The 57,671-nt window shown below is 31.8% G+C and carries 50 protein-coding genes (1 of these 50 only partly in view); 32 read left to right on the top strand and 18 right to left on the bottom strand.

The window, feature by feature from the left end; translation table 11 throughout:
* Together EAG11_RS19710 and EAG11_RS19705 are read left to right on the top strand one after the other, a co-directional pair.
* Positions 1-538, top strand: partial view of a peptidase domain-containing ABC transporter gene (locus tag EAG11_RS19710; protein WP_129540683.1) — the 3' portion only. The gene continues 1,616 nt to the left of window position 1, outside the view; the window shows 538 of its 2,154 coding nt (coding positions 1,617-2,154); its start codon lies off the left edge, out of view; the stop codon is at positions 536-538.
* A gap of 467 nt (positions 539-1,005) precedes the next feature.
* Positions 1,006-1,191: a hypothetical protein gene (locus EAG11_RS19705; RefSeq protein WP_129540682.1), complete on the top strand. Its 186-nt coding sequence runs from the start codon at positions 1,006-1,008 to the stop codon at positions 1,189-1,191.
* Positions 1,192-1,905: 714 nt separating this feature from the next.
* On the opposite strand, the gene EAG11_RS19700 is transcribed toward EAG11_RS19705, so the two are convergent.
* Positions 1,906-2,244: a helix-turn-helix transcriptional regulator gene (locus EAG11_RS19700; protein ID WP_129540681.1), complete on the bottom strand. Its 339-nt coding sequence runs from the start codon at positions 2,242-2,244 to the stop codon at positions 1,906-1,908.
* Positions 2,245-2,568: 324 nt separating this feature from the next.
* On the opposite strand from EAG11_RS19700, the gene EAG11_RS19695 reads away from it, so the two are divergent.
* The 3 genes from EAG11_RS19695 (at position 2,569) to EAG11_RS19685 (ending at position 7,858) form a co-directional block, all read left to right on the top strand.
* Positions 2,569-6,000, top strand: coding sequence for a hypothetical protein (locus tag EAG11_RS19695; protein ID WP_129540680.1), 3,432 nt, complete (start codon positions 2,569-2,571; stop codon positions 5,998-6,000).
* A 63-nt stretch (positions 6,001-6,063) separates the two neighbouring features.
* Positions 6,064-6,621: a hypothetical protein gene (locus tag EAG11_RS19690; protein WP_129540679.1), complete on the top strand. Its 558-nt coding sequence runs from the start codon at positions 6,064-6,066 to the stop codon at positions 6,619-6,621.
* 166 nt (positions 6,622-6,787) lie between these two features.
* Complete coding sequence (locus EAG11_RS19685; protein WP_129540678.1) at positions 6,788-7,858, top strand: glycosyltransferase; 1,071 nt, start codon at positions 6,788-6,790, stop codon at positions 7,856-7,858.
* A 19-nt stretch (positions 7,859-7,877) separates the two neighbouring features.
* On the opposite strand, the gene EAG11_RS19680 is transcribed toward EAG11_RS19685, so the two are convergent.
* The 3 genes from EAG11_RS19680 to EAG11_RS19670 all read right to left on the bottom strand — a co-directional run bounded on the left by EAG11_RS19680 (position 7,878) and on the right by EAG11_RS19670 (position 11,204).
* Positions 7,878-9,197, bottom strand: a complete 1,320-nt coding sequence (locus EAG11_RS19680) for a porin (RefSeq protein ID WP_129540677.1) — start codon at positions 9,195-9,197, stop codon at positions 7,878-7,880.
* A 169-nt stretch (positions 9,198-9,366) separates the two neighbouring features.
* Positions 9,367-10,446: a cell wall metabolism sensor histidine kinase WalK gene (locus EAG11_RS19675; RefSeq protein WP_129540676.1), complete on the bottom strand. Its 1,080-nt coding sequence runs from the start codon at positions 10,444-10,446 to the stop codon at positions 9,367-9,369.
* A 74-nt stretch (positions 10,447-10,520) separates the two neighbouring features.
* Positions 10,521-11,204 (bottom strand): response regulator transcription factor, encoded by a 684-nt coding sequence (locus EAG11_RS19670; protein ID WP_035617332.1) that lies wholly within the window; start codon positions 11,202-11,204, stop codon positions 10,521-10,523.
* Positions 11,205-11,436: 232 nt separating this feature from the next.
* Between EAG11_RS19670 and EAG11_RS19665 the strand changes: the two genes are divergently transcribed.
* The 6 genes from EAG11_RS19665 to EAG11_RS19640 all read left to right on the top strand — a co-directional run bounded on the left by EAG11_RS19665 (position 11,437) and on the right by EAG11_RS19640 (position 17,961).
* Positions 11,437-14,196: a TonB-dependent receptor gene (locus tag EAG11_RS19665; protein ID WP_129540675.1), complete on the top strand. Its 2,760-nt coding sequence runs from the start codon at positions 11,437-11,439 to the stop codon at positions 14,194-14,196.
* A 251-nt stretch (positions 14,197-14,447) separates the two neighbouring features.
* Positions 14,448-15,638 (top strand): hypothetical protein, encoded by a 1,191-nt coding sequence (locus EAG11_RS19660; protein ID WP_129540674.1) that lies wholly within the window; start codon positions 14,448-14,450, stop codon positions 15,636-15,638.
* 110 nt (positions 15,639-15,748) lie between these two features.
* A complete protein-coding gene (locus tag EAG11_RS19655; RefSeq protein ID WP_129540673.1) occupies positions 15,749-16,087 on the top strand; it encodes a T9SS type A sorting domain-containing protein in 339 nt (112 codons plus the stop codon).
* A gap of 86 nt (positions 16,088-16,173) precedes the next feature.
* On the top strand, positions 16,174-17,154 hold the full coding sequence (locus tag EAG11_RS19650) for an acyl transferase (protein ID WP_129540672.1): 981 nt from the start codon (positions 16,174-16,176) through the stop codon (positions 17,152-17,154).
* A gap of 102 nt (positions 17,155-17,256) precedes the next feature.
* A complete protein-coding gene (locus EAG11_RS22945) occupies positions 17,257-17,409 on the top strand; it encodes a C10 family peptidase (protein ID WP_164998742.1) in 153 nt (50 codons plus the stop codon).
* A gap of 72 nt (positions 17,410-17,481) precedes the next feature.
* On the top strand, positions 17,482-17,961 hold the full coding sequence (locus EAG11_RS19640; RefSeq protein WP_129540671.1) for a hypothetical protein: 480 nt from the start codon (positions 17,482-17,484) through the stop codon (positions 17,959-17,961).
* Between the two features lie 203 nt (positions 17,962-18,164).
* Here the strand turns inward: EAG11_RS19640 and tyrS are convergent, their stop codons facing one another.
* Positions 18,165-19,457, bottom strand: coding sequence for a tyrosine--tRNA ligase (gene tyrS, locus EAG11_RS19635; RefSeq protein ID WP_129540670.1), 1,293 nt, complete (start codon positions 19,455-19,457; stop codon positions 18,165-18,167).
* A 133-nt stretch (positions 19,458-19,590) separates the two neighbouring features.
* Here tyrS and EAG11_RS19630 point away from each other — a divergent pair, with 133 nt between their 5' ends.
* The gene (locus EAG11_RS19630) at positions 19,591-20,592 is read left to right on the top strand and encodes an NAD-dependent epimerase/dehydratase family protein (RefSeq protein ID WP_129540669.1); all 1,002 of its coding nucleotides are present in this window, start codon (positions 19,591-19,593) and stop codon (positions 20,590-20,592) included.
* Between the two features lie 13 nt (positions 20,593-20,605).
* On the opposite strand, the gene EAG11_RS19625 is transcribed toward EAG11_RS19630, so the two are convergent.
* From EAG11_RS19625 to EAG11_RS19615, 3 genes are read right to left on the bottom strand one after another with little or no spacing between them, the layout of a single operon-like run.
* Positions 20,606-21,079: a DUF4296 domain-containing protein gene (locus EAG11_RS19625; protein ID WP_129540668.1), complete on the bottom strand. Its 474-nt coding sequence runs from the start codon at positions 21,077-21,079 to the stop codon at positions 20,606-20,608.
* Between the two features lie 3 nt (positions 21,080-21,082).
* Positions 21,083-22,423, bottom strand: coding sequence for a dihydroorotase (locus EAG11_RS19620; RefSeq protein ID WP_129540667.1), 1,341 nt, complete (start codon positions 22,421-22,423; stop codon positions 21,083-21,085).
* Positions 22,424-22,433: 10 nt separating this feature from the next.
* Positions 22,434-23,159 carry a polyprenol monophosphomannose synthase gene (locus tag EAG11_RS19615; protein WP_129541143.1) on the bottom strand — a complete coding sequence of 242 codons (726 nt, stop codon included), beginning with the start codon at positions 23,157-23,159 and terminating at the stop codon, positions 22,434-22,436.
* A gap of 105 nt (positions 23,160-23,264) precedes the next feature.
* On the opposite strand from EAG11_RS19615, the gene EAG11_RS19610 reads away from it, so the two are divergent.
* The 3 genes from EAG11_RS19610 (at position 23,265) to EAG11_RS19600 (ending at position 25,428) form a co-directional block, all read left to right on the top strand.
* Positions 23,265-23,933: a DUF4271 domain-containing protein gene (locus EAG11_RS19610; protein WP_129540666.1), complete on the top strand. Its 669-nt coding sequence runs from the start codon at positions 23,265-23,267 to the stop codon at positions 23,931-23,933.
* A 15-nt stretch (positions 23,934-23,948) separates the two neighbouring features.
* Positions 23,949-24,698: a uroporphyrinogen-III synthase gene (locus tag EAG11_RS19605; RefSeq protein WP_129540665.1), complete on the top strand. Its 750-nt coding sequence runs from the start codon at positions 23,949-23,951 to the stop codon at positions 24,696-24,698.
* A gap of 259 nt (positions 24,699-24,957) precedes the next feature.
* Positions 24,958-25,428: an Lrp/AsnC family transcriptional regulator gene (locus EAG11_RS19600; protein ID WP_129540664.1), complete on the top strand. Its 471-nt coding sequence runs from the start codon at positions 24,958-24,960 to the stop codon at positions 25,426-25,428.
* A gap of 170 nt (positions 25,429-25,598) precedes the next feature.
* Here the strand turns inward: EAG11_RS19600 and EAG11_RS19595 are convergent, their stop codons facing one another.
* Positions 25,599-27,965, bottom strand: coding sequence for an RND family transporter (locus EAG11_RS19595; RefSeq protein ID WP_129540663.1), 2,367 nt, complete (start codon positions 27,963-27,965; stop codon positions 25,599-25,601).
* Between the two features lie 198 nt (positions 27,966-28,163).
* On the opposite strand from EAG11_RS19595, the gene EAG11_RS19590 reads away from it, so the two are divergent.
* The 5 genes from EAG11_RS19590 to EAG11_RS19570 all read left to right on the top strand — a co-directional run bounded on the left by EAG11_RS19590 (position 28,164) and on the right by EAG11_RS19570 (position 34,598).
* Positions 28,164-30,434 carry a cation:proton antiporter gene (locus tag EAG11_RS19590; protein WP_129540662.1) on the top strand — a complete coding sequence of 757 codons (2,271 nt, stop codon included), beginning with the start codon at positions 28,164-28,166 and terminating at the stop codon, positions 30,432-30,434.
* 3 nt (positions 30,435-30,437) lie between these two features.
* Positions 30,438-30,767, top strand: coding sequence for a multidrug efflux SMR transporter (locus tag EAG11_RS19585; protein WP_129540661.1), 330 nt, complete (start codon positions 30,438-30,440; stop codon positions 30,765-30,767).
* 4 nt (positions 30,768-30,771) lie between these two features.
* Positions 30,772-31,530, top strand: coding sequence for a sensor histidine kinase (locus tag EAG11_RS19580; RefSeq protein ID WP_207209609.1), 759 nt, complete (start codon positions 30,772-30,774; stop codon positions 31,528-31,530).
* On the top strand, positions 31,496-32,215 hold the full coding sequence (locus EAG11_RS19575) for a LytTR family DNA-binding domain-containing protein (RefSeq protein ID WP_129540660.1): 720 nt from the start codon (positions 31,496-31,498) through the stop codon (positions 32,213-32,215). The genes EAG11_RS19580 and EAG11_RS19575 overlap by 35 nt, the downstream gene beginning before the upstream one ends.
* A 112-nt stretch (positions 32,216-32,327) precedes the next feature.
* Positions 32,328-34,598: a cation:proton antiporter gene (locus tag EAG11_RS19570; protein WP_129540659.1), complete on the top strand. Its 2,271-nt coding sequence runs from the start codon at positions 32,328-32,330 to the stop codon at positions 34,596-34,598.
* Between the two features lie 39 nt (positions 34,599-34,637).
* Here EAG11_RS19570 and EAG11_RS19565 read toward each other — a convergent pair whose 3' ends face one another.
* From EAG11_RS19565 to pyrH, 3 genes are all read right to left on the bottom strand, one after another.
* The gene (locus EAG11_RS19565) at positions 34,638-37,139 is read right to left on the bottom strand and encodes a DUF5686 family protein (RefSeq protein WP_129540658.1); all 2,502 of its coding nucleotides are present in this window, start codon (positions 37,137-37,139) and stop codon (positions 34,638-34,640) included.
* Between the two features lie 107 nt (positions 37,140-37,246).
* The gene (frr, locus tag EAG11_RS19560) at positions 37,247-37,810 is read right to left on the bottom strand and encodes a ribosome recycling factor (RefSeq protein WP_129540657.1); all 564 of its coding nucleotides are present in this window, start codon (positions 37,808-37,810) and stop codon (positions 37,247-37,249) included.
* A 140-nt stretch (positions 37,811-37,950) separates the two neighbouring features.
* Positions 37,951-38,658, bottom strand: a complete 708-nt coding sequence (pyrH, locus tag EAG11_RS19555) for a UMP kinase (protein WP_129540656.1) — start codon at positions 38,656-38,658, stop codon at positions 37,951-37,953.
* 197 nt (positions 38,659-38,855) lie between these two features.
* On the opposite strand from pyrH, the gene EAG11_RS19550 reads away from it, so the two are divergent.
* Positions 38,856-39,458 carry a thioredoxin family protein gene (locus EAG11_RS19550; protein WP_129540655.1) on the top strand — a complete coding sequence of 201 codons (603 nt, stop codon included), beginning with the start codon at positions 38,856-38,858 and terminating at the stop codon, positions 39,456-39,458.
* Between the two features lie 368 nt (positions 39,459-39,826).
* Here EAG11_RS19550 and EAG11_RS19545 read toward each other — a convergent pair whose 3' ends face one another.
* The 5 genes from EAG11_RS19545 to EAG11_RS19525 all read right to left on the bottom strand — a co-directional run bounded on the left by EAG11_RS19545 (position 39,827) and on the right by EAG11_RS19525 (position 43,899).
* Positions 39,827-41,125 carry a DUF2268 domain-containing putative Zn-dependent protease gene (locus EAG11_RS19545; protein WP_129540654.1) on the bottom strand — a complete coding sequence of 433 codons (1,299 nt, stop codon included), beginning with the start codon at positions 41,123-41,125 and terminating at the stop codon, positions 39,827-39,829.
* 116 nt (positions 41,126-41,241) lie between these two features.
* The gene (gene truB, locus EAG11_RS19540) at positions 41,242-41,928 is read right to left on the bottom strand and encodes a tRNA pseudouridine(55) synthase TruB (protein ID WP_129541141.1); all 687 of its coding nucleotides are present in this window, start codon (positions 41,926-41,928) and stop codon (positions 41,242-41,244) included.
* 2 nt (positions 41,929-41,930) lie between these two features.
* Positions 41,931-42,728, bottom strand: coding sequence for an undecaprenyl-diphosphate phosphatase (locus EAG11_RS19535; protein ID WP_129540653.1), 798 nt, complete (start codon positions 42,726-42,728; stop codon positions 41,931-41,933).
* Positions 42,729-42,977 carry a DUF3098 domain-containing protein gene (locus EAG11_RS19530; RefSeq protein WP_129540652.1) on the bottom strand — a complete coding sequence of 83 codons (249 nt, stop codon included), beginning with the start codon at positions 42,975-42,977 and terminating at the stop codon, positions 42,729-42,731. It lies immediately after the preceding gene.
* A gap of 46 nt (positions 42,978-43,023) precedes the next feature.
* On the bottom strand, positions 43,024-43,899 hold the full coding sequence (locus EAG11_RS19525; protein WP_129540651.1) for an ABC transporter permease: 876 nt from the start codon (positions 43,897-43,899) through the stop codon (positions 43,024-43,026).
* A gap of 217 nt (positions 43,900-44,116) precedes the next feature.
* Between EAG11_RS19525 and leuS the strand changes: the two genes are divergently transcribed.
* From leuS to EAG11_RS19505, 4 genes are all read left to right on the top strand, one after another.
* Positions 44,117-46,996 (top strand): leucine--tRNA ligase, encoded by a 2,880-nt coding sequence (leuS, locus tag EAG11_RS19520; protein ID WP_129540650.1) that lies wholly within the window; start codon positions 44,117-44,119, stop codon positions 46,994-46,996.
* 384 nt (positions 46,997-47,380) lie between these two features.
* Positions 47,381-48,232, top strand: a complete 852-nt coding sequence (locus EAG11_RS19515; RefSeq protein ID WP_129540649.1) for an alpha/beta fold hydrolase — start codon at positions 47,381-47,383, stop codon at positions 48,230-48,232.
* Positions 48,232-48,702, top strand: a complete 471-nt coding sequence (locus EAG11_RS19510) for an RNA polymerase sigma factor (protein ID WP_129540648.1) — start codon at positions 48,232-48,234, stop codon at positions 48,700-48,702. Before EAG11_RS19515 ends, EAG11_RS19510 begins: the two co-directional genes overlap by 1 nt.
* Complete coding sequence (locus tag EAG11_RS19505) at positions 48,692-49,288, top strand: hypothetical protein (protein ID WP_129540647.1); 597 nt, start codon at positions 48,692-48,694, stop codon at positions 49,286-49,288. Before EAG11_RS19510 ends, EAG11_RS19505 begins: the two co-directional genes overlap by 11 nt.
* A gap of 88 nt (positions 49,289-49,376) precedes the next feature.
* Here EAG11_RS19505 and EAG11_RS19500 read toward each other — a convergent pair whose 3' ends face one another.
* Positions 49,377-49,781, bottom strand: a complete 405-nt coding sequence (locus tag EAG11_RS19500) for an MmpS family transport accessory protein (protein WP_129540646.1) — start codon at positions 49,779-49,781, stop codon at positions 49,377-49,379.
* A 168-nt stretch (positions 49,782-49,949) separates the two neighbouring features.
* Here EAG11_RS19500 and EAG11_RS19495 point away from each other — a divergent pair, with 168 nt between their 5' ends.
* From EAG11_RS19495 to asnS, 7 genes are all read left to right on the top strand, one after another.
* Positions 49,950-51,962, top strand: coding sequence for a sensor histidine kinase (locus EAG11_RS19495; protein WP_129540645.1), 2,013 nt, complete (start codon positions 49,950-49,952; stop codon positions 51,960-51,962).
* Positions 51,955-52,590, top strand: coding sequence for a response regulator transcription factor (locus EAG11_RS19490; RefSeq protein WP_129540644.1), 636 nt, complete (start codon positions 51,955-51,957; stop codon positions 52,588-52,590). The genes EAG11_RS19495 and EAG11_RS19490 overlap by 8 nt, the downstream gene beginning before the upstream one ends.
* A gap of 96 nt (positions 52,591-52,686) precedes the next feature.
* Positions 52,687-53,373 (top strand): zinc metallopeptidase, encoded by a 687-nt coding sequence (locus EAG11_RS19485; RefSeq protein ID WP_207209608.1) that lies wholly within the window; start codon positions 52,687-52,689, stop codon positions 53,371-53,373.
* A gap of 267 nt (positions 53,374-53,640) precedes the next feature.
* Entirely contained in the window at positions 53,641-54,774 is a 1,134-nt protein-coding gene (locus tag EAG11_RS19480) for an SPFH domain-containing protein (RefSeq protein ID WP_129540642.1), read from the top strand.
* A 9-nt stretch (positions 54,775-54,783) separates the two neighbouring features.
* Positions 54,784-55,410 carry a hypothetical protein gene (locus EAG11_RS19475; RefSeq protein WP_129540641.1) on the top strand — a complete coding sequence of 209 codons (627 nt, stop codon included), beginning with the start codon at positions 54,784-54,786 and terminating at the stop codon, positions 55,408-55,410.
* Positions 55,411-55,517: 107 nt separating this feature from the next.
* Positions 55,518-55,844: a hypothetical protein gene (locus EAG11_RS19470; protein ID WP_129540640.1), complete on the top strand. Its 327-nt coding sequence runs from the start codon at positions 55,518-55,520 to the stop codon at positions 55,842-55,844.
* A gap of 328 nt (positions 55,845-56,172) precedes the next feature.
* Complete coding sequence (gene asnS, locus EAG11_RS19465; protein WP_129540639.1) at positions 56,173-57,621, top strand: asparagine--tRNA ligase; 1,449 nt, start codon at positions 56,173-56,175, stop codon at positions 57,619-57,621.
* The last annotated feature ends 50 nt before the right edge of the window (positions 57,622-57,671 follow it).

Here is a 57,671-nt window from a genome sequence, read left to right as displayed (position 1 = left end):
ACTAAACAATAAATACCCACTTAAAGAAATTAGTATTAAATACTATAGGGATTTATTGGCAGTAATCCCTCAAGAAATTACCATTTTTAACGGAAACGTTATTGATAACATTTTACTCGGTAAAGAAGAAACGCCAGAAGGCTTCATGAAGTTTATAGAACAATATGGTTTTGATTTCTATTTTAGCCAATTACCTCAAGGTATAACAACTATTCTTGGTGAAGAAGGTATCAATTTGTCTGGAGGTCAAAAACAGATTATAGCTTTGGCTAGAGCATTATACAAAAAGCCTCAATTGTTAATTCTTGATGAGGCTACTGCTGCAATGGACCGAAACACAGAACAATTTACTATAGATCTCTTGCAAAAAATTAAAAAAGAATGTGCTGTTTTTTTTATCTCACATCGTTTAAACATACTAAAAAATATAGCTGATACTATTTATATTTTAGAAGATAAAACAGTATCTATATCAGGAAATCATTTAGAGCTAATGGGAACTAAAAATTTTTATAGTACTTATTGGGAAAACTTGTAAACAACTTTCATTATATAAACTATGAAATTTAATAATATAAAAAAATCTGTTTTTATCTACAACTACGTCTTTAGTCCTATCACAGTCGTTATAATGTTCTGCGTTCTTTTCTTTGATGGAGACTCTATCTCTTTTCAAAAAATAATCGATCATAAATCTGACCCTAAACTTTATTTAGCAATTGTATTAGCAATAGTTTTTCTCTTATTTTTAAGACATGGAATGAAATTTCGAAAAGATGACAAAAAATGAAAATTTTTAAAGACAAACCCAAGTTTCCTTATTGATGAATTTTATATTCTAAATAACACAAAAAAAAATAAACATTTTAAAATCATTCAAAAACAGACTAGAAGTAACCGATTTTAGCATAACACTTCTTTAAAGTTACATATAAATTTGTCTTATAAATAAACTATTACTAACCATTAAATTATCATATTATGAAAAAATTAGAATTAAATCAAATGGAAGATTTGAATGGAGGAAAAATCACTCATAGTTGTATGATGTCCATTGGTAATATGGCGTTGGGCCTAATTGGAATTGGGTTATTAACAATAGGCACTGCAGGAGTTGGAGCTATTACTGTAGCTGCGCTAGGGGGCTTATCTGGAGCAATTGGGATGAGTGAATGTCGTGGTCAAATTTAATTTATTATTTGATTTCTAAAAAAAGCTTAATAATCGTTAATATAGATATGATAATAAAAAATTAGCTTTTTTATTATCATATCTATTTCAATTAAGTTTTTCACAAAACCATATTAATATAAAAAATGTCATGAATAAAAATTTTATTTTTATACTAATTGCTATCCTAAGTACTTTCTTTTTATTGTACAGTATACTTGTAGTTAAAACCTTGTCTAGTTTAATTACACCGGTTCTAGTTCTAATAACAACAGGTATTGTTTATTATAGTAATCGGAGCAAAAAAAACAAATAACACAATCAATTCAATACAAACTACACATAAATATATATTAGAAGCATCCAAAAATGTTTCATTAACTTTTATACTAGAATAAATGAATATTTTTCAAAAAATACGCAAAATAGGGATATCTCAGTTTGTTTGTTTTATTTTTATAACAACTGCAATGTTTTTTTGGTCACGCTTTTTTAGTGATAAAGAATTTAGTTGGAACACTATATATGAACATCGCGCAGACATAAAAATGTACATTACCTTATTGTACGGATTTATATCGGCCCTTTTTATACATGTTGGGATATTATCTTGTTTTAAATTCCCACCTTCAAATAAAATTAAATATGAGATAAACAGACATTCTAATTCTAGATAACTTAATTTCTTTTTATGCCCTTTTCAAGGTTTCATATTTAGTGAAACCTTGTTTATCATTATAAATCTCGCTTTCTTTTTAAATCTTTTATTACTTTTTTCAACTCTTTTATTCGCGCTTCGTATTGTTCTATCACTTTATCTGACAATTGGTTAATGATCAAAGTTCCATTTAAATTGTTGCTTTCTTCTTTATCCTCTTCCTTAATTAAATCTTCTGGACTTATCTTGAAAACCTCACATATTGTATTAATATGGCTAGCCCATGAACTACTCTCTCCCCTTTCTATACGTGCATAAGTAGATTGCGACACACGTAAAGAATTCGCTACTTGTTCTTGCGACAAATCCTCACTTTTACGCAATTTCTTAAGCTTATTACCTACAAATATATTCATGATCTCACTTTTAGTTTGTAAAAATATAAGAAATATTTTACTATTACACGTGTTTAGAATAGAAAAAAACAATTCCGCCATAAAATTATTTTAAAACTATTTCTAGATTTGTATCACACAGATCTAATAATAACCACTAAACTACCCCAAAAAACAAACTTGCAGATCCTCAATTATTCGAAAAAAAAATAATTTATATTCTTTAGTTGTGATCAAAAATCTAAAAAACACATCTTTATAACATTCTTTAATTCATTGATAAAAACCTTACTTAAATTTCACAATTATAAATACTACTTTTGAGGTTTTGGAGTTAAAGTATTTATGATTAAAAAATTACTATTTTGGATTGTAATTATCTTTTGTTCTGGACTTCATGCCCAGGAGATAAACTCGCACTATAAAATCAAAAAAATTGGTTTTTCTCGAGATACAATTCATTTAGAAAATTACAGTATTAACTCTAGTTTTTTTAAACTTTTCGACAGCAACAAAACACTTATCGATAGCACTTTATACAAAATAAACTTTCAAAAAGGAACATTACTTTTAACTGAAAAATTAACTTCAACCACTGATTCTCTAATAGTTGAGTATTTAAATTTTCCTGACATATTAACCAAAGAGTATAAAATTTATGACTCTAATAGAATTGTAAGTAATGGAGCAACCTCCGAATCATTATACCAAATCCAACCTAAAAACACAAAAACGGTTACGCCTTTTGATGGATTAACTACTTCGGGAAGTATCACTCGTGGAATAACTATTGGCAATAATCAAAACACAGTATTAAACTCTAATTTAGACCTTCAGATTACAGGAAAAATATCAGACAATGTAAGTATTCGTGCTTCATTACAAGACAATAATATTCCGCTACAAGATGGGGGCTATTCTCAAAAACTAGATCAATTTGATAATATTTTTATAGAACTCTTTAGTAACAATTGGGCATTACGAGCTGGAGATATTTTTCTTGAGAATAAAAAAACACAATTCCTTAATTTTGATAAAAAAGTTCAAGGACTTGCTGTAAATTTTAATTTTGGTGATGCTGACAGTAAAACAAATGTTTTTGCTTCAGCGGCATTAGTTAGAGGTCAATACGCTAAAAGCACTCTCACTGGGCAAGAAGGTAACCAAGGCCCTTATAAATTAACAGGCCAAAATGGGGAATTATATATATTAGTGATTTCGGGTTCTGAAAGAGTATATGTAAATGGTATTTTATTAAAACGCGGAGAAAATAAAGATTATACTATCGATTATAATGCTGGTGAAATTACTTTTACTTCACTTTTTACCATTACTTCTGAAATGCGAATAAGTATTGAATACCAATATTCAAATCAAAACTATACCCGATTTGTAACGTACGCTGGTGTTACTCATGAAAATAAAAAGTGGAGCTTTGGAGGATATCTATATTCAGAAAATGATTTAAAAAATCAACCGTTACAACAAAATTTGACCAAGGAACAGGTTGCAATATTAAGTAACGCAGGAGATGATACAAATGCTATGATTGCTCCCTCAGCATATGCAGATACCTATTCTGACAATAAAATACTTTATAAAAAAATAATAGCAAATGGAGAGGAAGTTTACGAATTCTCTAACGATCCGAAAGATGAATTATACAGTGTAAAGTTTAACTTAATTGGTTCACAATCTGCTAATTATATCCTTAAGAATGTAAATACTATAGATCGTATTTATGAATATGTGCCACCAGTAAATGGGATCCCGCAAGGTAATTATGCTCCAGTTATTAAACTTGTTGCTCCTATAAAAATACAAGTAGCTACCTTTTTAGGCAAATACAATCCAACTGAAAAAACAAATTTTGATTTTGAAATTGGGGTTAGTAACAATGATGCAAACTTATTTTCGAATGCACAAGATAGCGACAATAAAGGAATCGCTACCAAAATAAACGCAAAGCAACGTTTGTTTACCAAAAGCTGGAATCTGGATGCATTTATAAACTATCAATTTATTCAGGAAAATTTTAAATCGGTTGAACGCCTTTATAATATAGAGTTTGATCGGGATTGGAATCTTCCCGCAACACGATTTGGCAACCAGAGCTTACTGATTTCTGGATTAAACTTCGATCTTTTTCCTCAAAAAAAATCATCAGATATAGGATTAGTTACCTATCAATTTGAAAATTTAGAATTTACCGAAAACTATTCCGGAAGCCGTCAATCTATTAGTGGACTCTTTAGATTGAAAAATTGGTCCATTCAGAATCAAGGTAGCTTACTCAATAGCAACAGTAATATATCGACCTCTAAATTTTTAAGAAACCAAACCCAAGCTCGTTACCATTTTAATAAAAACTGGATTGGTGGTACATTACAACTCGAAGATAATCAGGAAAAAAACAAAGATACCAATCAATTTTCGGCTTTAAGCCAACGATTTAATGAATATGGTTTATTTATAGGCCGAGGCGATAGTACTAAGGTTTTTGTAGAATTAGGTTTTTTACGACGAAGCAATGATAGTTTACAAAACGGATTATTACAACATGTAAACAATTCTCAAACATACTACTTGAAATCAAAATTGATACAAACTACCAAAAGTGATTTGTCTCTATATGCAAGTTATAGGGTATTAAATTTTGAAGACGCTACTAAAAAGAGAGAGCCTTCTTTAAATTCAAGAATTCTATATAACGATCGCTTTTTTAATCAGTTTATCCAAACTACTACAGCATACGAAACCAGCTCAGGAACGATGCCTCAACAAGATTATACATACATCGAAGTGCCCGCGGGGCAAGGAGTATATACTTGGAACGATTACAATAACAATGGAATTCAGGAACTACAAGAGTTTGAAATTGCTGCATTTATTGATCAGGCAAAGTACATTCGAATCTTTTTACCTAATCGGGTTTATATAAAAACAAATCAGAATAAATTCTCTCAATCAGTAACCTTAAATCCAAACCAATGGATAAATGAAACTGGTATAAAAAAAGTAATCTCTTATTTTTATAATCAAACTTCATTTATATTAGATCGCAAAGTAAAAAGTAACGGTGATCGTTTTGAACTTAACCCTTTTAATTCCTCTGATGAAAATGTATTGGGCTTAAATTCTAGTTTTAGAAACAGTTTGTTTTATAATCGAGGCAAACAAAACCATTCAACAACTTATACCTATTTACAAAACAAAAGCAGAAACTTACTTACAATAGGTTCGCAACAAGCCACAAACAGTTCACATCAATTGCAATATTCTCATTTATATGATAAGAGTTGGTTGTTAAGCTTTTTCACCAAAACCATCCAAACCGACCTTATTTCTGAAAGTTTTCCCGAAAAAAACTATAAGCTTACTGGCTATCAATTAGCTCCGAAAATCAGCTACTTATTTTCTAAGAGTACAAGCTTAGATTTCTTTTATGAAATTCAGAACAAAGACAATCAAATTGGCGATGAAGAAACCTTAAAACAAACCCGTTTGGGAACCTCATTCTCTTATGCTGGAGAGAAAAAAATAACATTAAATGGAGAGTTTTCTTTTTACCAGAATAAATTCACAGGCAATGAATTTTCATCTGTAGGCTTTCAAATGCTGGAAGGCTTACAGACAGGCCAGAATTTAGTATGGAGATTGTTATTACAAAAAAATATTACACAATTTTTAGATGTCAATCTAAACTATCAAGGGCGAAAAGCCGAAATTGGAGCTACTATTCATACAGGAAACATTCAACTAAGAGCTTATTTTTGATGCATTTTAAAAAACATTACAATTAATTGATTAATTTTATTATGAATTTTAACACCTTAAAACATGAAAAAACTATTATTCCTTTGTTTTATGTTAGTTTTCTCTAGTAATTTTTACGCTCAAGAAACTGCTGTAAAAACAACTAAAGCCAAAGCTAAAACAGAAGCTGCTAAAGAGAAAAAAAAGGCTGCTGACTCTAAAACTGCAGCAGAGAAAAAAGCTACTAAAGAAAAAGCAACAGCTACCAAAAGTGTAGACGACAAAGTTGCAAAAACAAAAACAGATGCCAAAGCTAAGACCACTAAAGCAGAGGAAGCTGCTACAAAAAAAGCTGCCAAAGCAAAAACAGATGCTAAAAGTGCAACTGATGATGCTACTAAAAAAGTAACTAAAGCTAAAGCTGACACAAAAACAGCGACTGAAAAGGTAGAAAAAGCTAAAGCTGATACTAAGGCAACATCAAAAACTACTACAAAAAAGGTTAAAGAAACTAACGAAAAGGCTCCTAAAGTAGCAGATAAAATTACTGGTGAATATAATGGTAAAAAAGTATATACTGGCCCAAGAGGCGGTAAATACTACATTAATTCTAACGGAAATAAAACTTACATTCAAGACTAAATAACTTGTTCTTGATAAACTAAAAAAAGGTTAGACTTCTTATCATGTCTAGCCTTTTTTAATTTACTAAAATAATAACTTAATATTTTAGTAATCATTTATAAATAAGGAAAACACTTACTATTTGTAACTTTCGCAGGGTTAACTTAACATAACCCAATTCTATATGAATTTAGATTCAACCAATAAAACCATTCTTATTGCTCCATTAAATTGGGGTTTAGGTCACGCCACAAGATGTATTCCTATAATTAAAGCACTACAGGAAAACAATTATATTCCGATAATCGCTTCTGATGGCATTGCTTTAGAATTATTACGAAAAGAATTTCCTTATATCCAAACATTAGAACTGCCTTCCTACCAAATAGAATATGCAAAAAATGGCAAAAACTTTAAATGGAAATTAATCAAAAATAGTCCTAAAATGATTGAAGCTGTTCTGGATGAGAAAAAGATGGTGAAGTCCTGGATAAAAAAATATGGCATTGATGGTATTATTTCTGACAATCGCTTAGGAGTTTACTCTAACAAAATACCTTCGGTTTTTATCACGCATCAATTAAATGTGATGACAGGAAATACTACTTGGCTTACCAGTAAATGTCATCAATACTTTATAAAGAAATATACTGAATGCTGGGTTCCTGATATAAAAAAGAAGCCCAATCTTACTGGTGAATTAGGTCATTTAAAATCCAAAAAAATTAAATTAAAATACATTGGTCCTTTAAGTAGAATGCGTAAGAAAGAAACGCCAAAAGTATATGATTTAATGGTTATCTTATCGGGACCAGAACCTCAACGAGGCTATCTTGAGGAAAAATTAAAAAAAGAAGTACTTCGCTACAAAGGGAAAGTGGTTTTTGTAAAAGGCATCGTCGAAAAAGATCAAAAAAAGGAAGTCATTGAGAATGTTACCTATTACAACTTCATGAATACACGACAACTAGAGCAAACTTTTAACGAAAGTGAACAAATCTTATGTCGTTCTGGTTACACAACCGTAATGGATTTGGTTAAATTAGAAAAGAAAGCTTTTTTTATACCTACTCCTGGTCAATATGAACAATTATATCTGGCAGAGAAATTACAAGAAGAAGGTCTTGTTCCTTACGCATTACAAGATGATTTTAAAATTGAAGATATCGCAAAAATCAACGAATATAAAGGATTACCTCAATACAAAAAGAAAGCAAAATGGAGTTCATTATTTTCCGTTTTCGAAAAACAATAAACCCCATCTTTATATTTTTTTAGAAATTAAATTGAGCTTGTATTCTCAATAGATTTCCCTGTTGTCGGTTATTTGGTAACACGCTATCTTCAAAAGTTCTATCTGCAATAACGTATTCTGCGGTAAGCTCTAGTGCTTTTAATGGTTGCCATTCTATTCCAATTTCATAATCCCTAACTACATAACTTCGGGCATCTTTCTCATATTTTTTCCCTCCATCATAATATTGAAATTTTGCAAAAGGATATAATAGTTGTTTTCCTAAATCCCATTTATAATTTAATAAAACATAACCTCCATTTATATTTGTTAAATCAACACTATTAGTTTCTTTGTTATAACGAGGCCCTTTACCTATATTATATTCTGTCTGAATTCCAAAAGGTTTAGGATAGAGAACAAATGTTGCCCCTACTCTTTGATCCTTAACATATTGTTTATCGGCATTTACAGGTACTCCTGATGAAATCTCATTGGTAAATGCCCATTTCCCAGTATAAGCTTGAAGTCCTGGTTCAATAATTTGGTTTCCAATTACAAAAGGATAAGTAACTCTTGCTACAACATTCAAATCTCTGTTACTATCTAGTTTATTTGCAATTTGTCCGTTGTAAACTCCAAAAGCAAAAACACCATAGTCACCTGAACCTTTGTAACCATCTTTAACTAACATTTCGAAACGCTCTCTTATTTTGCTTGGTGCCCAATAAAAAAACACTCCTAAATCACGTTCATTTAATATAGCGCTATTCATTGCATCATTTCTATCCAAGGCAAGTCGAACAGAACTAGATTGCATATTTTCGAATCCATAAGGAATTTTACTTTGCCCTACACGAACACGGTATTCTCTTTTAGGATCAAATGAAACATCGAAGTATATGTCTCTAACTTGAACGAAATTGTTAATTCCTGTACTTGGCGAACTTGCAAAATCTGGTTGAAAGTAAAAAAATACATTGGGATGTACTTGTCCAGAAAATACTAATCGAGCACGTCTGATAAAAAATCCATTATTAGATTTCGCATTTGGCTCTGTAGATGTTGTTCCCCAAGATCTATCACACTGCTCGCATGAAACTTTATCATTGGTAGACAACAATCCGTTATATCTTATTTGTGCATAACCTCTCAAAGAAATTTTTTCGTACCAGTGCTCCTTTTCTTCTGCTTTAGGAGCAGGTTCCAATTTTGGTTCTGCTAGTGTTGCACTTTCTTTTGCCTTATTTATAGAATCTAAAATACGAACTACCTCTTTCTTTATTTCTTCTTTGTTTATCTCTTGTGCATGGATCCCACTGGCCACCAAAGATAAAGCTACAACTAAAAATTTTCTCATCTTATTTTTTTAACTCCGCGTTCAGAATGCAAAAATCACCCATCAAAGTTAACATAACGTTACCAAGATGTTATCATAATAAGAATTTAATATTAAGAACTGACCGACAATTTTAAATTGGTGTTAAAAGGAGGGTATTTTATACCTAATCAAGGCATTAAGATTACATTTATTTAACTTCAGTATTAGCACTCTTATATGCTTTTTCTAATGTGAATGAAAACTCTGAGCCTATACCAAACTCACTCTCTACATATACTTTCTCTTTATGAGCTTCGATAATATGTTTAACTATAGCTAGTCCTAATCCCGAGCCTCCTTCTGAGCGAGCTCCACTTTTATCTACTCTATAGAATCGCTCAAAAAGTCTTGGTATATTTTGTTTCTCCACTCCTTCTCCATTATCACTAATACGAATAAGTACTTTTTTCTTTGTAAGATTTACTACTCCAACTTCTGTTGTTCCGCCTTGTCTGCCGTATTTAATAGAATTTACAATCAGATTCTCTAGTATTTGCTGAATTCTATCTTTATCCCCTTTAACGAAAATAGGTTGCAGATATTTCTTCTCGTAAGTTAATTTTATCTTCTTTTTATCGGCTTTCATTTCCAATAAATCAAAAACATTTTGAATAAGCTCTATGATATCAAAATTAGTAATTACCAAATTTAAATCCCCTGATTCTAATTTAGTAATCATATCTAAGTCTTCGACGATATAAATTAATCGCTCTACTCCTTTTTCAGCTCGTTTAAGATATTTTTTTCGAATAGTCTTGTCTTCCATCGCTCCATCTAGTAATGTTGAAACATAACCCTGAACAGTAAACAATGGAGTTTTAAGCTCATGCGAAACGTTACCCAAAAACTCACGACGGTATTCTTCACGAATTTCCAGCATTTCGATTTCAAGCTTTTTATCGGTAGCGAATTTTTTGACTTCACGCGAAAGCGTTTCCATGTCGGTTGTAATCGGCTGGTTGATGAGTGTACTAGATTCTAGTAATGAAACCTCATCGTAGATTTTTTTTACTCTTCGGTAAATAAAACGCTCTACACGATATTGTAATACGACAAATGAGAACGCATATACAGATATGAGAAAAACAATACTAAACGGTAATAAATTTATTGTTTTATTTTTGAAGAATAATAAAATCAAAATTATTACGAATCCTGTAGCAAAGAGACTTATATATAATGCTGACTTTACAGCAAACTTATAGGTTTTTTTAAAACTTATTTTCATTTAATTCATGGATAGCTTTCTACAAAGATAATTCTGATTTCTTTGCATTATGCTTTTGTTTGGTAATCTTTAATTTAAACCTCGAATTTGTATCCTACTCCTTTGATGGTTTTAAATAAATCTTCGCCGATTTTTTCTCTCAATTTTCGAATATGCACATCAATCGTTCTTCCTCCTACAACTACTTCATTGCCCCAAACTTTATCAAGAATTTCATCACGCTTGAATACTTTTCCAGGTTTTGAAGCCAATAAATAGAACAATTCAAATTCTTTTCTAGGCAAAGCAATTTCAATATTATCTTTTACGATTTTATATTCTTCACGATTAATTTCGATACCACCTACATTTAATGTATCACTACTAACCTCTTGCTCTTTTAGGCGTCTCAACAATGCTTTTACTTTACTTACCAATAATTTTGGCTTAATAGGCTTAGTGATATAATCATCTGCTCCAGCATCAAAACCAGCAACTTGAGAATAGTCTTCACTTCTTGCTGTTAAGAATGTAATGATAACATTATTTAATTCAGGGATTTTTCGAATATGCTCACAAGCTTCCATACCATCCATTTCGGCCATCATAACGTCCATTATTATAAGATCTGGCAATTCTTTTTGTGCTTTTGCAATTGCATCTTTTCCGTTAGAGGCAGTAATTATCTGATAGCCTTCCTGAGAAAGATTATATCCAACAATTTCTAAAATATCCGGTTCATCATCTACTAGTAAAATCTTAGTTTGTGTTTTTTTCATAAAATGGCAAAAATTGGGTTATCTCATTGATACTTATACTATATAACATTCAATGAATCTAGTTGCGAGTGTAAAGATAATAATAAATCGACTGTTAAAAAGTAGTGTTAACCGTAATTTAATTTCATAACAATTTCATAATATATTGGAGACAAAAGAATAACAAGTAGCTAACATGAACTTTACACAGCCGTCCTTTATTTGCAAAAAAATAAACAAACAACAAACGAAAATGAAATTCAACTTAAAATTTCTATTTATTACATTATTTATTTGTGCTGTTTCTATGGCTCAGACCAAAGGTACAATTTCTGGGGTTTTAACAGACAAACAAACTAATAATGAAGCACTTCCATTTGCAAACGTTCTTATTAAAGGAACTAACAACAGTGCTAATACTGATATCGATGGTAAATATTCGATAAACATAGCTCCTGGCAGCTACACAGTAATTTATAGTTTCTTGGGGTACGAAACTGTAGAAGCAATCGTAATTGTTAAAGCAAATGAAACGACAACTAGTAATCAAACATTATCTTCAGGGAGTTACACTCTTAAAGATGTAGTAGTAAAAGCATCGTCTGTAAGCAGACAAAAAGAATCAGCATTACTATTAGAACAAAAAAATGCCGTAGAGATCAAACAATCTATTGGAGCTCAAGAACTTTCACGAAAAGGAGTTAGCGATGTAGCAACTGCAGTTACTAAAACTACTGGTATTACAAAACAAGAGGGAACAGGTAATATTTTTGTTAGAGGTTTAGGCGATCGTTACAATTCTACAACTATGAACGGATTACCAATTCCATCAAATGATCCTGAAAAGAAAAACATTAGCTTAGATATTTTCTCTACTGATATTGTTGAATATGTATCTGTTGATAAAGTTTATAGCAGTAAATTATATGGAGATTTTGCTGGAGGAAACGTAGACATAGCATCTAAAGATTACAAAGGAAATGGTTTCTTTAAAATCGAAATAGGATCTAATGTTAATACAAACGCATTAGCAGAAGACGATTTTAGATTACAAAAAGGCATTAATAGTTTTGGATTCTCAAACCCGAAAATTCCAAATAACCCTCTTACTCAATACAACTTCAATACTTTACAAACAGATAAAAAAGCGCCTTTCGCTGGATCTATTGGAATATCAGGAGGAAAAACTTTTAACGTAGGTGAGCAAGGTAAATTAAGCTTTTTTGCAACTGCAAATTTCAGTAACGAATACAATGCAGTCAAAAATGGTACAGCAAGAGGAAGTGTAAACGGTGCAGGAGTTGCATATAAAGACTTCCATACATACAAAGACATGAGCTACCAAACTAATTCTACTGGTTTGTTAAATATTGGATATAAAATTAACACAAATAACAAAGTTAATTTTAACACACTTTATATTAATAGTTCAACTCAGTCTAAAGAAGAATATTACGGTTACATAGTAGATATCGCCAATAATGGAAATGGATTGATCCGTCGTTTTAATTATGAAAAAAATAGTCTTTGGGTAAATCAATTATTAGGAGATCATAAACTAACAGACCGATCAAAATTAAACTGGGGTGTTTCATACAATATTGTTGACGGATCTATGCCCGACAGAATTCAAAATACTTTTAGAAACGAACCAAATGGCTATGTATTATCTACTATTTCAAGACCTGAAAATAATAGATACTTTCAAAAACTAAGAGAAGATGAATTAGCAGCAAATGCTTCTATTGATTATAAATTCAATAAAAATAGTGATGATGAATTTAAAGGAAAAATCACTTTAGGTGCGAATGGAAGAATCAAAAACAGAAAATTTGAAGCTACTCAATTCAACTTTCAATCAAATGATGGTTTCAGAAACTTTATTGTTGATCCAAACAATCTAGATTTGTTTTACAACAATGACAACTTCAATAATGGATACTTCAACGTTTCGACATTTAGAGGAAACTCTCAAATTAGTGATGCTCTAGATCCTCAAACTTATAATGGTAAGCAAACTATCCTTGGCGGTTATGCTAACACAGAATATAAATTCAATCCTAAATTAACAGCTGTTTTGGGCCTTCGATTAGAATCATTAATTCAAGATGTTGACTGGAACACACAATTAGGTGATATTGGAAGTGATAGATTAGATAAATTGGCTTTCTTACCAAGTTTAACAATGAAATATGAGTTAAACGAAAAACAAAATTTACGTTTAGGATTTAGTAAAACATATACTTTACCACAATTTAAAGAAAGAGCATTATTTGTTTATGAAGAAGTTTTACAAGTAAAAATAGGTAACCCATATTTATACGAATCAGATGATTACAACTTAGATCTTAAATGGGAAATGTTCCCTAAAAGTGATGAATTAATTTCCTTTACTGCTTTTGGTAAATACATCCTTAATCCAATGAATGAAGTTACAATTGCATCTTCTTCAAATGATATATCTTACATTAACACAGGTGACTATGGATATGTTGCTGGAGGGGAAGTTGAATATCGCAAACAGATTTTTAGTTTTAATGATGCTAATTCAAAAAAACTTACTGCAGGTATTAATGCTTCTTACTTATACAGTAATCAGGAATTAAATTCTGAAAAAGTTGAGAGAGAAACTGATTACCAAGTTGATTTCACAAACAAAAAGAGTCAATTTACCGGAGCTTCTGATTTACTTTTAAATGCTGATCTTTCTTATCTAACTGAATGGAGCAATAAAGAAAAAAGCTTAAACACCACTATTGCATACTCTTATTTTTCAGATAGAATAAATGCTATTGGAACAAATGGAAGAGGAAATTTAGTAGACAAAGCATTTGGTTCATTAGATTTTATTGCAAAAACCAAACTGAATAAAAACTTAGGATTAGACTTTGTTGTAAAAAACATCTTAGATCCTACAATCAGTAGAGTTCAAGAAAACGTCTCTGGGGATGTTAACGTTTTATCATACAAAAAAGGATTAGGAATAAGTTTTAAACTTAATTACAGCTTTTAAGGCTACATCAAACACAGAACTAAAAAAGGATCAGCATTAAATTGTTGATCCTTTTTGTTTTAGAGATAACCAAATAACTAGTTACTCTATACAACCTATAAACCAAAACTTTAGTTAACAGCTAAGTAACATTAATTTAATCTTAAAATAGGTTTTTATTAAACTAACAATCACAGTTACTTAACATTCGTAAAAGATTTCTAATCCATCTTTGCATCAAGATATTAAACACAAAAATTATCAAAACAACCATGAAAAAATCAATTGTAAAACTATTTGGAATTATTGCTTTATCAACTAGCTTACTTACGAGCTGTTCAAGCGATAACAATAACGACAGCAAAAAACCAACTTCTACATTTGTTGTAAATGCTAACGACTTTAAAGGAACTATTAGTGACGGTGAAGTAGTACTTGACGCTAGTACAGTTTACAAATTAACTGGAAAATTACAAGTAAATGACGGGGCTACATTAACAATTCCTGCAGGAACAGTTATTCAAGGTACTGGCGGAACAAAAGCTTATATTGCAATTGCGCAAGGAGGAAAAATTAATGTAAATGGTACAGCTGCAAAACCAGTTGTCATGACAAGCGGTTTAACAACTAAAGGCGCTGGAGACTGGGGTGGATTGGTTATCTGTGGTAGAGCACCAATTAACCGTGTTACTGGTGGAGCAAGTACAGCTCAATCAGAAGTTGCAGATTTAACTTATGGTGGAACTATATCTAATGATAACTCTGGTTCAATCAAATTCTTAAGAATCGAATATGCAGGAGCGGCTTATAACACTGAAAAAGAATTCAACGGACTATCTTTCTTCGGAGTTGGTTCTGGAACAGTTGTTGAAAATGTACAAGCTTTTCACGGTGCTGATGATGGATTTGAATTCTTCGGAGGTTCTGTAAACACTACAAATTTAATCGCTATCGGTAACGAAGATGATCAATTTGACTGGACTGAAGGATGGAATGGAAAAAATACAAACTGGTACGGAAAATTAAATTTTGGAAAAGGGAATAGAGGTATTGAAGCCGATAACTTCGAATTAGGATTTGCAAACACTCCAATTGCTAACCCTACTATTACAAACATCACTCTTGTGGGACCTGGAAGTACTGCTGATGCAACTATTTACACAGAAAATCAAGCTATAAAATTAAGAAGAGGAACTAAAGGTCTTATTTCAAATGTAGTTTTAAGCGGATGGAAAACTGGTATTGATGTTGAAAACGATGAAACTATTGCTTTTGTTGGAACAGCTTTAAAAGTATCTAGTGTAAACTACATCTCTGATATCGCTGTAGAAACTAAAGGAAAGAAAACAAATGGAACTGCTGCTGATGTTACCGCTGTTGCTACTGAATCTTCTGCTGCTAATGGAGCTGGAAGTGGTATCGCACAACCAACATGGGCTACTGGATGGTCAGTAGGTTTCTAATCAATAAAATACAACTAATTGTTAAAAACATCCTAAAATTTTAGGATGTTTTTTTTTGGCGTAGTTTTTGAAAACTTTTTTTAGTATATTTACTAGACTAAAATTAAGCGATGGCGAAAAACTACTTTTATATTACACTCTTATTGGCTTTTTTCTTTATTACTGCAGATGTTTCAGCACAAGACAGTAAACAACAGCCAAAAACAGACGGCACCGTTATAGAGGGCTTGAGTTTGTATCCAAACCCTGTGAGTAATGGTAAAGTATATATATCATCTAAAAATGATTTAGAAAAAGAAATAACTATTTTTGACATACTAGGAAAAAAAGTATTACAAACACAATTAAGTTCAAGAGAGCTTAATATTTCTAATCTTTCACCTGGTGTGTATATCATAAAAATAAATGAAGAAAATGCAACTGCAACTAGAAAGCTAATTGTCAGGTAAGTTTTCAGAATAAAAACATAAAAAAGCTCCAAAGTAATATTGGAGCTTTTTCTTTTAAATAAATTACCTTTGCAAAAAAAAAGATCTTGATTACAACAACTGATATATTTACGATTTCTAGTCAAAAGCAATTTGAAAAAATAGCATTGAAAGTATTCCGCTTTCAATACGAAAACAACGTAGTATATCGAACGTTTTGCGATCACTTAAAAACAGATCCCCAAAAAGTAAAATCACTTACTCAAATTCCCTTTTTACCAATTCAGTTTTTTAAGAGCCATGCTGTGGTTTCAAATTCTGATCCTGCACAGGTTACTTTTACCAGCAGCGGTACAACAGGAATGATTACTAGCAAACATATTGTAACCGACGTTTCTTTATATGAAGAAAGTTACCGCAAAGGCTTTTCTCAGTTTTATGGCAATATCGAAGATTATGCAGTACTAGCTTTACTTCCGTCCTATCTAGAGCGCGAAGGTTCTTCATTAATTTACATGGTTGAAGATTTAATTAAACTATCAAATCACCCAGAAAGTGGATTTTATTTACACAACCACGAAGAACTTACCCAAAAACTAATCGAATTAGACCAATCTGGACAAAACACCATCTTAATTGGAGTAACATATGCTTTGTTAGATTTAATCGAAAAGAATTCGTTTAAACTACAAAATACCATCATTATGGAAACTGGTGGAATGAAAGGCAAACGCAAAGAAATGATTCGTGAAGAATTGCACAAAGAATTATGCGATGGTTTTGGCGTTTCAGCAATACATTCAGAATATGGTATGACCGAATTATTATCACAAGCCTATTCACTAGGCGAAGGAATATTCGAATGTCCTTCGTGGATACAAATCCTTGTTCGAGATACAGAAGATGCTTTAACCTACGTAAAAGAAGGAAAAACTGGAGGTATAAACGTAATCGATCTAGCCAATATTAATTCTTGTTCTTTTATCGCTACGCAAGATTTAGGCAAAAAATATCCCAACAACTCTTTCGAAGTATTGGGACGTTTTGATAACTCTGATATTAGAGGTTGCAATCTGATGGTTCTGTAAACGAGTATTCACAATAATGTTACTATTTGCTTTTAAATTAATACAGGAATAACCACAATTTAACAACTTAAAGATTATATATTCGCAGGCAAGCCTGTTATATTGAGTGGGAGCAATGGTTCATCTGGGCACATGTGGGTTTGTGATGGTTATATTCAAACTTCTTCTTATTTTAGTGATTGCACAGGGATAGGTTATCTCCATTTTAGAATGAATTGGGGGTGGGCGGTCAGAATGATGGTATTATGCGTTTAATAATTTTAATCCTGGTAGTACCTCTTTCAATGATAACAAAAAAAATGATTTACAATATAAAACCTTAATAATATGAAAAACATCTGCTTTTTTTTTACGCTTTTTACACTTCTTTCATGTGATAATTCCAATACAGAAGAATCTAGTGATAACATAGATAACGCTATTGAGTTTTCGATTTTTAATTCTCAAAATGGAGATTTGTTAGATTCTAAAAATCCTAACAGTTTAGATATCTCAAATATTAAATTATTTTATGTTGTTAATGGAGGAAAACAAGAGGTCTATAACCAGAATTTAACGTATCCTAGGAATTTTAAAGTTTTTAAACATGAAAATGAATATCGAATTAGGGTATTCCTAAATAACACAGAAACAACAGACAAACCCATCACTTATATTCAATGGAATAGTAGTGATACAGATACTATCGAAGCTACTTTTGAAAGAACTGAACGATCTATTTTAAAAAATAAAGTTTGGTTAAATGGAAACCAAGTTTGGGAAAGAGGAAATAACACAATAGCTTCTTATTTTGCCTTAACAAAATAACTTTATAATAATCATTTAACCAATTAAGGATTCTGTCTAATTCCCTCGGGTTTTGAAAAAAAAAAAAACACCCCTGTACTAGTAAATCTAAAGATGAAACCCGAAAAGTTATTAAATAAAAACATCCACTAATACAAAAAAGCATCAGCTGTAGCTGATGCTTTTTTTGTATTTTAAATCTATCTAAGTCATGTAAATAAGAATTACACCACTCTTACTACAAAATAATTTTTCTTTCCGCTTTGTAACAATACAAACTGATTATTTATTAAATCTTTGTTAGAAAGAACAAACTCTTCAGTTATTTTTTCTCTGTTTACAGAAATAGAATTAGCTGTAAGAGCACGTCTTGCTTCCCCATTCGATTTAAAGAATCCTGTTTTTTCATTCAGAACTATTATAATCTCTAATCCGTTTTCAAGATCTGCTTTTGTAATTTCTGCCTGAGGCACACCATCAAAAACATCTAAGAAAGTCGCTTCGTCTAATTGTTTTAAATCATCAGATGTAGAATTTCCAAATAATATGTTTGAAGCCTTAATTGCATTTTCTAAATCAGCAGCAGAATGTACCATTACAGTAATTTCTTCAGCCAATCTTTTTTGTAAAATACGCAAATGAGGTGTTTCTCTATGTTCTATTGTCAAAGATTCAATTTCTTCTTTTGATAAGAAAGTGAAAATTTTAATATATTTTTCAGCATCAACATCTGAAGTATTTAACCAATATTGGTAAAACTTATATGGAGATGTTCTTGCAGCATCCAACCAGATATTTCCGCCTTCTGATTTTCCGAATTTTGTTCCGTCAGCTTTTGTGATTAATGGACAAGTTAGAGCATATGCTTTTCCGCTTTCCATTCTTCTTACCAATTCAGTTCCCGTGGTAATATTCCCCCATTGGTCACTTCCTCCCATTTGCAAGGTACATTGCTTGTTTTTATACAAATGCAAAAAGTCATATCCTTGTACTAGCTGATAAGTAAACTCAGTAAATGACATTCCTTCGGCAGCCTCTGATGTTAGCCTTTTCTTCACAGAATCTTTAGCCATCATATAGTTAACCGTAATATGCTTACCTACATCACGAATAAAATCAAGGAATGAGAATTCTTTCATCCAATCGTAATTATTTACCAATTCGGCAGCATTAGCTGAATTTGAAGTAAAATCCAAAAATCGAGACAATTGTCCTTTTATTGCTTCTTGATTATGACGCAATGTTGCTTCATCAAGTAAGTTTCTTTCATTCGATTTTCCTGATGGATCTCCAATCATTCCTGTTGCACCACCAACTAACGCCAATGGCTTGTGTCCTGATAACTGAAAATGTTTCAATAACATTACCCCAACTAAATGCCCTATATGCAATGAATCCGCAGTTGGATCAATTCCCACATATGCCACTCTCATTTGTTCCATCAAATGTTCTTCTGTACCTGGCATAACGTCGTGAAGCATTCCTCTCCAAGTCACTTCTTCAATAAAATTTTTCATTTCTTTTAAAATAATTTTTACAAATATAACGATTGTCTGTTGCAATCTCAAAAATGAATTTAAATTAAGAATGGTCAAAAAAATAAGAAAACTAAAAATGTGAGGAATCCAACAATCTAATTATCTTTACAAAATGGTTTTAGTAACAGGAGGAACAGGTTTAGTTGGTGCACATTTATTACTTCATTTAATTGAAAATGGAGATAACGTTCGGGCAATTTACCGAAACAAGAAGAAAATAGAAAGAACAAAGTCCGTTTTTGATTTATATAAAAAATCCCATTTATTCGAATCAATTCAATGGATAGAAGCTGACATACTTGACGTTCCTTCTTTAGAAGCTGCTTTTATTGATATAAAATATGTTTATCACTGCGCTGCTATAATCTCATTTGATCCTAAAGACGAAGATTTAGTTAGAAAAACCAATATCGAAGGCACCGCAAACATTGTGAATTTCTGTATTGCAAAACAAGTAAAAAAATTGTGTTTTGTAAGTTCAATTGCTGCTCTTGGTGACCTTGCTCCTCATGAGTCTGTCATTACTGAAGAAGTCGAATGGAATCCCGAAAAACCACATAGTGATTATGCCATTTCTAAATATGGTGCCGAAATGGAAGTTTGGCGTGGTTGGCAAGAAGGCCTGGATATTGTCATTATAAATCCTGGAGTTATCCTAGGGCCTATTCCAAAATCTAAAAGCGATGAAAAAGGAAGTGCTGAACTTTACACAAAAGTAGCTAACGGGCTTTCCTTTTACAGTCTAGGCAGTACCGGATTTGTTACTGTAGATGACGTTGTGAGAATTGCAGTTACATTAATGAAGAGCGAGATAAAAAACGAACGTTTTACTCTAATTTCTGATAATATTGTTTTTAGAGATGTATTAAATACAATAGCAGATGCATTAAAAGTAAAAAGACCTGCAAATCATGCAAGTCCTTTACTTATGAAAATTATATGGCGAATTGACTGGTTTTTATCTACTTTTTTCCTGAAGAAAAGACAGATTACAAAAGCAACCGCAAAATCGTCTTATACAAAAGATATTTATTCGAATGAGAAAATAAAAACAGCTTTAAAAACTGACTTTAAAAATATTCATGAATACATTAAAGAAGTTGCAACTTTATAAAAAAAACACTTAATTACTTACGTGTAGCTTTCTTTTTAAGCGAATCTGCTTTTACTGCTTTTACCAGTCCTTCTTTAGCTTTAATAGAGTCTTTTTTTATTATCTTACTCTTTTTCTTAAGCAATTGCTTTTTCTTATTTTCTAGCTTAATTAAGGAGTCCATTTTCTTTTCGTTTTTTTCTAAACGCGACCCCACCTCATCAAACATATCCTTATAACCATTATAATCAGCAGCGTAATACATATTGCTCTTAACAAATTGCAAACTATCTACTTTATATTTTTTCAATATAAACCTAGTCGGATTGGTATCACAAGAATCTAACGACATTGGGTTTTGATATTTTATAGCTTCTAGCAATGATAAATCATACATAATATCTATCATCTTATCTCTCTCAACAAGTCGCTCTGGCTTTTTAACCAACTCTTTTTTGCATCCAACAGCAAAGAATAATACCGAAATAATTATGATTATTTTTTTCATATTCTATCTATCAAATAATAATCTTTTCCCAGCATGAACATTTTTCACCTTAAAAGAATTATAAACCAATTGTCCGTTTACAAAAGTGTGTGTAATTCTTGACTTAAAAGTATATCCTTCAAATGGTGACCATTTACATTTAGCCAAAATATTATCTGTATTTACACTCCAAGGCAGTCCTGCGTTTACAATCACCAAATCGGCATAATACCCCTCTCTGATAAATCCTCTTTTTTCAATTTTGAAAATCTTAGCAGGATTGTGACACATTTTTTCTACTATTTTCTCAATACTGATTTTTCCTTGATGATGAGCTTCAAACATAGCCACAACAGCATGCTGAACCAAAGGCCCTCCAGAAGGAGCTTTTAGATATGATTGTTTCTTTTCTTCTTTTGTATGTGGTGCATGATCTGTTGCAATAACATCTATTCGTCCATCAAGCAAAGCTTCCCAAAGTGCTTTTCTGTCATCGGCAGTTTTTACAGCAGGATTCCATTTTATAAAATTCCCTTTAGTTTTATAATCTTCATCTGTAAACCACAAGTGATGAACACAAACTTCGGCAGTAATTTTCTTTTCTTCCAAAGGAATTTTGTTGGTAAACAATTCCATTTCTTTTGCAGTCGAAAGATGAAAGATATGCAAACGTGCTCCTGTTTTCTTAGCCAATGCAACAGCTTTTGACGAAGAAATATAACATGCTTCGGCACTACGAATTAAATGATGCGCTGTTACAGGAACATCTTCACCATACTCTTCTATATATTTTGCTAGATTATTCTGTATTGTAGTTTCGTCCTCACAATGTACAGCTATAAGCATTGGTGTACTTGAGAATATCTTTTCGAGTGTTGCTTCATTATCAACCAACATATTTCCGGTTGATGAACCCAAAAATATCTTGATTCCTGCTACATTCTTTGGATTTGTTTTTAGAACTTCGTCTAAATTATCGTTGGTTGCTCCCATCATAAACGAATAATTCGCATATGATTTTTTTGAAGCTATTTGGTATTTTTCTTCCAGTATCTCCTGAGTTACCGCATTAGGCACCGTATTAGGTTGCTCAATAAACGAAGTGATTCCTCCAGCAACAGCTGCTTTCGATTCTGATTCGATATCTCCTTTATGTGTTAATCCAGGTTCTCTAAAATGTACTTGATCATCAATTGCACCAGGCATTAAGTAACTTCCTTCGGCATCAATAACAATACAATTAGAAGATTTCAGACTTATACTGTCTGAAATTTCTACAATTAAATCATTTTCGATTAACAAATCGCCTTCAAAAATTGACCCTTCGTTTACGATTTTAGCGTTTTTTATTAATATCCTATTCATTCTAATTGTTTTATAAAGAATTGACTAATTTTTTCAGTCGAAGTGAAATAACTCCAAAAATTGCCTCTTTGATAATAGCGTTACTCATTTTAGAAACCCCCTTAGTTCTATCTGTAAAAATAATTGGAACTTCGGTAATTTCAAATTTTTTACAATATGTTCTATATTTCATTTCGATTTGAAAAGCATATCCAACAAATTTTATTTTGTTAAGATTAATAGCTTCTAAAACCTCTCTTTTATAACAAACAAACCCAGCTGTAGCATCATGAATTTTCATTCCCGTTATGAATTTTACATAAACAGATGCGAAATAAGACATCAATACACGGCTTAATGGCCAGTTTACAACATTTACACCTTTTACATATCTAGAACCAATAGCAAGATCAGCACCTCCAAAATGACAAGCATCAAAAAGTTTTTCGAGGTCATTAGGATTATGTGAAAAATCGGCATCCATTTCGAATATATAATTATATTTTCGATCCAGAGCCCATTTAAATCCATGAACATAAGCAGTTCCTAATCCAGCTTTCTTAGCTCTGTTTTCTATAAACAATCTGCCTTCAAATTCTTCTTGAAGCATAACAACTTTATCTGCAGTGTGATCTGGCGAGTTATCATCGACAATAAGAAGGTGAAAAGGTTTATGTTGCGAAAGCACAGCCCTAATAATGCTTTCAATGTTTTCAATTTCGTTGTAAGTGGGAATTATAACAATACAATCATTCATTTTTCCGAGTAATTTCAACGCAAAAGTAAACTTTTTATAGCATTTCATTCATAATAAAGTTATAATAAAAGTAATGAGACAAAAAATTACTAATTTTGCATTGCTATGATTGAACACCTTCATCCAAGAATTACTGAAAATAAAGACTGGGCAACACTTTTGTTTGTGTTATGCTTTGCCGTTATTGCTATAACAAAGTCTATTTACGAAACCCGTTTTGGCGATTTTACCAAATTAATTTTTTCTGATAAATACGCCAAGATATATCGAGACAGTAGTCATATAAAAAGTGGTTTTACAACCATCTTATTCTTCATACAAATCATTTCTTTTGCATTTTTTATACAGCTTACACTTAGTAGTTTTGGATATGCATCCAAAACCGATTGGTTATTATACATTCAAATCGTAACCTTATTAGCTTTCTTTATTTTATCGAAATATTTAATCGAAAAAATAGTTGCTACTTCGTTCAATATCGAAGAATTTACCGAGCACTTTAACCTACAAAAAGTAAGTTACAGAGCTTATATTGGTATTTTAATACTCCCTATCAATGCAATTTTGTTCTATTACGATGGTATTTCGAAAAATGTACTGTTAATAATACTAGCTATATCACTATGTATTAGCCTATTCTCATATTTTATTTCAATTAAAAACTATCAAAATGTAATATTGAGTAAGTTATTTTATTTTATTTTATATCTTTGCACTCTTGAAATAGCACCTTATTATTTTATATATTATTGGCTTACCAAAGAGGGTGCTTAGAAAATATTACAACTTATGAAAGTGAAAACAATTTTGGTGTCACAGCCTGAACCTAAAGTGGAAAACTCCCCTTATTTTGAGCTCCAACAGAAACACAAAATAAAAATTGATTTCAGACCTTTCATTCACGTGGAAGGAGTAAACGCGAAAGAGATTCGAGTTCAAAAAATCGACCTTAATCATTACACTGCAATCATATTAACTAGCAGAAATGCTGTTGATCATTTTTTTAGAGTAGCAGAAGAAATGCGTTACAAAGTTCCTGAAGGATTAAAATATTTTTGTCAATCGGAAGCCGTTGCTTTTTACTTACAAAAATATGTTGTGTACAGAAAGCGTAAAATTTACGTTGGCGCAAAAGATTTTGCAGATTTATCTCCATTAATCAAAAAGTACAAAGACGAAAAATTCTTATTACCAGCTTCTGATCAATTAAACGCAGACGCTCCTATTACTTTAAATAATTTAAAAGTAGATTGGACTCAAGCAATTTTTTACAGAACTGTAATGAGTGACTTGACTGATTTAGCTGATGTTTATTATGATGTCTTGGCTTTTTTCAGTCCAACTGGAATAAAATCATTATTTAAAAACTTTCCTGACTTCAAACAAAATGAAACTAGGATTGCTGTTTTCGGAAGCACTACTCAAAAGGAAGCTTTAGATTATGGTTTAAGAATAGATATTCTTGCTCCAACTCCAGAAACTCCATCAATGACTATGGCGTTAGAAAAATATATTGCTGAAGCAAATAAAGGGAAATAATCCTTTTACCTAAATAAATTAAAAGCTACGAAATTCGTAGCTTTTTTTATATCCAAACTTTCATAAATTTTCTTAAACAAGAATCCTTTTCCTTTTAAGTTATTCTCATTCAAAAAAAATCATTTTTGCCCTACCCTATTTTTCTCAAAATTTAAAATTTTGACAAAAATCCTAAATGGACCTCTATTTTAAAGTTTTATTATTAGATTTGATTTATAATTTAAACTGTTTCGTTGAAATCAGTTTTAAATCGAAATATATGAAAATCAATTCTCTAGTTATTGAAATAGACGGCATCGACAAAGAAATCCTAAGATATCTTATGGAAGATGCTCGAAAACCTATATTGCAGATTGCTAATAAAATTGGGATTTCTGGCGCGGCCATTCATCAGCGATTACGCAAACTAGAGCAATCTGGCGTAATATCTGGCTCAAAATTTATCGTTAACAATAAAGTATTAGGATATAACACTATGGCGTTTGTAGGCGTTTATTTAGACAAAGCTGCCCGAAATCTAGAAGCTGTAAAAGAATTAAAAAAAATACCCGAAGTTCTGGAATGTCATTACACAACTGGAAACTGGTCGATATTAATTAAAATAATCTGTCGTGACAACGAACACCTTATGCAGTTATTAAACACCAAAATTCAGGCAATTGAAGGCGTTTCTAGAACAGAAACCTTCATTTCTTTAGACCAGCAAATAGACCGACAAATTCAGCTATAACTTCCTGAATATATCTCATAAAAAAGAATAATAATTTTAAACACAAATTTCACCAATTCCCACTAATTAGTTTGTGAAATTAATTTCGTAAACTAATTCAACTCAACCGTTGATTTTGTGCAAATTCGTGAAATTCGTGTTAGTTTTTTTTCTACTTATTCAAGGTAAGATTAAATCTCTCCTTCTATAACATCTTCTTTTTTAGTTTTTTTCTTTTCAAACGTCAATACCAAAGCTGGTAAGACTAATATGTTTGCAAACATCGCAAATGCCAGCGTGCATGAAATTAATCCTCCCAATGCGATTGTTCCGCTAAAGCTTGAAAGTGTAAACGTTGCAAATCCTAAGATCAATACAACAGAAGTATAAAAAGTACTAATTCCAGTTTCTCTTAATGCACTGAAAACTGATTTCTTGACCTTTCCGTTATTCTGTAACAAATCATGTCGGTATTTTGCCATAAACTGAATTGCATTATCTACAGATATACCAAATGCAATACTAAACACTAATATCGTTGATGGCTTAAGTGGAATCCCAAAATACCCCATTAATCCAGATGTAATACAAAGTGGTAATATGTTTGTTATAACCGAAGCAAAAACCATTTTGAACGATCTGAACAAATACAACATAAGTACTGCAATAACAAAAATGGCAAAAATTAATGATTCAATTAAATTATCTACTAAATAAGAAGTTCCTTTCTGAAAAACTAATGCTTTACCTGTTACCGTAACTTCATAGCGATCTTTTGGGAAAATTTCATTAATTTTAGAATGAAGTTTCTTCTCGACTTTAGCCATTTCATCAGTACCAATATCTTTCATAAACGTTGTAATTCGAGCGTACTGGCCTGTCGAATCCACATAACTTTTCATTAAATTATCCTTATTGTTTTTTACTGCATTTTTAGCATAAGCCAAAATAAATGTCTGTTCCTGTGAAGTTGGTAATTGATAATACTCAGGTTTCCCGTTATAAAAAGCCTGTTTCGAGTATTTAACCAAATTTACTATAGAGACTGGTTTAGACAATTCTGGCATCCCTTCGATTGTAGCCTGTAACTCGTCCATTTTACGCATTGTCGATAATTTCATGACCCCTTTTTTACGTTTGGTGTCAATCATAATTTCTAATGGCATCACTCCATTAAATTCCTTTTCGTAAAACAAAATATCTTTAAAGAAAGAAGCACTTTTTGGCATTTCTCCAATCAAACTTCCTGACACTTTCATTTGCGATACCCCAATAATACTAAACAGCAAAAGCAATCCGTAGATGGTATATATAACTTTTCGTTTGTATTTTACTACACTCTCTACCCAATCCAATAGTACCGAAATATAGGTTTTAGTTAAATGATGCAAGTGTTTTTCCTTAGGAATCGACATAAAACTGTACACAATTGGCACGATTAAAAGCGTTAAAAAATAAACAGAAATAACATTAATCGATGTCACTAAACCAAACTCAAAAAGCAAATCATTCCCAGTAATCATAAAGGTTGCAAATCCAACTGCAGTAGTAAGGTTTGTCATCAGAGTCGAAACTCCAATTTTAGAAATAATACGTTGCAAAGCTTTTGCTTGGTTGTTATGCAATTTTATTTCCTGTTGGTATTTATTAATCAAGAAAATACAATTTGTAATCCCAATAACGATTATCAATGGCGGAATTATTGCTGTTAAAACAGTAATTTTATAATGAAACAAACCAAGTGTTCCAAAAGACCAAACTACACCAACAATTAAGATACATATTGAAATAAAAGTCGCCCTAAATGAACGGAAAAAGAAAAAGAAAATCAACGAGACGGTAAGTAAAGCCGCACCAATAAAAAGGCCTATTTCACCTTTCATATTATCTGCATTAATAGTCCTGATGTATGGCATTCCAGAAACACGTAAATCGATTCCGGTTGTTTTCTCGAACTTATCAATCTTAGGAACTAAATTTTCAAGAATAAACGTTTTTCTCTCTGCTGTATTTACAAGCTTTTTGTTCATATAAACCGCAGATCGGATACTTCCGCTTTCTTTATTAAACAACAGCCCTTCATAAAACGGCAAATTATGAAACAAATCGTATTGCACCGTTTGCAAATATGCTGGATCAAGCGCTTTCTTTTGATCAATAAACGGAGCTAAGACAAATTTTTCGTTTACAGTATCTTTTTCTAATTTTTTCAAATCACTTAAAGAAACTACCAAATCGACCTCTTTAGCCTTTTTCAAACCTGTCATTAATTCATTCCAGGCAGCATAATTTTTTGGTGTAAAAAAAGTTGAATCTTTAAAACCTATAACGATAAGATTGCCTTCTTCTCCAAACTTATCTAAAAATTTCTGATAGTCTTTATTTGCGATATGCTCTTTTGGAAGCAAGTTAGCCTCAGTATAAGTCATAGCAAGATTTTTCCATTGGTAACCAAGGAAAAGTGTAATTGCAATAATAATCCCTAAAATTACAATCCTGTTTTTGAGTATAATTCTAGCAATTAATTCCCAAAAACCTACATTCGATTTCTTTTTCATAAAAATTTTAAAAATGGTTGCAAATGTACTAAAAAACACAGGAAAGGATAAATTTTGGTTAACCTTTTATGTTGTTAGATGTATAAATTACCGTTAATTTTTTACAATAAGTTAATTGAAATTGATACGATTTCTTAGCTCCCTTTTCTGATATTTGTATTATTTTTGAGAAAATAATTACATTATTTAAAATACAGGATGAAAAACTACAAAAACGCATTGTTTTATATAGGAGTAACTGGAGGTTTTACGGCTTTAATATACTGGATTATCACTAAAGGAAAATACTTAGAAGCAAATAAAACAATAGAAGTTTTAGGATCAGGAAAAGGTTCGTGGTATGATTTTATCGCTTCGATGCGATCGAATTTTCAAGATCCACTTGCCATCTTATTAGCCCAAATAATAACAATCATTTTTGTTGCACGGTTTTTTGGATGGGTTTTTAAACGTATTGGGCAACCATCTGTAATAGGTGAAATCATTGCTGGTATTGTCTTAGGCCCTTCCTTATTAGGCTTGTACTTTCCAGAATTCTCTATGGCCTTATTTCCTGTGGAGTCATTAGGCAATTTGAAATTTTTAAGTCAGATTGGTTTGATTCTTTTCATGTTTGTAATAGGAATGGAACTTGATTTAAAAGCCCTAAAAAACAAAGCCAATGAAGCAGTTGTAATAAGCCATGCCAGTATCGTAATTCCTTTTGCACTAGGTATCGGATTATCTTATTTTGTTTATAATCGATTTGCTCCCGAAGGTGTAAAATTTCTATCCTTTAGTTTATTTATGGGTATTGCCATGAGTATTACTGCATTTCCTGTTTTAGCACGTATCGTTCAGGAGCGAGGCATTCATAAAACTAAGTTAGGTACCATTGTTATTACATGCGCGGCTGCAGATGATATTACCGCTTGGTGCTTGCTTGCTGTGGTTATTGCTATCGTAAAAGCAGGCTCATTTGTAAGTTCGATATACATCATCTTTCTGGCTGTCATTTATGTTCTGGCAATGTTATACATCGTAAAACCATTCTTAAAAAGAATTGGTGATCTATACGGAGCTAAATCCAGCATTGACAAGCCCGTAGTGGCAATTTTTGTACTTACTCTTATTGCTTCTTCATATGCAACCGAAGTTATCGGTATTCATGCTCTTTTTGGCGCTTTTATGACTGGTGCAATCATGCCAGATGTTCCCAAATTCCGAACGATGTTTATTGAGAAAGTCGAAGATGTATCTGTGATTTTATTACTGCCACTTTTCTTTGTGTTTACTGGTCTAAAAACCGAAATCGGACTTATAAACGATCCTTATTTATGGACTATAACCGGAATGATTATTTTGGTTGCAGTTGTTGGTAAATTTTTCGGAAGCGCTTTTGCTGCTAAATTTGTGGGACAAAGTTGGAAAGACAGCTTAACCATAGGAGCTTTAATGAACACAAGAGGATTAATGGAATTAGTTGTTCTAAACATAGGACTAGAACTTAAAGTTTTAACTCCCGAAGTTTTTACAATGATGGTAATAATGGCGTTGGTAACCACTTTTATGACCGGCCCTGCATTAGATTTAATCGATTATATATTTAAAGACAAAGAAGTTCCTGTTCTCGAAACACCATCAATTAGCAGTAAATACCGAATTTTGATTTCTTTTGGGAACAACGAAAAAGGAAAATCTCTTTTGCGATTAGCAAATAGTCTTGTCAAAAAACAACAAGATACCTCTCAAGTTACAGCAATGCACTTATCCTTAAGTGATGAAATGCACGCTTTTAATATTGAAGACAAAGAAAAAAACAGCTTTATTCCGATTGTCGAAGAATCTAAAATTCTTAAACAGGAAATCACTACTATTTTTAAAGCTACTATAGATATCGAAACCGATATTGCCGACATTGCCAATCAAGGCGACTACGATTTACTACTAGTTGGTTTAGGACAATCTATTTTTGAAGGAACATTATTAGGGAAAGTAATTGGCTTTACGACCCGAATTATTAACCCTGATCGTCTGATAGATAAATTTACAGGGAAAGAAGGGTTGTTTCAAAACTCTCCTTTTGATGAAAGAACACGATTGATTGTTTCGAAAACCAAAATGCCTTTGGGGATTTTAATCGACAAAGAATTACAAAGTGTAAATCATATATTTATTCCAATATTTAATGTCGAAGATACATTCCTGATAGATTACGCACAAAAATTAATATACAACAACAATTCAATCATCAGTATTCTGGATGTAAACGGAAACATAGAAACAAATTTTGTAATTAAGAGTGCGATTACTACCTTGGAGCAAAAATTTCCTAAAAACATATCGATGATGAACGATCGTATCATCAAAAAAGAATTTTTAGACAAACAAGACCTAATGATTATTAGTCTTGAAAGTTGGAAAGCATTAGTCGACTCCAGAAGTACCTGGTTGAGCAATGTGCCTTCTGTATTAATTATTAAACCCTAAAAAATGAATTGGATTTTACTTGTAATAGCTGGGCTATTTGAAGTAGGTTTTGCCTCTTGTCTTGGCAAAGCCAAAGAATCATCTGGAATGGTAGCAACTTACTGGATGATTGGATTTTTTGTATGCCTTACAATAAGCATGCTTTTATTATACAAAGCAACTCAGGTTTTACCTATAGGAACAGCCTATGCCGTTTGGACAGGAATTGGAGCCGTAGGAACTGTTTTGGTTGGAATTCTTATCTTTAAAGAACCTGCAACATTTTGGAGAATATTTTTCTTAACGACTTTAATAGCTTCAATTATTGGGTTAAAATTTGTTTCAAGCCATTAATAACATGCAAACAAGCACCACTATAACTAATCTTCTACTAGCAATAATTATTTTGCTAGTAGCCCTGATTGGTTATATAGTCTATCAATTGGTTCAATCTAGAAAAGCCAAAGAAATAGCCGAAAAGAATTTTTATCTGCTAGAGATGAAGGTAAATGATTTGCAATTGGAAACATTAGAATCTAAACTTAATCCTCATCTTTTTAAGAATATCCTTAATTCAATTCAATCACATGCGTATCAAACTTATTTTGCTTTAGACAAATTGGCCAATGTGCTAGATTACATCCTTTACGAGAGCAAGAAAAAGTTGGTCACTCCAAAAGAAGAAATTGAATTTGCATTGAATTTAATCGAAATCAACAAAATTAAAATTAGTCCACTTTTTGAATTAAAAGTAAAGACTATTATTGGCGAAGACGAAAAACTATACGACCAGCCATTGCTCGCTCCTTTAATCTCTATCGATTTAATCGAAAATGCTTTTAAACATGCAGATATACAAAATGCAGATGCCTTTATTTCAATAATATTTGAATTAAAAGACAATCATTTCTCTCTAACAGTATCTAATAAAGTTTCGGATAAAAAGGTATTAAAGAAAGAACGAAGCGGTATAGGAAATGCCACATTAGAACAACGATTAAAAATTATCTATAAAAATCAATTCAAACTTGATAAATTTGTAGAGAACGATACTTACATTGCTCATTTAAAAATTAATCTACTTGAATACAAAACTCAAATGCTTATTACTGGATGATGAGTTACCCGGATTAACTTATCTAAAAATGCTGTGTGAGCAAATTCCCGAATTAGAGATTGTAAAAGCTTTTAATAATCCCGAAAAATTATTGTCTGAAATTCCAAATCTAGATTTCGATTTATTAATATCTGATATCGAAATGCCCGGGATTGACGGACTAGATTTAGCCCGTTTACTTGAAAACAAATTAGTTGTTTTTTGTACTGCTTACAAAGAATATGCAGCCGAAGCATTTAATATTGATGCCGTAGATTATATTACAAAGCCTGTAAAATTAGAACGTCTACAAAAGGCTGTTTCTAAAGCGCTTGAGCAGTTTAACAAACCCGAAGCAGTCAAAACCTTCATGCAGTTAAATACAGACAAAGGAAAAACCTTGTTGTATTTTAATCAAATTCAATACATAGAAACTGCTACAACTGACAGTCGTGACAAAACAGTACTTCTAGCAGATGGAAGCTTACTTACTTTAAAAAACATAAACTTTGGTTCACTCCTAAAACAATTACCCGAGGCCTATTTTTGTCGAGTAAATAAAAAGGAAATCATTGCAATGAGTGCTATTAAATTTTTCAATCACAACGAAATAGTACTGCACCATCAAAGAAAAAACGGAACAAATATTACACTTTCTTTGAGCGAAACCTACCGATCTGACTTTTTACTTAAAGTAAAAATATAACTTATTACAAAATTTCCCCATCTTATTACATCTAATAAGAATTAGCTTTGATTTTCCTTTTTTCCTCAAAAGTCACTCCGCATCTTTACACAATAAATCAAAATGACGTGATATGAAGAACATTAAAAATTCATTATTTTATCTCATAATTATTGGTGGATTTTCTGCTTTAATTTATTTGGTAATCTCAAAAGGAAAAGCTTTAGAAATAGGAAGAGAAATTGTTCAAAAGAAAATAGAGAGTAGCCATTGGAATGATTTTCTTTCGGCAATGATTGAAAACTTACAACATCCACTTGCTATTTTACTTGCCCAAATTATTACAATTATTTTGGTAGCACGTTTCTTTGGATGGGTTTTTAGAAAAATTGGTCAACCCTCTGTAATTGGAGAAATGGTTGCTGGTATTGTTTTAGGGCCATCTCTTATCGGAATGTACTTCCCTGAATTTTCAGCTACTTTATTTCCACAAGAATCTTTAGGAAATCTGCAATTTTTAAGCCAAATAGGTTTAATACTTTTTATGTTCGTAATTGGTATGGAACTGGACTTAAAAGTACTAAAAAACAAAGCACATGAATCTGTTGTAATTAGCCATGCAAGTATCGTAATTCCATTTGCTTTGGGCTTAACTTTAGCCTATTTCATTTATCATACTTTTGCCCCTATTGGAGTTGAATTTGCTTCTTTTGGACTATTTATGGGAATTGCTATGAGTATTACAGCATTTCCAGTTTTAGCTAGAATTGTTCAAGAACGAGGTTTACAAAAAACCAAGCTCGGAACCATTGCTATAACTTGTGCTGCAGCAGATGATATTACTGCTTGGTGTATTCTAGCCGTAGTAATTGCTATTGTAAAAGCTGGTTCTTTTACTAGTTCATTATACGTAATTGGATTAGCAATTATTTATGTAATTGTAATGCTTAAAATAGTTCGTCCGTTTTTAAAACGTGTAGGAGACTTAAATTCAACCCGTGAGAGTTTAAACAAACCTGTAGTTGCTATTTTCTTCTTAACACTTCTATTTTCTGCTTATGCTTCTGAGTTAATCGGAATTCATGCCTTATTTGGTGCTTTTTTAGCAGGAGCAATTATGCCTGAAAACCATAAATTCCGTAATATTTTTATCGAAAAAGTAGAAGACGTATCTGTTATACTTTTACTTCCTTTATTCTTCGTTTTTACAGGATTACGTACTCAAATAGGTTTATTAAACGACCCTTATTTATGGAAAGTTACTGGAGTAATTATTGCAGTAGCTGTCGTTGGAAAATTCTTTGGAAGTGCCTTTGCAGCCAAATTTGTAGGACAAAGCTGGAAAGACAGCTTAGCCATCGGTGCTTTAATGAATACTCGTGGTTTAATGGAATTGGTTGTTTTAAATATAGGATACGATTTAGGTGTTTTATCAACTGAAATTTTTACTATGATGGTAATTATGGCATTGGTTACGACCTTTATGACCGGACCCGCTTTAGATTTTATCAATTTCATTTTTAAAGACAAAAAAACTGTTATCCCAGAAGAAATAGGCAACAAAAGCAAATACAAAATCCTATTTTCATTTGACACTCCTGACAAAGGAAAAACATTATTACGAATTGCAAATAGCTTGACTAAAAAACAACCTGACAATACCATTGTAACTGCAATGCATTTATCATTAAGTTCTGAGTTACATCCTTTTGAAGTAAAAGATTATGAAAGAGAAATGCTTTTACCAGTTATTTCTGAATCGGAAAGTTTGAATCAAAATATGGTTAGTCTTTTTAAATTATCTAATGATATTGATGCTGACATAACCGAAACAGCAAATCAAGGTGAATATGATTTATTATTAGTTAGTTTAGGACAATCTATTTTTGAAGGAACCTTATTAGGTAAAATACTAGGATTCACCACTAGAATAGTAAATCCAGACCGTTTAATCGATAAATTTACAGGAAAGGAAGGTCTGTTCGAAAATTCTCCTTTTGACGAGAGAACAAGACATGTTATTACAAAAAGCAAAATGCCTGTTGGGATTTTTATTGATAAGGAGCTAGAAGAAATAAATCAGGTTTTCATACCTATTTTTAGCAAAGAAGATTCTTTCCTTATTGAATATGCCAAGAAATTGATTAACAACAATGGTTCTCAAATTACCATTTTGGATGCTAGTGGCGAATTAAAGAACAATCGTGAAATGCAGGAATCTATCCGATCTATTGAACAAATTGCTCCTAACCATATCATGCTAATGCACGATAGAACTATTAAAAAAGAGTTTATAGAGCATCAGGATTTAATGATTATTAGCTTAGACAGCTGGAAAAAACTAATCGAATCTCAAAGTACATGGCTTAATAACACGCCATCGGTCTTAATTCTTAAACCATAATAATTTAAAAAATCCCATCTGCTTCAGATGGGATTTTTTTTAAATACCTAAATCAAGTACAAAACTCAATTTAACAGCTATATTATCTTCAAATCTTGGTAATTGGTTTGGTCCATAACGATAGAATCCGCTTAATCCTAAACCACTAAAAATCTGATTTATTTCTATACCAGACTCAAAGAATCCTTTGTTCAATGTCTTATAATCAATCCCGACATGTTGTTCTGGATTTTCCATATTTCCCCATGCCATGCGCGAAACCATTACTAAAGACGGTCTTACTTTTTTGATTATTTTAAATCGGTTAAAACCATGTTTAACCTGGAAAATTGCATATTTACTTGAAAAGAATTCATTAAAAAACATTGTTTCAAAACTATTTCTGCCTGCAAATGTTACCCTCTGAATCATTGTTTCTTTGGTAATATTATTTGGTGAAGTATTATACAAATGTGTGATTGGTACATCTCCCATTGCATACCCTCCTTGCAAAAGCAAACTTGTTTTTTGTCCGTTTAGATATTTTTTTTCATATTCTGTTTTAAAATCTATTTTAGAGAAATTAAAATCATTTTCTGCAATGTTAGGCAATGATTGTGTGTATTGAATCGTAAACTTTGGAAATCTTTTTTCAATCTCAATTCGCCCGTTAGGTGTTTGCATATAATCACTGAAAGGATTCCATGCCAATGAAAGCATTGCCGTAGTCATAACATAATTGGTATACAACCTTCCATTTAAATTGTAAGCATAATCAAATTTGGGCTCTATTAAGGAACGTGAAATTTCAAAAATACTTTCCGTTTTCGGGACGATTCGCGTAGCCAAATAACCAGTCCAACTAACATATTTGTAGAATGTACTAATATTTATAGGTCGAGGGTCATACAATTTAAAAACTCTTTTATCAACCGCAAAAACAGTACTACCAATCTCCCTCACATCATTGGTATAAGATCCTCCTACCCATGTATTCGAGAATCGTTCTACTCGAGTCGATAAATCTAAGTTATACTTAAAAGCCCCATCTTTGGTACCATATCCAGCATAGCCCCCAATCTTATATTTTTTTGAGAAAAACTCATTAGTAACACCACCTAAGCCAAATCTAAATCCTTCGTAATTATTATAGCTAAATAGTTTTCTTAAATCTAAATCGACTACACTTATTGGCAGGTAACCATTAATAATTTTTCTTCCAAACCTAATTTTACTTTCAATTCTTTTTTTCAAAGAAATACTATCCAGCAACATATATGTTTTTTGAGAACGTATATCCAAACTATCTTTTCGATACTTATTCCAAAAACTTTCTGGTTTTTTAATAGCATCATCTTTAATTTCGATATATAAAGATGGATTTTTTATTTCTATGGGTGTATTATAATGCACATCAAAATTATTACTCTCAGATACTAGATAAGTATAATCTGAAGCTTCTTTTTTTCTATGTATATCTTCTTCTTGCTCTGCATCTCCATCAAACTGAATTGTACCACCAAGAATCTTAATATCATCATCATTCTTTCCTTTTACTATTTTAAAAGTAGACCCCTTTGGAAACCATATTTTCTGCTCAGGGATATAATCAAACTCATGTATTCCACTAATATCAAGTACGCCTTTAATACGCATTACTGCTTTTGCGATAGCATAACTATCCTGATCAATATAAAGAACTCCTTCTAGTCCCAATTCAGGTTTCCTCATTCGGTTTTTAAAATAAACCATATAGGTTTCTCTACCTTTTATCAAAACGGTATCAAGCAATTTATAATTGTAATCTTTTAAAGCATCTTTGGCAATTGGACTATTATACTTCGTTTCGAAAAGTTCATAATTCGAATCGTATATAGAAATAGATTGCAAATTAAAAGCAATAACTTCATAGATAGGTTGTTTGAAGCCCGCCATTTTTGTTCCTAAAATGGTTTCTTTTAGTTTATTATTTCCAAATTGATATTGTGAAACTTTTTCTGTTTGAAACAAATGCTGTTTATTAGAGATCTCTTTGAATTTGAAGTTAGCCGAATCAACTTTAATAAATCTTCGACCTATAGCTTCTTGTACAAAAATAGAATCCAGTCTTGAACTAATAGAATCTGGATTAGCAGTTACAATTAATTTATTATACGTTTTATACTCAAAACTGGTTAGCTTTTTTTGCGGGTTATTTTTGTTCTTGCTCTCAATTGTTTTCCTAATAATTGCCAAAGCAGGATTTTCGTTTGAGATGATAACTTCTTTTAAAGCTGCGGTAGATTCTACTAATCCAACTTTATAAAAATTTTTATTAGCAGAAGTATATATTATAGCCGAAGTATATCCGATATAAGAAACCGTAAAATACTCAATACTAGCGGTAGATTGAAGTGTGAATTTACCATCGACATCGGTGATAGAATTCACCCCGTCATCGGTAACTATTGTAGCAAAAGGGAGTGGTTTATTTGTAACTTTTTCCGTTACAATTCCGTTTATCTGGAATTGCGCTTGTATAGAAAGCGTGAAAAATAATGTTAAGAAACACAATAACTTCATACAAAAAACAATATTACAAATTAGGCTTGTGATATCACAAAAGTAAGCATAAAAAAATCCGTCTCGCATAAAATTAACAAGACGGATTTTTAATTGTTACAAAAAGATTAAACCTTCATGATTTCAGCTTCTTTATTAGCCAATAATTCATCAATTTTTTTAATATAACTATTCGTTAGATTTTGTACTTCTTCTTCTGCGCTTTTGCAAACATCTTCTGAAGTTCCTTCTTTTTCTAATTTTTTAATATCTGTGTTAGCATCTTTACGAACGTTTCTCACACCAATTTTAGCATCTTCTGCTTCTGATTTTGCTTGTTTTGCCAAATCTCTACGACGCTCTTCTGTTAATGGCGGAACGCTGATAATGATCACATCTCCGTTATTCATTGGATTAAATCCAATATTAGCTACCATAATTGCTTTTTCAATTGCTTGCAACATATTTTTTTCAAAAGGTTGCAAAGTAATTGTTCTTGCATCAGGTACACTAATTTTTGCTACTTGCGACAGCGGTGTTGCTGAACCATAATAATCTACAAAAACACTCCCTAGCATAGCCGGAGATGCTTTTCCTGCACGAATATTTAGAAATTCTTTTTCTAAATGCGCAATAGAATTTGCCATTGATTCTTTAGTGCTATCTAAGATAAATTCGATTTCTTCAGTCATTTTTTTTAGATTTTTAGATTTTTAGACGATTCAATTTTTAGATCCCTACAAATGATTCGTTTAATTTACTAACTAATATAATTTTATTTTTTTAATGATTCCTCTAAAAGATTGTCAAAATTTAGAAAAATCTAAGTACTCTAGATATTTACTACAGTTCCGATATTTTCACCTTCGCAAATTTTCAATAAATTTCCGATTTTATTCATATCAAAAACTACAATTGGTAATTTATTTTCCTGACTTAATGTAAAAGCGGTAGTATCCATTACATTTAATCCTTTTTTAAGCACATCTTCAAAAGAGATAAAATCAAATTTTACAGCAGCTGCATTTTTCTCTGGATCAGAATCATAAACACCATCAACACGAGTTCCTTTTAAGATAACATCTGCATTAATTTCGATACCTCTTAAAACTGCTGCAGTATCTGTTGTAAAGTAAGGATTTCCTGTACCTGCACCAAAAATTACAATTCTGTTTTTCTCAAGGTGACGCACAGCTCGTCTTTTAATATAAGGTTCTGCAATTGATTCGATTTTTAGAGCCGTTTGCAAACGTGTTAACATTCCTTTATTTTCCAAAGCTCCTTGTAATGCCATTCCGTTAATTACGGTAGCAAGCATTCCCATATAATCACCCTGTACTCTATCCATTCCTGAACTTACCCCAGAAACTCCTCTAAAAATATTTCCTCCTCCAATTACAATGGCAATTTCTACTCCCTTTGCATGAATCTGCTTAATTTCTTCTGCATATTCGTCCAATCTCTTTGGGTCAATTCCGTATTGTAAATCTCCCATTAAGGCTTCTCCACTTAATTTAAGAAGAATTCTTTTGTATTTCATTTCTATGTTGCGTTGGTTTGTGCAAATATAGACATATTCTCATTTTTAAAAATAGTGTTTTAAAAAAATTAATTTATCTTCTAACTTTTATCTAAAAAGCTCAATTTAAATAATGCATTTAGGATGCAATATGACAAAAATCAGTATCTATTTCTTTTAAATCTGTAAATTTGTATTCCACATAAAAAAATAAATTTATGCAAAAAAGTATCACCAATGCCCTGTCCAACAGCTATTCATACACCGAATACAGAAAAATAGTTACTGCTTTATTAGCTGAAGGGAAATCAACAGGATCCGAACAATCTGAGGATCTAACTCATTATACTAGCTTGAATGAAACTAGAATGAATCGGTTAGAAAAAACAATAAAAATTACCGAAACAACAATTTCTAAGCTACAAAACCTTCGCAAGAATTATATTTGGCTCGTTATTTCTGAAGGTTGGTGTGGTGATGCTGCACAATTATTGCCAATTATTTATAAAATGGCAACCGCATCCAATGACAAAATCGAACTAAAAATTGTACTTCGTGATGAAAATCCGGATCTAATGAATTTATTTTTGACAAATGGAGGAAAAGCAATTCCGAAATTAATTATTATTGACAAAGAGAAACTTGAAGTTATTGCCGATTGGGGACCACGCCCAAAAGATGCAATTGAATTGGTCAATAATTACAAAAAAGAATTTGGAGTTATTGATGAAACCATTAAAACAAATTTACAATTGTGGTACTTACACGACAAAGGAATTTCGACTCAAGAAGAGATCATGGAAATCATGGAAAATCGTTAAACTCAATTGACCGCAACCTTTATAATAAAGCCCTCATAAAGTAAAAAATAGCTAACCAACTGAAGACAAATGATTAGGGCTTAAAAAAATTTTATTTTTAATTAAAAAATCGTATCTTGTAACAAGAATCCCACTTCTATTACTTGCTTATTTTATTGGTGTTTATTTAATGTCTAACAATTTAAAAATACCCTATTATGAAAAAGTTATTCGAAAGGTTTTACGATTTTTTTTCGACATTTTTATTTGGAGGAAAAAACATATCTCATTATTAACTCCAAAGACACAGTATGAAACAACAATACTCTAGAATGAGGTATTAGCACATTACTATTAGTAATGTGCTTTTTTTTTACTTTGTACAGAAACTATTTATTCGTTTTAAAATTTATCAAATATGGTTTTAATCTTGTTCCGTCTTGTTTTTTAAAACTATTCGTTATTAATATCTGATATTCTTGGTCTGGTTTTAAGTCTGCTTTAAAACTCCACGATTTTAAATCAGATGCCCAAACTCTTTCTGAGTTTATTTTAGGACAAAAATCTTTCCCTAAAGGCCCAAAGTCTAATCCAGCATCATATCCGTTTAATGGCTCTGAAAATGTAATTGTGATTTCTGTCAATCCTGGTTTTACTTTTTTACTCCCATTTTTGAAAGGCTTAATAGATACAACCTTTGGCTGTCGTTTTTCATAATCATGCTTTAACTTCTCTAAACTTTCTGGGAACAGTTTTGTTGCATCTACAATCCGTTCTACTTCTTTTTCGTTGTTATAATCAAGCTCAATGAGGGTCTTAACTGCCTTTACTTTATCTTTGGACAAATTGTAGTAGCGCTCGCAAATTTCATAACCAACGTAATACCCCAAGTCCCTTATTTTTAAAACATTTTTATTCTCACCCCACAACCAATTATAGTTATTTTTAGCAAGATATAAATCCGAAATAAATAAATCTATCACTTTCTGTTGATTATTTTTTCCGAATTCTATTGCTGGACTATTAGATTGCTTACCTGTAACTTTACAGGAAATAAATTCTGCAACACCCTCATACAAGCACATCGAAAGTAAGTTCTCTACTAATTCTTTTTGTTGGGTATGTATATACTCATGCGTACATAATAATGCAATATTTTTTCTTGGATTATATTCTTTATAAAAAGATTGGCGCCACAGCGGTAATTCGTCAATAATAGTAGTTTCATCTGCCAAACTCAGTTCGCTACCAATTAAAATCCGATCGCCTTGTATGGTTCCATTAGTTCTAAATGCCCCAATAGAAAAGTAAATAGTTGAAGGCTTTAAATTAGGGTAAGCCTGTTTGAGTTTATTTATATCAGCTTCAATTTCTGGATAAAGTTCATTGCAACTTAAAGTATTTGGCTTTAGTGAATTCCAGAATTTAGAATATTTATTTATCGAATTAATAAAGTCTTCTGCGGTATAATTTCGAACTTCTATTAGACTTTTCAAACCCAGAGTTCCTTTATCAATATAAAAATCTTTTAAGAAATTATATTGTTGAACGCTATCTTTTGTAGAAATAATTTTCTCGTATGCATTCCAAAAATTATCAATATCAGTTGATACAAAATTTTGATTTTTTATTTGACAATAACATGACATTGTTACTATCAAAAAAAATACCTGAAGTAGATTTTTCATCTTTTTGTTTTTCTAAACAGTAGTCTAAATTACAAAAAATAATACTAAACTGAGAGTCTTCAAAAATGATATTATAAAACTAAAATCTATTAGCTACTGCTCAATACAAAAAATCTTTATAAACTTTCTTCAAACAAAGTAACATCAGTCGCATTTTTCACATCGTAATCCCCAATTTTGGTACGGCGTAAAGCTGTTAAATGTGAACCTGAATTCATAGTTTTTCCAAAATCAAAGGCAAGCGAACGAATATAAGTTCCTTTACTACAAACTACTCTAAAATCAATTTCTGGAAGTGCGATTCTTGTAATTTCAAACTCATGAATAGTAGTTTTTCGGCTTGCAATTTCGATAGTCTCACCAGCACGTGCGTGTTCATACAAACGAACGCCATCTTTTTTTATAGCAGAATATATTGGTGGCTTCTGATCTATTTCGCCCAAAAACTGTTTTACTGTTTCATGAATAAGCACCTCATCGATATGTGCTGTTGGAAAAGTCTGATCGATTTCGGTTTCTAAGTCATAAGAAGGCGTTGTAGCTCCAATAAAGAAAGTACCAGTATACTCTTTGGCTTGACCTTGTAACTCAGAAATTCTTTTGGTAAACTTCCCAGTACAAATAAGCAACAATCCAGTCGCCAAAGGATCTAATGTGCCTGCATGACCAATTTTGAATTTCTTAGGAAGTCCAACCTTATTTATTAATGCATATTTTAATTTATTCACTGCCTGAAAAGAACTCCAGTTTAAAGGTTTATCTATCAGTAAAACTTGTCCATTTAAAAAATCTTCGGGAGTAATCATTATATAATTGTAAGCGGATGAATAAAGAAATGTATTAATAACAACACAATCCCTGCAATAATACGGTAGTATCCAAATACTTTGAATCCGTTTTTAGTCAAAAATCCTATAAAGGTTTTAATAGCCAAAAGTGCTACTACAAAAGCTACTATATTACCAATAATCAATAAATTAACTTGATCATGTGATAATTCAAATCCTGCTTTATAATAATCATAACATTTTTTAGCGGTTGCTCCAAACATGGTAGGAACTGCCAAAAAGAATGAAAACTCAGCCGCTGTTGTTCTTGACAATTTTTGCGACATCCCTCCTACTATACTCGCCCCACTTCTTGAAACTCCTGGAATCATTGCCAAACACTGGAACAATCCAATTTTTAAAGCTTGTGAATAGGTTATTTCTTGTGAAGTTTCGACTGTATTTGGATTATTAAACCATTCATCTACTTTTAGCAAAATAACTCCACCTATTAAAAGTGAAACTGCAACTGTAACGGGGTTTTCTAATAAACCATCTATAACATCACTTAATAATAATCCTAAAATAACTGCTGGTATAAATGCCACTAATAATTTAAAGTAAAAATCAAGCGTTTGAAAAAAACGTTTGAAATACAAAACGACTACCGAAAGAATAGCTCCTAGCTGAATTACAATTGTAAAAAGTTTTGTAAAATCATCATGGGCAATTCCAAAAAAAGAAGAGGCAATAATCATATGACCAGTTGAAGAAACAGGTAAAAACTCTGTAATTCCTTCAATAATGGCTAAAACAATAGCTTGTAAAGTATCCATTTATGCTTTTTTAGGATTTTTAAGAATTGCATAAATTGTAATTCCAAAACCTATCAAAACAGTAGTTGGAGCTAAACGAATACGTCTAAAATTAAAGATCGCTTCATTAAAAACATTTGGATCATTACTTCCACCACCTGCCATCAGAATAAATCCTAATGCAATTACACCAATTCCAATCAATAAAATTTTATAATTTACTTTATCAAAAAGAAATTCCTTTTTATTTTGCTCTTGTTTATTTTCCATTTTTATTTTTTTGTCCCTTGACAAAGTCTCAGGTAAGCTCATTTTATTAATATAAATCGTCAGTTCTTAAATTTAAGAAACGTTGTGTTGCAAAGTGTGTACTTAACCAAGTTATCAATACTCCGATTCCTAAAACCGTCAATAAAACTAATCCGATAAGTGCTTTATCTTCCATTATTCCAAGTCCTGGGAAATTGGTATCTACATAAATTAATAATCCAACCAAAGCAACAATAGCTAAACCTGCACCTATTAATCCTAGTTTAATACTTCGCATTACAAATGGCTTACGAATAAATGATTTTGTAGCACCTACCATTTGCATTGTTTTAATGATAAATCGATTAGAATGTATTGATAAGCGCAATGAACTATTAATAAGTAATACTGCGATTACAGTTAAAAATCCACTAACAATTAAAATCCACATACTCACTTTTTTGATATTATCATTAACCAGATTTACCAATTGCTTATCATAAACAATATCAGAAATCATAGTATTTTTACGTAAGCGACTTTCTATTTTAGCGATACTATCTTTAACTACATAATCAGCTTTTAAGTGAATATCATACGAATTTAACAACGGATTCTCTCCTAAAAACGTTAGGAAATCTTCACCAATAATATCAGTATGCTGTTTAGCTGCCTCTTCTTTAGTAACATAAACAAATGATCTAGCAAAAGGAGCTCTTTTTAACTCGGCGTTGAATGCTTTTATAATACTATCATTAGCTTCGTTCTTAAAGAAAACCGTCATAGCGATTTTTTCTTTAAAGTCATCCGCTAGTTTTTTAGAATTAATAATGAATAACCCTAGTACTCCCAAAAGGAATAAAACCAGAAATACACTTAATACAACCGAAAAATAAGAGGAAATTAACCTGCGTTTTTGAAATTTATCAAAGTTAGAACTCATAGTTTGCTTAAATTATGTGGTAAAAATAATAAAGAATTTCATTATTTGAAGTTAATAACGGCCAAAGTTTTAACTTTCGTACAATAAATGTAAATTTGCGAACTTATTATTATTGTGACTGAACCTTTGAATCTCCGTCACTTTAAACCTTTGAACCATAAAAATGACTTGAGTAAGCGAAAGCACGACTCCATTAAAAATAAAATTAAAGTAGGGAATGAAATACAATCCGATTGAAATAGACGCCAAATGGCAAAAATATTGGGCAGACAATAAAACTTTTGCAGCCGAGAATAACTCCGAAAAACCAAAACATTATGTACTCGATATGTTTCCTTATCCGTCTGGAGCAGGATTACACGTTGGTCATCCGCTAGGTTATATTGCTTCTGATGTGTATTCTCGTTTTAAAAGACATCAAGGGTTTAATGTTTTGCATCCAATGGGCTATGATAGCTTCGGATTGCCTGCTGAACAATATGCTATACAAACAGGTCAACGTCCTGAAGACACTACTCGTGTAAACATTGATGGTGGTGTAGATAAAGAAGGAAAGCAAATTGCTGGATACAGAAAACAATTAGATAAAATAGGATTCTCATTTGATTGGGATAGAGAAGTTCGTACTTCAAATCCTGATTATTACAAGCATACACAATGGATTTTTATTCAATTGTTTAATTCTTGGTACAATAAAGATTCAGATAAAGCCGAAGACATTTCGACTTTGATTTCTATTTTCGAAAAAGAAGGAAATGCAACTGTAAATGCAGTTTGCGATGATAATATTGTAGGATTTTCGTCAAGCGAATGGACATCGTTTTCATCTGATGAACAACAAAAAATCTTATTACAATACAGATTAACTTATTTAGCAGAAACCGAAGTAAACTGGTGTCCTGGTTTAGGAACTGTTTTGGCAAATGACGAAATCGTAAACGGTGTTTCTGAGCGTGGTGGCTATCCTGTAATCCGTAAAAAGATGACACAATGGAGCATGCGCATTTCTGCCTATGCAGAACGTTTATTACAAGGTCTTAACGATATTGACTGGAGCGAAAGCATCAAAGAAAGTCAACGTAACTGGATTGGAAAATCAGTTGGAGCAATGGTTTCTTTCCGTGTAGTGCCCTCAGCCCAGGGCTCTGAGCCCAGAGCAATAGAAGTTTTCACGACTCGTCCTGACACAATCTTCGGGGTTACGTTTATGACATTGGCTCCTGAACATCCTTTGGTTGCTGAGATTACAACTCCAGAACAAAAAGCAGCTATTGAAGCCTATATCGAAAAAACAGCGAAACGTTCTGAACGTGAGCGTATGGCTGATGTAAAAACCATTTCTGGTGTATTTACTGGTGCTTATGCTGAACACCCTTTTACAAAAGAACCAATTCCGGTTTGGATTGGCGATTATGTTTTGGCAGGATATGGAACAGGTGCGGTAATGGCAGTTCCTTGTGGAGACGAAAGAGATTATGCTTTTTCAAATTTCTTTAAAGGTCAAAACGGAATGCCAGAAATCAAAAATATCTTTGCAAATGTTGACATTTCTGAAACAGCTTATGGCTCGAAAGACAATGTAGAAATTGCAAATTCTGATTTCTTAAACGGATTAAGTTATAAAGAGGCAACTCAATTAGCAATTGCTGAATTAGAAAAAATAAATCAAGGAACAGGAAAAACCAATTATCGTTTGCGTGATGCAGTATTCTCTCGTCAGCGTTATTGGGGAGAGCCTTTCCCAGTATATTATGTAAATGGGTTGCCACAAATGATTGCAGCGCAACATTTACCAATTATTTTGCCTGAAGTAGAAAAATATTTACCGACCGAAGATGGATTGCCTCCTTTAGGAAATGCAGCAGTTTGGGCTTGGGATACTAAAACGAATACAGTTGTAAATACTGATTTAGTTGATAACGTGACGATTTTTCCTCTTGAACTAAACACTATGCCAGGTTGGGCAGGAAGTTCTTGGTACTGGATGCGTTATATGGATGCGCATAACGAAAACGAATTTGCAAGCAAAGAAGCTATAGCATACTGGGAAAGTGTCGATTTGTATATTGGAGGAAGCGAGCACGCAACTGGACATTTATTGTATTCTCGTTTTTGGAACAAATTCTTAAAAGACAAAGGCTTTGCTCCAACTGAAGAACCATTCAAAAAACTGATCAATCAGGGAATGATCTTAGGAACTACTGCTTATGTTTATAGACTTGAAGGAACGAACACTTTTGTATCTAAAAACAAAATTGAAGGTCAAAACGTACAACCAATTCGTGTTGACGTTCATTTCGTGAACTCTTCAGATGAATTAGACATTGAAAGATTCAAAGCTTGGAGAGAAGATTTTAATACTGCCGAATTTATTTTTGATGAAAATGGTAAATATATTGTAGGGCGTGAAGTCGAAAAAATGTCGAAATCATATTACAATGTAGTTACACCAGATGATATTTGTAATGAATATGGTGCTGATACATTACGTTTATACGAAATGTTCTTAGGGCCGTTAGAGCAAGCTAAACCTTGGAATACTGCTGGAATTTCGGGAGTATTTGGTTTCTTAAAAAAACTATGTCGTTTGTATTTTGATGACAATGGCTTAATTATTACCAATGATGAGCCAACAAAAGACAACTTAAAATCATTGCACAAAACCATTAAAAAAGTGGTAGAAGACATTGAGAGTTTTTCTTTTAATACCTCAGTTTCTCAGTTTATGATTTGTGTAAATGAATTGTCTACGCAAAACTGTCATTCTCGTGCTATACTTGAACCTTTGGCAATTGTAATTTCGCCTTATGCGCCACATATCGCTGAAGAATTATGGTCTTTATTAGGACATTCAACATCTATTGCAGCTGTTGCCTTCCCTACTTTTGAACCTAAATTTTTAGTAGAAAGTAGTAAAGAATATCCAGTTTCATTTAATGGAAAGATGCGTTTTACAATCGAATTGCCTTTGGATTTAACAAAAGAACAAATCGAAGAAATCATTATGAAAGACGAAAGAACTATAAAACAATTAGATGGCAGAACACCAAATAAAGTAATTATCGTTCCTGGAAAAATCATTAATTTGGTTGGATAAATAATTCCATTTACAATATTTTATAAATTCCAAATTCCAACTTTTGTTGGGGTTTGGATTTTTTTTGCACCTAGTTTGTCCTCCTGAGCGAAGTCGAAGGATCTCCACAATAAATTCTACAAGAGAATCATCAATATTTACCCACGTATTATTGTAGAGACGCACCGCAGTCCGTCTTACGTCTGTACATTTTTTAGGAAACGATCATGCATGCGAAGACACACTGCGACGTGCCTCTACTTACCCGTCTCTACAGGCTCAACTAACGGATATACAAAAAACTAAACAACAATTAATCAAAAATATTTTTAACATTTGTAACATTTTAATAACTCCCGTATCTAAAAGGCAAATTCTATCATTTAACAACTAAAAACTATTAAAATGAAAAAGTATATCTTCTTAGTTATCGCCCTTTTATTTTCAGCATTATGTTTAAATGTATTCGGACAAACAAAATCGTATCCGTTTGAAATTACCAAAACCGGAAAAGGAAAACAATCTATAATCTTCTTACCAGGATTTGCTAGTTCTGGAGATGTGTGGAACGAAACAAAACCTAACTTCGAAAAAGATTTTACCTGTTATGTTTTTACAATGGCGGGTTTTGCAGGAGTAAAACCACAACCAAATGCTTCTTTTATAAATTGGGAAACAGAAATCGCTAATTACATAAAAGCAAACAAAATCGAAAAACCAATTATAGTCGGTCATAGTATGGGTGGCGGACTTGCCCTGGCTCTCGCCGCTGATTATCCGGAATTGATAGGTAAAATTATAGTAGTTGATGCTCTTCCTTGTTTGTCGGCTTTAATGGATCCTTCTTTTAAAGCAAAAGAAAATAATGATTGTACACCAATAATCAATAAAATGACAGCAATGTCTGATGAGCAATTTTCTGAAAATCAAAAAAAATACCTTCCAAGACTTTTAGAAGATACTACAAAACAAGATTTATTACTTAGCTGGAGTGTTAAATCCGACAGAAAAACATTTGCCGAAATGTTTTGTGATTTTTCAAACACAGATTTGAGAGATAAAATCGCAACCATAAAATGTCCTTCACTCATATTACTTGAAGCTTATTTTGTAAACATGAAACCTGCAATCGAAGCTCAATATAAAAACTTAAAAAATGCTAATCTTCAATACGCTAACAAAGGATTACATTTTATCATGTATGATGACAAAGATTGGTATTTAACCCAACTAACCAACTTTATAAAATCGAAATAATGGAGTTTGAACAGCTATATAAATCCTATTGGGAAAAGGTATTTAGGTTGTGCATGGGTTACGTAAATGATTACAGCATTGCACAGGATATCGCGCAGGAAACATTTATTATTATTTGGAAAAAACTCCACACTTTTAGAAACGAAGCCAATATCGGAAGCTGGATTTTTAGGATTGCATCTAATAATTGCCTTAAACAAATAGAAAAAGGAAAACGTTTTCCAAAATCAGAACTTCCGGCACATATTACCGAGGAAAAAGAATATTCGCTAGAACCACAAATTCAGTTTTTATACAAATGCATCGCCGAATTACCAGAAACGGACCGTATTATTATTTCGCTCGAACTAGAAGATGTAAAACAAGCCGAAATAGCTAAAATCGTAGGGCTCTCAGAAGCGAATATAAGAGTGAAAATTCATAGAATTAAAGAAAAACTAACTCAAAAATTTAAAGAAAATGGACAATAATATAGACTTTAAAGATTTATGGAAAAAACAAACCGTAAGTCAGCCCAATATAGACGAGCTACTTTCTAAACTAAAACAATTTAAAAGAGGAAGTTTAACGAAAATGATTCTAACAAACATCTTACTTATTGCTACGAGTGTATTTATAATTTTTATTTGGTATCATTATCAGCCTGAATATATTTCGACCAAAATCGGAATCATTTTAACTGTTCTGGCAATGGCAATGTATTTATTTGTTTACAATAAACTGGCTTCATTTTATAAAACTATAGACAGCAACCAGAGTAATAATGAATACCTACATAAATTAATTTCGATTAAAACGAAACAACAGTTTTTACAATCGACCATTTTAAGTTTGTATTTTATCTTACTTGGTGCAGGGTTGTGCTTGTATATGTACGAATATGCATTAAAAATGCCGTCGTTTTGGGGGATTTTCACCTATGTAATAATGTTAGCCTGGATAGGATTTGTATGGTTTTATTTAAGACCTAAAGAAATCAAAAAACAAGAAACCAAAATAAATAGCCTGATTTCTAAATTTGAAGAAATAAATAATCAGCTAAATACAAACTTGTAATACTCTATAAAAACAAACATCAATTGGGCAAAAAAAGAGGTCTGTAAAATTACAGACCTTCCTTTTTCATTTACAAAATATTCTTAGGTTATCTTGGAAAAATATACGTTTTTGTATGTACAACAATAATTCCGTCGCTATTTGCAGTTCCTGTTAATTCAGAAACAACTTTTCCTCCAACATAAATTTTAGCAGTAACAGTTTGCCCAGCAACACCTCCGAGTCCACTTGTGTGTACTAAAGCTCCATCGCTGTCTGCATTTGCAGTAAATTCTTTTACCCAAGGTAATCCTGCGATATCCTCAATAAGTGGCGCACCACTTTTTTCCATATAAGTCACATCAAGTTCTCCTGTAAAATTTCCTGTTATTTCATATTTTACATCTCTTGATTTATTGACTGGTTCTGATTCGTTATCGCTGTCGCTGCTGCAAGATACTGCTGTAAAAGCAAGAGTCAATACAATCGCTAGAGTTTTCATAATTGATTTCATAATTAAATTCTTTTTAATAATTAATATTGGTTTCGAACAAAATTACATGCTTATTGAAAAGAGGTCAATACCTGACAAAATGCATTTTAGATTACCTGATATCAGGTAAAAAAACAAAAAATATTTTGATAAAAATTTAATTTTAATAAATTTGATAAAATACATTTTATGTCCAAAATAGGCTTTTATTTAATCCTTATATTTTTCTCAACTACCACTTACTCACAAGTAATCCTCTCCTTAGAGGATCATTCAGGTTATATTGACAGCATTGCCAAAGTCACTAAAAATATAAAGTCAGATAGCTTAAAAAGCCTTTATAGTTTTAGATTATCAAAACTATATTTGATTGTTCAGGATGTTGAAAAATCTAAAAAATATCTCGCTCAAGCAAATAGACTCAAAACTAAATTCCCATACCTAAATGACTTATCAATCTATTATAACTCCTTTAGCTTTATGGATAAAGGTGATACAGATGGATTTGAAAAAACACTTCTTGAGGCTAACAAAAAGCTTAAAAAATATAATAACACTGAGGCTTACAGATTTCGCGCTAGCATTCTACACAATTACGGAATCCTTCAGCAACGAAAAAACAATGAAAAAGGCTACATGAAACTGATGGTAAATGAAGCCATTCCTATTGCAAAAAAAAGTCGTGATTACGAACTTATAAGCAGTTTATATAAAGCAGTTGCTATTATTTTTATGAATACTGGTGAACGTGAAAAAGCAAATGAATATTTAAGTGAAGCTCAAAATTATATCGAAAGGGCATTAAAGAAAACACCAACACTTGCAGAGTCAAAAATGGAGACCTACATCATAAATGCTGAAAATCTCGTTGAGCTCAAACATTTTTATGATGCCAAAAAAGTATTAGACAAAGCTTTTTCTACCTTAAAACATTTTCCAGAATCTAATTTAAACGATTTCTACTTTTATTCTGAAGGATTATATTATGCAAAACAAAATAAAAATTCTAATGCTTTAGAAAGTTACAAAAAGGGAATGAAATCTGCTGAAAAGCATCAAAATCTCATCGCTCTAAACCGATTAAAATTTGCAGAATATCAAGTTCTTTTTAAATTAAAAAACTATTTGAAAGCCAAAAATAATTTAGATTATCTTATAAAAAATACCCCCTTTATTCTAGATAAAAAGAATTATTATAATGAATTAGCTAAAGTATATAACGCTATAAGCGAATATGATAAAGCTTATTTCTATTCTAACAAATACAATACTATAAATGATAGCATAAATAATACGAATTTCCAAAATGAAATTGTAGCACTTGAAGCAAAATATAAAAAGGCAGAAAGCGAGAGAAAAATCAATTTACTGCTGTCTCAAAATGAGAAGGCTATTTTAATGGTAAATAATACACGTTTAAACACAATTCTATTTGGAGTACTTTCCTTTCTCTTGTTCCTTAGTGTATTATTTCTGTGGATTTTTAACAAAAACCAAAAGAAATTAAGCGCCCAAAAAGAAATTAATTTAAAGCAGGATTTGATAGCTTTTGAAAATCGTCATAAACTTTCGGTTTCTAAAGCTTTGATTCAAGGAGAAGAGATTGAGCGAAAAAGAATTGCCAGAGATTTACACGATGGGCTAGGAAGTATGCTCTCTGGATTAAAAATTCATCTGAATCTTGCTAAAAAAGAAAAAGGCGAAATTATAAACGGAGTAGATACTTTGCTAGATAATTCTATTAAAGAACTTCGCAACATATCACAGAATTTAATGCCTGAAAGCTTATTAGAATTAAGCTTAGAACATGCTTTGAAAGATTTATGCGCTGCAAATTCAAATACCACTACTAAAATTGAATTTCAATATCTAATAAAAAAATCAAAACTGCCTAAAAACTACGAAATCATGATTTACAGGATTATTCAAGAACTACTCAATAATGCATCAAAATATGCAAATGCATCCCGAGTCTTGGTTTCTTGTTCTCAAAACCAAGATGTTTTCTTTATAACTGTAGAGGACAATGGTATTGGTTTTGCTATTTTAGATACGAAAAATAAAACCGGTATGGGGTTAAAAAACATTAAGAATCGGGTAGAATTTTTAAATGGAAAACTGGAAATTGAAAGTAAAATAAATCAAGGAACTTCAACTTATATTGAATTGAATGTTATAAATGAAAATCAAGAAGATGAGTAAAAAATATAAAATGGTGATTGTAGATGATCATCCAATTGTAATTTCTGGGATTTCTGGATTGTTGTCTGATTTAGATACTGTCGAAATTATCGAAAAAATGCAATCTGGAGTTACACTATTTGATTACATCATGAATAATAAAGTAGATTTAATTTTAATGGATATTTTCCTGCCTGTTATGACCGGCATTGATTTATGTAAAAAGATTAAACAAAAATATCCACAAATTATAATCATTGGTATGAGTAGTCAATCTGAAAGAAGTCTGGTAATGCAGTTTATCAGAAACGGAGGAAATGGATATATTCTAAAAAGTGCTTCTTTCGAAGAGTTTAAACGTTGCATTTATAAAGCTATCGATGGCGAAATCGTATTTAGTAATGACGTAAAAACAATTATTAGTCAGCCACTATCCGAAGATTTAGAATACATTCCTAGTCTCAGCCGTAGAGAAAAAGATATCGTTATGTTACTCTCCAAAGGCAAATCAACTCAGGAAATTGCCGATGAATTATTCTTAAGTTTCTTAACTGTTCAAACACATAGACGAAATATTCTGCAAAAATATAAAATGAAAAATGTTGCTGAATTAATGACACATCTTCTTAAGAACAACCTTTTAAACTAAACAAAATTTAAAATGACAAAATGACATTTTTTTAATTTGGTTCAGAAATTGCTATTTATCTCATAACTTTAAACAATAAACTAAAAAACAAAAGATATGGGAATGAGTTATTTAATTCTTGCTGGAGCAATTATGCTATTTAGCTGGTTAGTTAGTTCAAGACTGAAAAGCAAATTCGAACTATACTCCAAATTGCAATTACAAAACGGAATGACGGGTGCTGAGATTGCCGAAAAAATGCTTGCGGATAATGGTATCCGTGATGTGAGAGTTATTTCGACACCGGGTCAGTTAACAGATCACTATAATCCAGTAGATAAAACAGTAAACCTAAGTGAAGCTGTTTACAACCAACGCAATGCGGCGGCGGCGGCTGTTGCTGCACACGAATGCGGACACGCTGTACAACATGCAGTAGGTTATGAATGGTTAACAATGCGTTCTAAATTAGTGCCAATTGTAAGCGTTGCTTCAAGTTATATGCAATGGATTTTGCTTGCAGGTATTTTAATGCTTAAAACTTTTCCACAATTATTATTAATTGGGATTATCATTTTTGCTGCAACAACTATATTTTCGATTGTGACTTTGCCTGTAGAATATGATGCGAGTAATCGTGCTCTTGCTTGGTTAGAAAGTAAACGAATGCTGACACAACAAGAACAAGCTGGTGCAAAAGACGCTCTAAAATGGGCTGCCAGAACTTATGTAGTAGCTGCGATTGGATCAATTGCTACTTTATTATATTATGTCTCAATATATATGGGAGGAAGAAGAAATTAATGAGAAAATGTTCCAATTAGAAAATGAGATAATTAACAACCCTGATAGATTTAAATTTCTATCGGGGTTTATTTTTTTATCCTGCAAGGTTTCTTTTAACCTTGTAGGATTTGTACATTTTCTAATTATCTCATTTACTAATTTAACTCATTTTAAAAGAAATAAAACCTAACGAATAAGACTACCTAAAAGATTGAAATAAATATTTTTTCTTAAAACAAAATGCAAATTATTCATACATTTGATTATAATTTTAACTAAATTAAAATGGGAATATTTGAAAAATTAAGAAATGAGTTTCTAGATATAATTGAATTTATAGACAACAGCAACAACACTCTTGTTTACAGATTCGAAAGATATCAGAATGAAATAAAAAACAATAGTAAGCTTATCGTTAGAGAAGGACAGCAAGCCATCTTTATGAATGAAGGTAAGATTGCTGATATTTTCAATGCTGGAACTTACACCTTAAACACCCAAAACTTACCTATTTTATCTACTTTAAAGGGTTGGAAATACGATTTCAATAGTCCTTTTAAAGCTGAAGTTTATTTTATAAATACACGAAATTTTATCGATCAAAAATGGGGAACTAAAAATCCTTTAATTTTAAATGATGACCGTTTTGGAATGCTTGAAATTAGAGCTTTTGGAACTTATACTTTTAAAATTGTCGATGCTCAAAAATTTATAAAAGAAATTGTTGGTACCGACGGACATTTTACTACCGAAGAGATTAACGAACAATTAAAAAGTATTATAGTATCTCGTTTTACCGATGCTATCGGCGAAGCTAAGCTACCTATAGAATCATACGTAGGTAATACCAACGAACTTTCGGCTACCATCTTTGCTATCATGAAAGATGATTTTGCTACCTACGGAATTGAGCTTAGCAAATTCTTACTAGAAAACACCTCTATGCCAGAGGATGTTAAAAAAGAAATTTTCGAATTAAGTCGTCTTAACAAGATTGACATGAAAAAGTTTACGCAGTATAAAACAGCTCAATCTATCGAGAAAGCTGCCGAAAATCCATCTGGAATAGCAGGAACCGCTTTTAGTTTTGGAACTGGCATGAACATGGCAAGGCAAATGATGCAATCTTTTGAAGAACCATTTCAAACAACATCTTTTTCCTCTTTTTCAAGCCATCAGATACCTCCTCAAACACCTCCACCATTACCAACAACAGGAACAACATATTTTGTTGCTATTAATAATGCACAAGCTGGACCCTTTAACGAAAGTCAACTTTTGCCTTTAATCGAAAAAGGACAACTGCTAGCAGATACTTTAGTATGGAATCAAGGAATGACGGGATGGCAAAAAGCATCGAGTGTTTCTGAGCTACAAAATTTATTTTCTCAAACTCCTCCTCCTCTACCTAACATCTAATTTTATAAAATGGAAAACGCCGAAATTAAAAACGAAACACTAAAAGCTTTCGACTGTTCAAATTGTGGAGCTGGATTAAAATATAAACCTGGTACAACAACTTTAATATGCGAATATTGCAATACCAAAAACATTATTCCACAAGAACAAACTATTATCGAGGAAAATGATTTCGTAACCTATCTTGAAAAATTAGAGTCAGAAAATTCAGTTGTTGAAGAAACACTACAATGCAAAAGTTGTGGCGCAGCTTCAACAATAAATATAAATTCAAAATCTTCTGATTGTCCATATTGTAACACTCCATTAATAGATGCTAGCACAAAAGAAGACCGCACCATTAAGCCTCAATATTTATTACCTTTTAAAATAGATAAGCAAAAGGCAGCCCTATTGGGTTATAATTGGGCAAAAGACACTTGGTTTACCAAACAAATCCAATCTTCTTCTATAGATTTATCTGGAGTTTATGTTCCTCATTGGACATTTGACGTACAAACCAATTCTAATTATAACGTAGAAAGAAAACAAGTAAATGGCAACAATACTTATCTTCAATCTATGTCAGGTAATCTTTCTCTATTTTTGACGACATCGTTGTTCCTGCATCTGGAACTGTTGACACTAATTTATTAGCAAAAGTAGGTCCTTGGATCACAAAGAATCTCGTTAATACCAACGACCAGTACCTAAGTGACTACATTGTTGAAAAACACAAACTCGGTTTAAAACAAGGGTTTTATGTGGGCAAAAAGGCAATCGACGAGACAATTAGCAAGCAAATCAATTCTCAAGTAGGCTCAGGCAGCAATACAAAGGTTAAGTCTATACAAAGCCAATACAACAACATAAAATTCAAACATATTTTGTTGCCTCTTTATGTAGCTACCTATGAATATAAAGGTCAGAAAAATATCTTTTACATTAATGGTAATACTGGAGCAGTAGCAGGCGTAAGACCAAAAAGTCCTATCAACGTATTTTTAAAAAAAGTTGCAATAGTTATCTTCATAATTGTAGGCATTCTTCTATTATTAGTTTTTTTACTAGCATGGTTGGGTGCCAGTTAATTAGACAATGTATCAATAAGACAATTAACCCCGATAAATTAAAAATCTATCGGGGTTTTATTTTTACTATATCATTCAATTAAACATCTAACAAATCCTAAAACCTGTCAGAAAACAATATAGTATCGTATAAGATAAATAAAAAACCTTGCATGATTCATGCATTTTCTAATTTTCTAATTGACAGATTATCTCATTTTCAAATGGGCCAAATACCAAATTGATACATTTACTAATTACGATTGACTCCTTATGGCATTTACAAACATTTCGATTATATTTGCAATTCGATTGAAAGACAATTTTTAATATCAATTCTAAAATTAAAATGAGACACACAAAAGTTAAAGACTTATTAAACAGTACTACGACGCTTCAGGAAGTTAATGCAAAAGGATGGGTAAGAACTTTTAGAAATAATCAGTTCATTGCTCTTAATGACGGCTCTACCATTAATAATATACAATGTGTTGTTGATTTTGAAAATACACCAGATGAAACTTTAAAGAGAGTCACTACCGGTGCCGCTATTTCGGTAACTGGAACTTTGATAGAAAGTAAAGGTGCTGGTCAGAATGTTGAAATCCAAGTTACAAAACTAGAAATATTAGGAGATTCAGATGCTGAAAAATTCCCGATACAGCCAAAAAACAAACCAAGCTTAGACTTTTTACGTGAAAATGCGCATTTGCGTGTACGTACAAACATGTTTGGAGCAATAATGCGTGTTCGTTCCGTATTATCATATGCAGTACATAGCTATTTTCAAGAAAAAGGATTTGTATATGTAAACACACCAATCATCACTGGTTCAGATGCTGAAGGCGCTGGAGAAATGTTTAAAGTTACCGCTTTACCTTTTGACAACCCTCCGAGAACAGAAGATGGAAAGATCAATTACAAAGAAGATTTCTTCGAAAAAGAAACAAACTTAACCGTTTCTGGACAATTAGAAGGTGAAACTTATGCAATGGCTTTAGGTCAAATTTATACTTTTGGACCTACTTTTAGAGCAGAAAATTCAAATACTTCTCGCCATTTGGCTGAGTTTTGGATGATTGAGCCTGAAGTTGCTTTTAATGATTTGGATGACAATATGGATTTGGCTGAAGATTTTATTCAGTACGTAATTAAATATGCGTTAGACAAATGTCCGGATGATTTGAAATTTTTAGAGACTAGATTACTAGACGAAGAGAAATCAAAACCTCAGGCAGAAAGAAGCGAAATGGCCTTATTAGAAAAATTAAACTTCGTATTAGAAAACAATTTCAAACGTGTTTCTTACACTGAAGCAATTGATATTTTAAGAGAGTCAACTCCAAATAAAAAGAAAAAATTCCAATATATCATTAACGAATGGGGAGCTGATTTACAATCAGAACACGAACGTTACTTAGTTGAAAAACACTTTAAATGTCCTGTAATCTTATTTGATTACCCAGCAAACATTAAAGCATTTTACATGCGTTTGAATGACAACACTGAACCAGGAAGAGAAACAGTTCGTGCAATGGATATCCTTTTCCCTGGAATTGGAGAAATCGTAGGTGGTTCTGAAAGAGAAGAACGTTATGATGTTTTAATTGAAAAAATGAAAGCTCTAGAAATTGACGAAGAAGAATTATCATGGTACTTAGATACTAGAAGATTTGGATCGGCAACTCACTCAGGTTTTGGTTTAGGCTTTGAGCGTTTGGTATTGTTTGTAACAGGAATGACAAACATACGTGACGTAATTCCTTTCCCAAGAACTCCTGGAAATGCAGAATTTTAAAAAAAAATAAAGTTTAAAAAAATGTTTCAAGTTTCAGGTTTCAGGTTTGT

Origin of the sequence: Flavobacterium sp. 140616W15 (assembly GCF_003668995.1) — a bacterium.
GTDB lineage: Bacteria > Bacteroidota > Bacteroidia > Flavobacteriales > Flavobacteriaceae > Flavobacterium.
Note: the sequence above shows the minus strand (reverse complement) of the source record. Positions and strands in the feature narration are given on the sequence as shown.

Excerpts from the sequence above, each read along its gene's own strand:
- EAG11_RS19480 (WP_129540642.1), top strand. The coding sequence starts at position 53,641 with ATGGGAATATTTGAAAAATTAAGAAATGAGTTTCTAGATATAATTGAA.
- asnS (WP_129540639.1), top strand. The coding sequence starts at position 56,173 with ATGAGACACACAAAAGTTAAAGACTTATTAAACAGTACTACGACGCTT.
- EAG11_RS19655 (WP_129540673.1), top strand. The coding sequence starts at position 15,749 with ATGGCGAAAAACTACTTTTATATTACACTCTTATTGGCTTTTTTCTTT.
- leuS (WP_129540650.1), top strand. The coding sequence starts at position 44,117 with ATGAAATACAATCCGATTGAAATAGACGCCAAATGGCAAAAATATTGG.
- EAG11_RS19600 (WP_129540664.1), top strand. The coding sequence starts at position 24,958 with ATGAAAATCAATTCTCTAGTTATTGAAATAGACGGCATCGACAAAGAA.
- EAG11_RS19490 (WP_129540644.1), top strand. The coding sequence starts at position 51,955 with ATGAGTAAAAAATATAAAATGGTGATTGTAGATGATCATCCAATTGTA.
- EAG11_RS19525 (WP_129540651.1), bottom strand. The coding sequence starts at position 43,899 with ATGAGTTCTAACTTTGATAAATTTCAAAAACGCAGGTTAATTTCCTCT.
- EAG11_RS19580 (WP_207209609.1), top strand. The coding sequence starts at position 30,772 with ATGCAAACAAGCACCACTATAACTAATCTTCTACTAGCAATAATTATT.
- EAG11_RS19595 (WP_129540663.1), bottom strand. The coding sequence starts at position 27,965 with ATGAAAAAGAAATCGAATGTAGGTTTTTGGGAATTAATTGCTAGAATT.
- EAG11_RS19675 (WP_129540676.1), bottom strand. The coding sequence starts at position 10,446 with ATGAAAATAAGTTTTAAAAAAACCTATAAGTTTGCTGTAAAGTCAGCA.
- pyrH (WP_129540656.1), bottom strand. The coding sequence starts at position 38,658 with ATGAAATACAAAAGAATTCTTCTTAAATTAAGTGGAGAAGCCTTAATG.
- EAG11_RS19585 (WP_129540661.1), top strand. The coding sequence starts at position 30,438 with ATGAATTGGATTTTACTTGTAATAGCTGGGCTATTTGAAGTAGGTTTT.
- EAG11_RS19695 (WP_129540680.1), top strand. The coding sequence starts at position 2,569 with ATGATTAAAAAATTACTATTTTGGATTGTAATTATCTTTTGTTCTGGA.
- EAG11_RS19610 (WP_129540666.1), top strand. The coding sequence starts at position 23,265 with ATGATTGAACACCTTCATCCAAGAATTACTGAAAATAAAGACTGGGCA.
- EAG11_RS19700 (WP_129540681.1), bottom strand. The coding sequence starts at position 2,244 with ATGAATATATTTGTAGGTAATAAGCTTAAGAAATTGCGTAAAAGTGAG.
- EAG11_RS19690 (WP_129540679.1), top strand. The coding sequence starts at position 6,064 with ATGAAAAAACTATTATTCCTTTGTTTTATGTTAGTTTTCTCTAGTAAT.
- EAG11_RS19570 (WP_129540659.1), top strand. The coding sequence starts at position 32,328 with ATGAAGAACATTAAAAATTCATTATTTTATCTCATAATTATTGGTGGA.
- EAG11_RS19515 (WP_129540649.1), top strand. The coding sequence starts at position 47,381 with ATGAAAAAGTATATCTTCTTAGTTATCGCCCTTTTATTTTCAGCATTA.
- EAG11_RS19500 (WP_129540646.1), bottom strand. The coding sequence starts at position 49,781 with ATGAAATCAATTATGAAAACTCTAGCGATTGTATTGACTCTTGCTTTT.
- EAG11_RS19545 (WP_129540654.1), bottom strand. The coding sequence starts at position 41,125 with ATGAAAAATCTACTTCAGGTATTTTTTTTGATAGTAACAATGTCATGT.
- EAG11_RS19625 (WP_129540668.1), bottom strand. The coding sequence starts at position 21,079 with ATGAAAAAAATAATCATAATTATTTCGGTATTATTCTTTGCTGTTGGA.
- EAG11_RS19685 (WP_129540678.1), top strand. The coding sequence starts at position 6,788 with ATGAATTTAGATTCAACCAATAAAACCATTCTTATTGCTCCATTAAAT.
- EAG11_RS19485 (WP_207209608.1), top strand. The coding sequence starts at position 52,687 with ATGGGAATGAGTTATTTAATTCTTGCTGGAGCAATTATGCTATTTAGC.
- EAG11_RS19660 (WP_129540674.1), top strand. The coding sequence starts at position 14,448 with ATGAAAAAATCAATTGTAAAACTATTTGGAATTATTGCTTTATCAACT.
- EAG11_RS19590 (WP_129540662.1), top strand. The coding sequence starts at position 28,164 with ATGAAAAACTACAAAAACGCATTGTTTTATATAGGAGTAACTGGAGGT.
- EAG11_RS19510 (WP_129540648.1), top strand. The coding sequence starts at position 48,232 with ATGGAGTTTGAACAGCTATATAAATCCTATTGGGAAAAGGTATTTAGG.
- EAG11_RS19640 (WP_129540671.1), top strand. The coding sequence starts at position 17,482 with ATGAAAAACATCTGCTTTTTTTTTACGCTTTTTACACTTCTTTCATGT.
- EAG11_RS19550 (WP_129540655.1), top strand. The coding sequence starts at position 38,856 with ATGCAAAAAAGTATCACCAATGCCCTGTCCAACAGCTATTCATACACC.
- EAG11_RS19530 (WP_129540652.1), bottom strand. The coding sequence starts at position 42,977 with ATGGAAAATAAACAAGAGCAAAATAAAAAGGAATTTCTTTTTGATAAA.
- EAG11_RS19605 (WP_129540665.1), top strand. The coding sequence starts at position 23,949 with ATGAAAGTGAAAACAATTTTGGTGTCACAGCCTGAACCTAAAGTGGAA.
- EAG11_RS19705 (WP_129540682.1), top strand. The coding sequence starts at position 1,006 with ATGGAAGATTTGAATGGAGGAAAAATCACTCATAGTTGTATGATGTCC.
- EAG11_RS19565 (WP_129540658.1), bottom strand. The coding sequence starts at position 37,139 with ATGAAGTTATTGTGTTTCTTAACATTATTTTTCACGCTTTCTATACAA.
- EAG11_RS19680 (WP_129540677.1), bottom strand. The coding sequence starts at position 9,197 with ATGAGAAAATTTTTAGTTGTAGCTTTATCTTTGGTGGCCAGTGGGATC.
- EAG11_RS19630 (WP_129540669.1), top strand. The coding sequence starts at position 19,591 with ATGGTTTTAGTAACAGGAGGAACAGGTTTAGTTGGTGCACATTTATTA.
- EAG11_RS19495 (WP_129540645.1), top strand. The coding sequence starts at position 49,950 with ATGTCCAAAATAGGCTTTTATTTAATCCTTATATTTTTCTCAACTACC.
- EAG11_RS19505 (WP_129540647.1), top strand. The coding sequence starts at position 48,692 with ATGGACAATAATATAGACTTTAAAGATTTATGGAAAAAACAAACCGTA.
- EAG11_RS19535 (WP_129540653.1), bottom strand. The coding sequence starts at position 42,728 with ATGGATACTTTACAAGCTATTGTTTTAGCCATTATTGAAGGAATTACA.
- tyrS (WP_129540670.1), bottom strand. The coding sequence starts at position 19,457 with ATGAAAAATTTTATTGAAGAAGTGACTTGGAGAGGAATGCTTCACGAC.
- EAG11_RS19620 (WP_129540667.1), bottom strand. The coding sequence starts at position 22,423 with ATGAATAGGATATTAATAAAAAACGCTAAAATCGTAAACGAAGGGTCA.
- EAG11_RS19615 (WP_129541143.1), bottom strand. The coding sequence starts at position 23,159 with ATGAATGATTGTATTGTTATAATTCCCACTTACAACGAAATTGAAAAC.
- EAG11_RS19665 (WP_129540675.1), top strand. The coding sequence starts at position 11,437 with ATGAAATTCAACTTAAAATTTCTATTTATTACATTATTTATTTGTGCT.
- EAG11_RS19475 (WP_129540641.1), top strand. The coding sequence starts at position 54,784 with ATGGAAAACGCCGAAATTAAAAACGAAACACTAAAAGCTTTCGACTGT.
- frr (WP_129540657.1), bottom strand. The coding sequence starts at position 37,810 with ATGACTGAAGAAATCGAATTTATCTTAGATAGCACTAAAGAATCAATG.
- EAG11_RS19670 (WP_035617332.1), bottom strand. The coding sequence starts at position 11,204 with ATGAAAAAAACACAAACTAAGATTTTACTAGTAGATGATGAACCGGAT.